This window comes from Nocardia jiangsuensis (genome assembly GCF_042650385.1).
GTDB classification, from domain to species: Bacteria; Actinomycetota; Actinomycetes; order Mycobacteriales; family Mycobacteriaceae; genus Nocardia; species Nocardia jiangsuensis.
Map to the genome: position 1 here is coordinate 705,536 of NZ_JBHSAX010000017.1, position 55,320 is coordinate 760,855.

Consider the following 55,320-nt stretch of genomic DNA (forward strand, 5'->3'; position numbering starts at 1 on the left):
TCGGCAAGGACGAAGCGCTGCGCGCGACGCTGCTCGGCTGAGCTTCTCGATACGCTCGAGTCCGTGACCATCGACGAATCCGCGCGAATCCGCGCAGGCGCCGACACGGCTCGGTTCCGGCTCGCCGTGGTGGAGCAGGCGCTGCTCCTTTTCGCCGAGAAGGGGTACGAGGCCACGACCGTGGACGAGATCGCCGAGGCGGCGGGGATCTCGCGGCGTACCTTCTTCCGGCAGTTCCGGTCCAAGGAGGACGTGATCTTCGCCGATCACGAGTCGCAGCTGGCGCAGGCGGCGGCCTTCCTCGACGGCTCGGACGGCGATCCGTGGGAGGCGGTCTGCACCGCGGTGGTGCAGGTGTTCGAGCGGTTCACGCAGTGGCGGGAGATCGCGGCGCGCCGGTACCGGGTGGTGCGGCAGGTGCCCGCGCTGCGCGAGCGCGAGATCGTCACGGTGTTCCGCTACGAGCGGCTCTTCACCGACTTCCTGCGCGAGCGGCTGCCCGAGGTGCCGGACCTGAGCCGGGTGCAGTTCACCGCCGCCGTCACCGCGACGCACAACTACCTGCTGCGCCGGATGGTGCGCGGCGAGTCCGACGCGGGCGCCGCCGACCTGCGCCAGGAGCTGGCCGCGATCCCGCGCGGGGCGCCGGGCGAGGAGCTGGTGGTGGCGGTGTTCCCGCGGGGCATGGCGCCCCGGCGGGTGGCCGACCTGGTGACCAGGCAACTCGGTAGTCTGTGACCCTGGTCACCATCACCGGCCACCTGGCACTGAGTGCCACTCGGCAGCGTCGAATAGCCGAAAAGCGCTCTATACTGAAGCGAAGTGTGGCACGCAGTGCCGGTGAGCACCGACAACCAGAAGTGGAGCCGTCATGGCGGGTAACCCCGATTTCGACCTGTTCAAGCTGGAGGACTTCCACGACGAGCTGCGCGCCGCCATCCGCGCGCTGTCGGAGAAGGAGATCACCCCGCACGCCAAGGACGTCGACGAGAAGGCCCGCTTCCCCGAAGAAGCGCTGGCCGCGCTCAATTCGTCCGGCTTCAACGCGGTGCACGTGCCGGAGCAGTTCGGCGGCCAGGGCGCCGACTCGGTCGCCACCTGCATCGTGATCGAGGAGGTCGCCCGGGTCTGCGGCTCCTCCTCGCTCATCCCCGCGGTGAACAAGCTCGGCACCATGGGCCTCATCCTGAACGGCTCGGACGAGCTCAAGCAGCAGGTCCTGCCGGACATCGTGAACGGCGAGATGGCCTCCTACGCGCTCTCCGAGCGGGAGGCGGGCTCGGACGCCGCCTCCATGCGCACCCGGGCCAAGCAGGACGGCGACAGCTGGGTGCTGAACGGCTCCAAGTGCTGGATCACCAACGGCGGCAAGTCCTCCTGGTACACCGTGATGGCGGTGACCGACGCCGAGAAGGGGTCGAACGGCATCTCGGCGTTCCTGGTGCACAAGGACGACGAGGGCTTCGTGGTCGGGCCGCTGGAGCACAAGCTCGGCATCAAGGGCTCGCCCACCGCCGAGCTGTACTTCGAGAACTGCCGCATCCCCGGCGATCGGATCGTCGGCGAGCCGGGCACCGGTTTCAAGACCGCGCTGCAGACCCTCGACCACACCCGCCCCACCATCGGCGCGCAGGCCGTCGGGCTGGCCCAGGGCGCGCTGGACGCCGCGATCGCCTACACCAAGGACCGCAAGCAGTTCGGCACCAGGATCGCCGACTTCCAGAACACCCAGTTCATGCTGGCCGACATGGCGATGAAGATCGAGGCCGCCCGGCTCATGGTCTACACCTCCGCGGCCCGCGCCGAGCGCGGCGAGCAGAACCTCGGCTTCATCTCCGCCGCCGCCAAGTGCTTCGCCTCGGACGTCGCCATGGAGGTCACCACCAACGCCGTCCAGCTCTTCGGCGGCGCCGGCTACACCACCGACTTCCCGGTGGAGCGCATGATGCGCGATGCCAAGATCACCCAGATCTACGAGGGCACCAACCAGATCCAGCGGGTCGTCATGTCGCGCGCACTGCTGGGCTGATTCAACCGACTCCGGCGCTGAACCCCGGTACCGTTCGGGTATCGGGGTTCACGCGTGCGCGCGTCCGTATCCGAATCCAGGGGTGTCGGGCCACCGCGTACAGGAGGACGATTTCAGGCATGAGTGGGGTGGAAATAACCGACAGATATGTCCGGCGCACTCTTCCCGGCGGGCGGGTCGAGGAAGTGAGCTGGGCAGATCTCGCGGAGGTCCGCATCATCACCAGTACCGACGGGCCCTTCGCCGACGATGTGTTCTTCGTCCTGATCGGGGCGAAGGGCAATGGCTGCGCGGTGCCGCAGTCGGATGGCGGGAAGTCGCTGCTGCACCGGCTGCGGGCGCTGCCCGGCTTCGACAACGAGGCTGTGGTCGCGGCGATGGGGTGCACCACCGATCACCAGTTCCTGTGCTGGCGGCGGTCGAACTGAGTCAGGATGCGACGAGGTCGCGGTACTCGCTGTGCGCGGCGATGAACTGGTCGACGTACCAGCAGGTGGGCAGCACGGTGAAGCCGTGCTCGCGCGAGTCGCGCAGCGCGTACTCGACCACCTCGGCGGCGACCCCGCGGCGGCGGAACTCGGGGAACGTCACGGTGTGGTTGAAGTCGCGGACGGTGCCGCGCTCGGCGTAGTCGGCGTACCCGGCCAGCACCTCGTCCACGTAGATCTCGAACCTGGTGTCCGCGGCATTGTGTTTCAGCTCGGTGGTCATGGTCGGTAGAACCTCGCTGGGAACGCCGATGTTCCGGTCCTCACAGGATGGCGCCGGGGTTGAGGATGCCGGTCGGGTCGAGCGCGTCCTTGATCCGCCTGGTCAGCGCCATCACGTCGGGGCCGACCTGATCCGGCAGCCAGGCCTTCTTCAACCGGCCGACGCCGTGCTCGCCGGTGATGGTGCCGCCGAGCGCGATGGCCAGGTCCATGATCTCGCCGAAGGCGCGGTGCGCCCGCGCGGTCTGCTCGGCATCGGCCGGGTCGTGCACGATGAGCGGGTGCGTATTGCCGTCCCCGGCGTGCGCGATCACCGAGACGGTCACCGCGTTGCGCTCGGCGATCCCGGCGATTCCGGAGACCAGGTCGGCGAGCCGGGGCAGCGGTACCCCGACGTCCTCGAGCAGCAGCGGCCCGAGCCGCTCCACCGCCGGGATGGCGAACCGGCGGGCCGCGGTGAAGGCCTCGCCCTCCTCGGGATCGGCGGTGCTGAAAACCTCGATGGCCCCTGCCTTCTCGCAGGCGGCGACCATGAGCTCGGCCTCGTGCGCGGCGAAGGCGCCCGGCGCGTCGGAGCGGGCGACGAGCAGCGCGGCGGCCGAGCGGTCCAGCCCCATGCGCAGCTCGTCCTCGACGGCGTTGACCGCGACCGAGTCCATGAACTCCAGCATGGCCGGGCGCAGCGCGGCGGTGATGGCGAGGATCGCCTCGGTGGCGGAGTCCAGGTCGGCGAAGCTCGCGACGACGGTGCTCAGCGGTGGCTGCGCGGGCAGCAGCCGCAGGGTGAGCTCGGTGATCACGCCGAGCGTCCCCTCGCTGCCGACGAAGAGCTTGGTGAGCGAGAGCCCGGCGGAGTCCTTGAGCCGCGGCCCGCCGAGCCGCACCGGGGTGCCGTCGGCGAGCACCACCTCCATGCCGAGCACGTAGTCGCTGGTCACGCCGTACTTCACGCAGCACAGCCCGCCCGCGTTGGTGGCCGCGTTGCCGCCGATCGAGCAGATCTCGAACGACGACGGGTCCGGCGGGTACCACAGCCCGTGCTCCGCGACGGCCCGCTTGACCTCGGCGTTCAGCAGCCCGGGCTGCACCACCGCGGTGCGCGTCACCGGGTCGACGCTGATCGCGCGCATCCGCTCGGTGCAGAGCACGATGCCGCCTGTCACCGCGGTCGCGCCGCCGGAGAGCCCGGAGCCCGCGCCGCGCGGCACCACCGGAACGCCGTGCGCGTGCGCCCAGCGCAGCGTGGCCGCGACGTCCGCGGTGGCGGTGGCCCGGACGACGGCGAGCGGGGTGCCCGCGCCGGGATCCTTCGCCCAGTCGTGGCGGTACCCGGCCAGCACGTCCGGATCGGTGACGACGGCGCCCGCCGGGAGCGTGGCGATCAAGTCCTGTAGCTGCACACTTGCCACGCTAGCTGTCCGAAACACGGATTTCACCGGCGTTCGCTTGGTGGCCGGCCGGGTGCGGGGCCACAATCATCCGACAGGGGTAGCGGAGTTCGGGGCGTGAACCTGCGAGGGGTCGGGTGTCATTCAGCGCGCAGGAGGGATTATCAGCATGATCGCAACACCGGACTACCGCGAACTCGTCACCGCGGTGATCGGCCCCGAGGTGGCCGAGGCAGGATTGGACGACGAGACCGTGCGCCGGATCGAGGCCGGCGAGATCGACGACTGGCTGGCCGCGCTGGCGAGCTCCGGGTTCTTCGACAAGCCGGCGCTGGCCACCATCGGCGCGCAGTGGCGGCGGGACCCGCGGCTGCTGGCCGAGCTGCTGCTCGAGCACGCCGACGACCTCACCAGGCGCAGGCTGGCCGCGCTGCGCCCGGCGGGCGGCAGCCGCAGCAGCCGGATCGGCTGACGCCGGGTTCGCCCGCCGCTCACCTGGCCGACACCTGCCGGTGGCATCCTGCGGGCGTGGGCGAACCGGCGGACCTCCGCGACGAAGCAACGGCACCCGAAGCGTCCATCGACGGCATCGCGGACCGTTTCGGCCGCTGGTGCGAGCGGGTGGTCGCGCTGCTCCCGCTCGGCCTCGACCGGTTGATCCCGCCGACCTTCCTCGGCTTCGCACTGATCAACACCTTCACCTTCGGCGTCGACCTGCTGCTGCTGACGATCATGTACGGCGGGCTCGGGCTGCCGATCTGGTTCGCGGTGAGCGCCGCCTACGCCTGCGCCTTCGGGCTGGCCTTCGTGCTGAACCGGAGCTTCAACTTCCACTCGCACGCGCCGGTGGCCGGGCAGGCGGCGGTGTACACGGTGGTCGTGGTGATCAACTACGCGGCCTTCATCCTCGGGGTCGGCGGCGGGCTGGTCGCGCTCGGCGTCGACTACCACCTCTCCCGGGTCCTGGCGGGTGGCTGCGAGGCCGTCTACATGTACAGCGCGATGCGCTGGGTGGTGTTCCGCAGGCGCTGAGGCTCAGTTCAGCAGCTCGGGTGCGCCGCCGTCGACGATCACCGCGTCGTCGTCGGTGAGCGCCCAGTGCGGCTTGCCCTCGGCGCGGAAGCGCGCGGCGAGCCGGGTGCAGATGCCGTCCGGGTCGGTCGGGGAGTCGACGTGCGGCACGATCGGGCGGTCGATCAGGCCGAGCCCGTCCCAGCGGGGTTCGACGCCGGTCGCCGGGCGCACCTCGGCCGGGTCGTCGGCCTCCTCGATGCCGTGCAGGTCCGGGCTCAGCAGGCAGGCGCCCGCGCTGTACCCCGCGTAGACCAGCGCGTCCTCGGCGAGCAGCGCGGGCAGCACGGCGTCCGCGCCGCTGCGGGCGAACTGGGCGCGCAGCACGAAGGTGTTGCCGCCGCGCACCCAGAGCAGCGGGAACCCGGCCAGGGTGGCGCGCAGCCGGTCCGGCGCGCCCGCGTACTCGCGCAGGTCGACCACCTCGGGGCGGAAGCCGAGGCGCCGCAGCGGCACCTCGTCGCTGGTCACCGCGGACTGCCAGGCGGCGGGCCAGGCGTCGCAGGCATTCGGGATCAGCCCGACCCGGCCCGGGGTGCCGACCAGCTGGAGCAGCCGGTCGGCGTGCGCGCCGAAGCGGTAGCTCGCCAGGAACAGCCGCATCAGATGGTGAAGGCGAGCGAGCGCACGAGCCGCTCGCCGAGTTCGGTGTCGCCGCGCAGCGCGATCTCGCCCGCGTGCGCGGTAGCCGGGGTGCGGCCGCCGCCGAGCCGGGTGAAGAGCCCGGAGTCGAGGGCGATCGCGGTGTCCGGCGGGCCGTCGAGCGCGTCCACGAAGCCGGCCCTTCCCCGCACCGCGACGCGCAGCGTGCGGGCCAGCGCGCCGGTCAGCTCGATCTCGATCCGCGCGCCGTCCGGCGCCTGCCCGCGCTTGACCAGCACCCGGGGGATCGAGCCGAGGAACTCCTCGAACGCCACCTCGCCGCGGCGGCCGCCCTCGGCCACGGTGACGCCGAGCGCGTCCGCGATGTCGATCTCGTGCATCCAGCAGTCGAAGAGCCGCACCCGCATGAAGCGGCCGTAGCTCACCTCGCCGATCGGCGACGGAGTCTTCGCGGCCCACGCCTCGGCGTCCAGCGCGCGCAGCGCGGCGGTGCGGCGCTCGGTCACCGAGGTGTAGAGCTCGAGCAGCCGGGCGGACGGCAGCGGGCGCAGCCGGTCCACCCAGATCTCGTTCAGCACGCCGGTCTCGTTGCGCACGTGCGGCAGCTCGCGCACGTCGACCTTGGGGCGCAGCGGGTCGGCGGCGGGCGGGCGCTCGCCGAGCAGCCAGGACTCGGTGCCGATGACGTGCGCGAGCACGTCGAAGACGGTCCAGCCGGGCAGCGCGGTCCGGGTGCGCCAGCCCGGCTCGTCCAGGTCGGCGACGAGGCGGCCGAGCGCCTGCCACTGCTCCGCCAACAGGTCGATCAGTTCGGCCTGCTCGGGTTCGCTCACCGGTGTGCTCCCTCGTGGTCGGTGTGGGTCATCGTGCGTCGAGCGCGGCCAGGCCCGCGCGGATCGCGGCGGCGGTGGACTCGGCGTCGTGCGGGCGGCGCAGCAGCAGCCCGGCGACGAAGCGGGCCCGGTCGCCGGAGCGGCGCGGGATCACGTGCAGGTGCACGTGCCCGACGGTCTGGAAGGCGGCCTTCCCGTCGTTCAGCACCAGGTTCGCGCCGTCCGCGGCGAGCCCGCCGCGGCGGGCCGCGCGGGCCAGCCGGTGCCCGGCCCGGAAGACGGCGGCGCCGAGCTCCGGATCCAGCTCGTCGAGCTCGGTGGCGTGGCGCTTGGGGATCACCAGGGTGTGCCCGCGGGCGATCGGTCGGATGTCGAGGAAGGCCAGCACGTCCGCGTCCTCGTGGACGACGGTCGCGGGGGCGGTTCCGGCCACGATGGCGCAGAAGACGCAGTCGGTCACACCCAGCGACCTTACGGCGTACGAGCCGCGGGGGACACCCGCGATATGACACGCGTCACTCGTGTCGAAACCCCGTGTCGTGGCCGGATTCGCCGAGCGCGGGGGTACTGCGCCCCCGGCTGCCCTTTCCCGTCCGGTTTCACCTGCGGCGACGGCGGGCGGCGGCGGTCGGCGAATCCGGCGAATCCGGCGGGCACCGGGAAGACGCTGCGGAAATGCAAATTTGCGAAACCGGCGAAACAACAGTTGCGAACTTCGCCACGTGATCGGCATCTCAGCTACGCTCACCGCGGTCCGGATACAGTTGCGAGGATTCGACCTAGCTTACTCGCCAGTAACTTAGGGATCGCTGCCAGCACGAGAAGGAAACTGACAAGTGGAGACAACGCAGAGCGCAGGCGACCCGTCGCCGCGCGGCGCGCGTGTCGGGGTCGTACGCGAGTCCGGCACGGGCGAGCGGCGGGTGGCCCTGGTGCCCAAGATCGTCCCGAGTCTGCTCGCGAAGGGCGTCGATGTCGTGGTGGAGGCGGGCGCCGGAGCGGGCGCGCTAATTCCCGACGCCGCCTACGTGGAGGCGGGCGCGACCGTCGGCGACCCCTGGTCCGCCGATGTGGTGGTGAAGGTGGCCCCGCCCACCGACGCCGAGGTCGGCAAACTGACCGGCGGGCAGACGCTGGTCGGGTTCCTGGCCCCGCGCAACGCCGAGAACCAGATCGCCGCGCTGAAGACCGCGGGGGTGCAGGCCTTCGCGGTGGAGGCGATCCCGCGCATCTCGCGCGCGCAGGTCATGGACGCCCTGTCCTCGCAGGCCAACGTCGCCGGCTACAAGGCCGTGCTGCTGGCCGCCTCGGAGTCGACCCGGTTCTTCCCCATGCTGACCACCGCCGCCGGCACCGTGAAGCCGGCCACCGTACTGGTGCTCGGTGTGGGTGTGGCCGGGTTGCAGGCGCTGGCGACGGCCAAGCGGCTGGGCGGGCGGACCACGGGTTACGACGTGCGGCCCGAGGTGGCCGACCAGGTCCGCTCGGTGGGCGCGCAGTGGCTCGACCTCGGCATCGACGCGGCCGGTGAGGGCGGGTACGCCCGCGAGCTCACCGACGAGGAGAAGGCGAAGCAGCAGCAGGCGCTCGAGGATGCCATCAAGGGCTTCGACGTGGTGATCACCACCGCGCTGGTGCCGGGCCGCCCGGCGCCGCGGCTGGTGACCGCCGCCGCGGTGCAGGGCATGAAGCCGGGCAGCGTGATCGTCGACCTGGCCGGCGAGACCGGCGGCAACTGCGAGCTGACCGAGCCGGGGCAGACCGTGGTGCGCCACGACGTCACCATCGCCTCGCCGCTGAACCTGCCCGCCACCATGCCCGAGCACGCCAGCGAGCTGTACTCCAAGAACATCTTCGCGCTACTCGACCTGATGCTGGTCGACGGGAAGCTCGCGCCCGACTTCGACGATCAGGTCCTCGCCGATTCCTGCGTCACCCGTGAGGCGGTCTGATGTACACCGAACTGCTCGCGAACATCGCGATCCTCGTGCTCTCCGGGTTCGTCGGGTTCGCCGTGATCTCCAAGGTCCCGAACACCCTGCACACCCCGCTGATGTCGGGCACCAACGCCATCCACGGCATCGTCGTGCTCGGCGCGCTGGTGACGCTCGGCAAGGTGCAGGACCCCTCGATCGGCATCCAGATCATCCTGTTCGTCGCCGTGGTCTTCGGCACGCTGAACGTCATCGGCGGCTTCGTGGTGACCGACCGGATGCTCGGCATGTTCAAGGGCAAGAAGGCCGCCCCGAAGGCTGGTGAATGAGTCCGATGGACAACTTGGTCAATATTCTCTACATCATCTCGTTCGCGCTCTTCATCTACGGCCTGATGGGGCTGACCGGCCCGAAGACGGCGGTGCGCGGCAACTGGATCGCCGCGTTCGGCATGGGGCTCGCGGTGATCGCGACGCTCATCGCGGTGCGCGACACGAACAACTGGATCCTGATCGTCGGCGGCCTGGTCGTCGGCGTCGTGCTCGGCGTCCCGCCGGCGAAGTACACCAAGATGACGGCGATGCCGCAGCTGGTGGCGGCGTTCAACGGCGTCGGCGGCGGCACGGTCGCGCTGATCGCGTGGGCCGAGTTCCTCGACACCACCGGGTTCTCGAACTTCAAGCACGGTGAGTCCCCGACCGTCCACATCATCGTCGGCTCGCTCTTCGCGGCGATCATCGGCTCGATCTCGTTCTGGGGCTCGCTCATCGCCTTCGGCAAGCTGCAGGAGATCCTGCCGGGCAAGCCGATCGGCCTCGGGCGGCTGCAGCAGCCGCTGAACCTGCTGCTGCTCATCGCCGCGGTCGCGGCGGCGGTGGTCATCGGGCTCGGCGCGAGCGACGGCGGCGCCGAGTGGTGGTGGATGGTGCTGCTGCTGGTCGCGGCGGGCATCCTCGGCCTCATGGTGGTGCTCCCGATCGGCGGCGCGGACATGCCGGTCGTGATCTCGCTGCTCAACGCGCTCACCGGGCTCTCCGCCGCGGCGGCCGGGCTGGCGCTGAACAACACCGCCATGATCGTGGCGGGCATGATCGTCGGCGCCTCGGGCACGATCCTGACCAACCTGATGGCCAAGGCGATGAACCGCTCGATCCCGGCGATCGTCGCGGGCGGCTTCGGCGGTGGCGGGGCGGCGCCGGGCGCGAGCGGGGACGGCGAGGCGAAGTCGGCCAAGGCGACCAGCGCGGCGGATGCCGCGATCCAGATGGCCTACGCCAACCAGGTCATCGTGGTCCCCGGCTACGGCATGGCGGTCGCCCAGGCGCAGCACGCGGTCAAGGAGATGGCGGCGCTGCTCGAGGCCAAGGGCGTCGAGGTCAAGTACGCCATCCACCCGGTGGCGGGCCGCATGCCTGGACACATGAACGTGCTGCTGGCCGAGGCCGAGGTCTCCTACGACGCCATGAAGGAGATGGACGACGTCAACGGCGAGTTCAACCGGACCGACGTCGCCCTGGTGATCGGCGCGAACGACGTCACCAACCCGGCCGCCCGCGAGGACACCAGCAGCCCGATCTACGGCATGCCGGTGCTCAACGTCGACCAGGCCAGAAGCGTCATCGTGCTCAAGCGCTCGATGAACTCCGGCTTCGCCGGCATCGACAACCCGCTGTTCTACGCCGACCACACCTCCATGCTGTTCGGCGACGCCAAGAAGTCCGTCGGTGCGGTCACCGAGGAGCTCAAGGCGCTGTAAGCGCAGCCCCGCCGAACGCCCCCGCTCAGGACCGAGCGGGGGCGTTCCGCGTGCCGGGGGCGACCACCCCGGCGAACCACGAGCACACCAGGGTCAGCACCAGCGGCACCGCGAGCGCGGTGGTGAGCGGGACCAGCTCGGTGAGCCAGCCGATGATGGCGGGCCCGGCCAGCAGCCCGACGTAGCCGATGGCGAAGACCCGGGACATGTCGGTGCCAGCCGACCCGCCGGAGCCGAGGTTGCCCGCGGCGGTGAAGATCTGCGGCACCCCGCCGGAGAGCCCGATCCCGCAGAGCGCCCAGCCGAGCAGGGTGGCGGGCAGCCAGCCGGAACACACCACGAGCGCCAGCCCGAGTCCGGCCGTGACGCAGCCCCAGCGCACCACGAAGACCGGGCCGAAGCGCCCGCTCACCCGGTCGGCCACCAGCCTGCCCGCGGTCATGGTGCAGGAGAAGGCGGCGAAGGCGAAGGCCGCGGTGGACTCGGTGGTGCCGAGGTGGTCGCGGACCTGCAGCGCGCTCCAGTCGGCGGCCGCGCCCTCGGTGAGCAGCAGCACGAAGGCGATGGCGGCCAGCGCGAAGAGCCGCAGCCCGCGGGCGCTGCGCGGCTCCGGCGCGGCGGCGGCCGCCACGGGCTCCGGCTCGGGCAGCTCGCGCAGCAGCCGCGGCACCAGCGCGGCGGTGAGCAGCAGGCCGGTGGCGGCGGCGAGTACCAGGGTGACCCGCAGGTCCAGCCCCGCGCGCTGGGTCGCGGCGCCGATCAGCGCGCCGAGGAAGCCGCCGCCGGAGAAGAGCGCGTGGAAGGCGGACATGATGGGCCTGCCGTAGGCCCGCTCGACATGCACCGCCTGGGTGTTCATCGACACGTCGAGCGCGCCGTTGCCGAAGCCGAAGAAGGCGAGCGCGAGCGCCAGGGTGAGCGGGCCGGTGGCGAAGCCGGGGCCGAGCACGCCGAGCGAGATCAGTACCGCGGCGGCCGCGACCAGCGCCCGGCTGCCGAACCGGTCGGCCAGCGGCCCGGTGATCCGCATGCCGACGATGCCCGCCCCGGCCAGCAGCAGGATGAAGGTGCCGAGCTGGGCGGGGGCCACCCCGGTGCGATCGGTGATCGCCGGGATGTGCACCACCCAGAGCGAGAGCAGCAGGCCGTTGAGCGCGAAGACCGTGAACACCGCGGCCCGCGCGGCGCGCACCGGGGGCGCCGGTGTCGTCGAGAGCATCGTCTCGACGGTACCGAAGCCGGGCGGAGCCGGAAAACCCTTTCCCGCAGCGCCGTTCCGTGCTCGACCGCGCCGTCCGGCGCCGTCTACCCTCGAACGGTGGACGCACTCGCCAGCCTGCTCGAAGGTCCCCGCGCTCGCGGCGCCTTCCTGATGTGCTCGCGGCTCGACCCGCCGTGGTCGCTGCGGATCCAGGACGAGGCGCCGCTCACCGTGGTCGCGATGGTGCGCGGGCACGCCTGGTTCCTCACCGACGACGGCGAGCGGCGGCGCCTCGGCGCCGGTGACGTCGCGATCGTGCGCGGCCCCGATTCCTACACCGTCGCCGACGACCCGGCCACCCCGCCGCAGATCGTCATCCACCCGGGGCAGGTCACGAAGACGCCGGACGGCGAGATCCTCTGCGAGACCCTGAGCCTCGGGGTCAGGCAGTGGGGCACCGACCCGCACGGCGCCACCGTCATGGTCACCGGCACCTACGAGTCGGTCGGCGCGGCCAGCCGCAGGCTGCTGCGCGCGCTGCCACCCGCCATCGTGCTAGGCTCCGGCGAAGTCGACGCCCGGCTGCTCGCGCTGCTGGTGGACGAGGTCACCGAGGACCGCCCGGCCCAGGGCGCGGTGCTCGACCGCGTGCTCGACCTGGTCCTCATCGCCGCGCTGCGCGCCTGGTTCGCCAGGGCCGATGCCCCCGCCTGGTACCACGCCTACAGCGACCCGATGGTCGGCAGGGCACTGCGGCTGCTGCAACACAACCCCGCGCACGGCTGGACGGTCGCCGGCCTGGCCGAGGCGGTCGGCGCTTCGCGAGCGGCGCTCGCTCGCCGCTTCACCGAGCTGGTCGGCGAGCCGCCGATGGCCTTCCTCACCGAGTGGCGGCTGGCGCTCGCCGCCGACCTGCTGCAGGAGAGCGACGCCACCATCGAGGCGATCGCCAGGCAGGTCGGATACGGCAGCGCCTTCGCGCTGAGCACCGCGTTCAAGCGGCACCACGGCGTCAGCCCGCGCGACCACCGGCAGGGCGCGGCGCCCGCTGAGCTATCGTCGGCCGGGTGACGCAGCAGTATCCCGTGCTCTGGCCGATGCCGACCCGGTGGGCGGACAACGACCACTACGGCCACGTGAACAACGTGACGTACTACTCGTACTTCGACACCGCGGTGAACGCCTGGCTCATGGCGGCCACCGGCACCGACATCCGGGAGCTGCCCGAGCTCGGCGTGGTCGCGCAGACCTCCTGCCGCTTCCACGGCTCGGTGAGCTTCCCGGACATGCTGCAGGTCGGCATCCGGGTCGCCCGGCTCGGCAACTCCAGCATCACCTACGACCTCGCCATCTTCCGGGAGACCGAGACCGAGCCGGAGCTCGCCGCGACCGGCAGCTTCACGCACGTCTACGTGAACGAGGAGACGCGAAGGCCGGTGCCGATCCCGGAGGTCATCCGGGCCGCGGCGGCGACGATCGTGGCAGCGGAGTTACCCGCGTAGCGCCGCCTGGTAGCGGCGCATGCCGCCGATCCAGCGGTCGTAGTCGGCGCCCTTGTGCCGGTACATCTCCAGCACCTCGGGGTGCGGCAGGATCAGGAACCGCTCGGCCGCGACACCGGCCAGGACGTCGTCGGCCACCTGCTCGGGGGAGAGCACCGCGCCCGCCGATGTCACCGCCTTGATCGCGAGCTGCCCGTCCGCCTCGGCGCCCTCGGGGACCATGCCGGTGTGCAGCAGCTGGGTGTCGACGCCCATCGGGCAGACGCAGCTCACCCTGATCCCCTGGTCGCCGTAGGTCACCGAGAGCCACTCGGCGAAGCCGACCGCCGCGTGCTTGGTGACGGCGTAGGGCGCCGAGCCCAGCTGGGTGAGCAGCCCGGCCGCCGACGCGGTGGTCACGAAGTACCCGGTGCCGCGCTCCACCCAGCCGGGGACGAGCAGCTTCGCCGCGCGGACGTGCGCGAGCACATTGACGTCGAGCGCGGCCGCCCACTGCGCCTCGGTGGCGTCCAGCCCGCCGCCGCCCCCGATCCCGGCATTGGCGAAGTACAGCTCGACCGGGCCGAACTCGCGCTCTGCGGCGTCGATCGCGGCGCGGATGACTGCCTCGTCCGCGACATCGCCCGCCACCGCGGCGGCACCGGCCCGCTCGGCCACCGCGCGCACCGCGGCCTCGTCAAGATCGACGGCGACCACCCGCGCGCCGCCCGCGACCAGCCGCTCCGTGAGCGCCGCGCCGATGCCGGCGCCCGCTCCGGTGACGACCGCGACCCTGCCCGAAATCTCCATGCTCCGCACCCTAGCCGGGCGGGCGCCCGGTCCGAGCCGGATGGCGGGCTCGCGTCGGTGGCATCGAGCGAACTGGACATGCGATGCAGTACGACACCGCGCGGCCCCGCTCGAGTACGCATCTTGCGCAGTCGGGTCGCGGTCGGTTGCGCGGAGCGCGGGACCGGGGATGCTGAGTGATATGGCTCACAAGGCCGGCTCCACAGGAGGCGATACATGCCCGAGAAACCGCGCGACCGCGCGTACCCCGTGCAATTGGTCCAGCCCGACGGCAGGCGGGTGCTCGACCCCGAGTACGCCGCGCTGGTCGCCGATATCGGCACCGCCGAGCTCCGCGAGCTCTACGCCGACCTGGTGATCGCGCGCCGGATCGACAGCGAGGGCACCGCGCTGCAGCGGCAGGGTGAGCTCGGGCTGTGGGCGCCGCTGTCCGGTCAGGAGGCCGCGCAGATCGGCTCGGCCCGCGCGCTGCGCCGGGACGACTACGTGTTCTGCAGCTACCGCGAGGCCGGGGTGGCCTGGTGCCGCGGCGTCGACCCGGCGGACCTGACCCGGCTCTGGCGCGGGGTCGCGCACCACTGCTGGGACCCGGACGCCGTCGGCATGACCAACCCGGCCATCGTGGTCGGGGCGCAGGGGCTGCACGCCACCGGCTACGCCTACGCCGCGCACCTGGACGGCGCCGAACTCGCCACCGTCGCCTACTTCGGCGACGGCGCGACCAGCCAGGGCGATATCGCCGAGGCGCTCGGCTTCGCCGCGAGCTGGGCCGCGCCGGTCGTGTTCTTCTGCCAGAACAACCACTGGGCGATCAGCGCGCCGGTCCGGGTGCAGAGCGCGGTGCCGCTGGCCCGCCGAGCCTACGGCTACGGCATGCCCGGCATCCGGGTGGACGGCAACGACGTGCTCGCCGTGCTCGCGGTGACCAGGCAGGCGCTGGCGCGGGCGCGCTCCGGCGGCGGCCCCTCCTTCATCGAGGCGCTCACCTACCGGATGGGGCCGCACACCACCGCCGACGACCCCACCCGCTACCGCGTGCCGGCCGAGGCCGACGAGTGGCGCGGCCGCGACCCGATCGACCGGGTGCGCAGGCTGCTGGCGCGGGAGTCCGGCTGGGACGCGACGTTCGAGCGCGAGGTCGGCGAGCGGGCCGATGCCGTGGCACACCGCCTGCGCCGCGCGACGGTGGAGATGGCGGACCCGGCGCCGGAGACGCTCTTCGACCACGTCTACGCGACTCCGCACGCCGAGCTGGAGCGTCAGCGGGCGGCGTTCGCGGCGTATCTCGCCGACGAGCAGGGCGCGGCGACGGGGGTGCGCGCATGATCACCACCTTCGCCGCCGCGCTGAACGCCGGACTGCGCGCCGCGCTCGACGACGACCGGAAGGTCGTGCTCATGGGCGAGGACATCGGCAGGCTCGGCGGCGTCTTCCGGGTCACCGACGCGCTGCAGAAGGACTTCGGCGAGCACCGGGTGATCGACACCCCGCTGGCCGAATCCGGCATCATCGGAACAGCTTTCGGGATGGCGCTGCGCGGCTACCGGCCGGTCTGCGAAATCCAGTTCGACGGCTTCGTCTACCCGGCCTTCGACCAGATCGTCTCCCAGGTCGCCAAGATCCACTACCGCACGCAGGGCAGGGTGCGGGCCCCGCTCACCATCCGGATCCCGTTCGGCGGCGGCATCGGCTCGGTGGAGCACCACTCCGAATCGCCGGAGGCGTACTTCGCGCACACCGCCGGGCTGCGGGTGGTCGCGCCGAGCACGCCCGATGACGCCTTCCACATGATCAGGCAGGCCGTCGCGCTGGACGACCCGGTGCTCTTCTTCGAGCCCAAGCGCAGGTACTGGGACCGCGCCGAGGTCGATTTCGACGCCCCGCCCGCGCTCCCGCTGGACCGCGCGCGGGTCTGCGCCGAGGGCGACGACATCACCGTCGCCGGGTACGGCGGTACCGTCGCCACGGCGCTCGGAGCAGCGAGAATCGCCGCCTCCGAGGGGCATTCGGTCGAGGTGATCGACCTGCGCAGCCTGAGCCCGCTCGACCTGGACACCGTCGAGGAGTCGGTGCTGAAGACCGGGCGGCTGGTGGTCGTGCACGAGGCGCAGGTGTCGGGTGGGCTCGGCGCGGAACTGGCGGCGCGGATCTCCGAACGCTGCTTCTATCACCTGGAGTCCCCGGTGCTGAGAGTCGGCGGCTTCGACATCCCCTACCCCCCGGCTAAGCTCGAGAAACACCACCTGCCCGACGTCGACCGCATTCTCGCCGCGGTCGACCGCTCCCTCGCCGCTTGAAACGCTCAGTGAGAGGTGTCCCCCGTGCACGATGCCGCCGTTCGAGACCCCGCCACCGCCGGTCCGGTGCTGGAATTCCGGCTACCCGACCTGGGCGAGGGGCTCGCCGACGCCGAGCTCGTCTCCTGGGCCGTCGCGGTGGGCGACGAGGTGGAGCTGAACCAGGTGATCGCCGAGGTGGAGACGGCGAAGGCGGTGGTGGCGCTGCCGTCCCCGTTCGCCGGGGTGGTCGCCGAGCTGCTCGCGCAGCCTGGGGAGACGGTGCCGGTCGGGACGCCGCTCATCCGGGTGCGGGGGCGGGGTGATGCCGCCGCACCGGTGAGATACTCGGCGCCGGAACCGAGTTCGGGCGCGCCGCAGGGCGGGGTGTTGGTCGGCTACGGGCCGTCCGGGGACGCGGAGTCGCGGCGCGGGCCGCGCGGTGCCGCCGCGGCGGCCGGTGCCGCCGCCCGCGCGGTGGAGCGCGAGTACGCCGAGGGTGTGCAGCCGCGGGGCACTGCGGAGCCGGCCGGCGTCCGTCCGTCGGCGGTTGCCGGTGACATCGCGAATTCTGCTGCAGCGCAGCGGAATCAGGCTGCAAACGGGCGCTCGCGCTCGCCGCTCGGCGGTGACCCGAAGATGCGGAGGGCGGCGGCGACGCCCGCGGCCCGCAAGCTCGCCAAGGAGCTCGGGATCGACCTGTGGTTCCTGGCCGGCTCCGGCCCGGAGGGCGCGGTCACCGTCGACGACGTGCGCGCCGCCGTCCCCATCTCGCAGCCCCGCCGCGCGCCCGGCGCCGAACCGGCCGCGGCCGAACCGCACGTCGCCTCGGACGCGCGCACCGGCGTCATCCGCCCGGTCTCCAGGGAGACCCGCACCCCGATCGCCGGGGTGCGCAAGCGCACCGCCGCCGCCATGGTGGTGAGCGCGCGCACGATCCCGCAGGCGGGCGCCTCGACCACGGTCGACTTCACCGCCGCCATGGAGCTCATCGACCACCTGCGCAACACCGCCTCGTTCGAGGGGCTCCCGCTCACGCCGCTCACCCTGGTGGCGAAGGCGACGCTGGTCGCGCTCGGCGACTTCCCGGACCTGAACGCCTTCTGGGACGACGCGAACCAGCACATCGTCACCAAGCACTACGTGCACCTCGGCATCGCGGTGGCCACCGAGCGCGGCCTGCTCGTCCCGAACCTCAAGGAGGCGCACACCCTGTCGCTGCGCGAGCTCTGCCGCGAACTGGGCTGGCTGATCGAGACCGCGCGGGCGGGCAACGCCGCCCCCGCCGACCTGCGCGGCGGTACCTTCACCATCACCAATATCGGGGTGTTCGGGGTGGACAGCGGGGTCCCGCTGGTGAACCCGGGCGAGGGCGGCATCCTCTGCCTCGGCGCGGTCCGCAAGCGGCCATGGGTGGTGCGCGACGAACTGGCCGTGCGCTGGGTGACCACGCTCGGCGTCTCCTTCGACCACCGGATGATCGACGGCGACACCGGCGCCCGCTTCCTCGCCGACGTCGCGCACCTGCTGGAGGATCCGCTCACCCTGCTCAGCCGGGGCTGACCGGGCGCGGCCGGGACAGCGCGGCGCGCACGAGCAGCCCGGCCAGCAGCGCCCAGAACGCGGCGCCCACCCCGAGGAAACCGACCCCGGAGGCCGCGATCAGGAAGGTCACCACCCCCGCTGTTCGGTGCTCCTCGTCCGCGAGCGCACCGGTCAGCGAGGTGGCGAGGGTGGCGAGCAGCGCCAGCCCGGCGACCGTCTCCAGCACCCCGGCCGGTGCGGCCGCGACCAGCGTCACCAGCGCCGCCGAGGCAGGCGCGAGCACCAGGTAGCAGCCGCCCGCGGTGAACGCCGCGACCCAGCGGCGCGCGGGGTCCGGGTGCGCGGACGGCCCCGCGGCCAGCGCCGCGCTGATCGCGGCCAGGTTGATGGCGTGCCCGCCGGCCGGGGCGCCGAGCACGGTGCCGATGCCGGTGACGGTCATGGCCGCACGCCACGGCGTCCGGTACCCGAACGAGCCGAGCACCGCCGTCCCCGGAATGTTCTGCGACGCCATGGTGACGATGTAGAGCGGCACCGCGAGCCCGATCACGGCCTGCCAGCTCCAGTGCGGCCAGGTCAGCTGCAGCGCCGGAATCATCGAGCCCGCGTCCAGCGGGGTGTCGCGCACCGCGATGGCGATCCCGGCGCCGACCGCCGCCGTGCCGAAGGCCGCGAGCACCGCCCAGCGCGGCGCGAACCGGGTGAGCACCAGCCACACCGCGATCACCGGGAGCACCACCGCGGGCGAGCTGCGCACCGCCTCGACCGGCGCCAGGCACAGCGGGACGAGCACCCCGGCCAGCATGGCCTGCGCGATCGGCACCGGGATCGCGGCCACCAGCGCGCCGAGCCGCCCCCACAGCCCGGTCAGCACGATCAGCGCCCCCGTGAGCGCGAACGCCCCGACCGCGGCGGGCCAGCCGCCTGCCACCACGCCGGTGCCCGCCAGCAGCGCCGCGCCCGGCGTCGACCAGGCCAGCGTGATCGGCATCCGGAACCAGCGGCTCAGCAGCAGCATGCCGACCGCCTGGGTCACGCAGAGCGCGGCCAGCCCGGAGGCGGCCTGCGCCTGCGTCGCGCCGACCGCCGTGATTCCGGCGAGGACCACCGCGAACGAGCTGGTGAAGCCGACCAGCGCGGTCACCATGCCCGCGCCGAGGGGTTGCGCCGGGTTCGCCTGCTGTTCGGGACCGTTCACCTCCGGCATCCTGCACCCCGGCGCCCCCGATGTCCGTGGCCGGTCCCGCTGAACTGGCCCGATTCTCGTAACCCTCGCGCGCTAGGGTGGTCGGATCCGCACGCGACGACGCGTGACCGCCGACTACGAGGAGCTGTGGTGAGCGGGGTACTGATCTCGCCGTCCGACCTGCGCGCGAAGGTGGCGGAAGGCCGGCTCCGGCTACTGGACGTGCGCTGGGCGCTCGGCGATCCCGAAGGCGCGCAACACTATTCGGCGGGGCACATTCCGGGTGCGGTCTTCGTCGACCTGGATATCGAGCTCGCCGCGCCGCCATCGCCCGCCCGCGGCAGACACCCGCTGCCCGACCTCGGCTCGCTGCAGCAGTGCGCCCGGAGCTGGGGGATCGATCAGGGCGATGCCGTCGTCGTCTACGACGCCACCGGTGGCCTCGCCGCGGCCCGCGCCTGGTGGTTGCTGCGCTGGGGCGGGATCGCCGACGTCCGGATCCTGGACGGCGGGCTGCCCGCCTGGGTCGCCGCCGGTGCGCCGGTCGCGACCGGCGCCGAGGCCGAGACGCCGCTCGGCGATGTCGTGCTGACCGCGGGCAACCTCCCGGTCATCGATGCCGACGCCGCCGCCCGCTGGCCCGGCGCGCTGCTCGACGCCCGCGCCGCCGAGCGGTTCCGCGGCGAGACCGAGCCGGTCGACCCGCGCGCCGGGCACATCCCCGGCGCGGTGAGCGCCCCCACCGCCGAGAACCTGGACGGCGACGGCCGCTTCCGGCCCGTCGACGACCTGCGCGAACGCTTCGCCGGGCTGGACGGCCCGGTCGCGGTGTACTGCGGCTCGGGGGTCACGGCGGCGCACCAGATCGCGGCGCTCGCCGTGGTCGGGATCGAGGCGGCGCTCTACCCCGGCTCCTGGTCGCAGTGGGCGCACGACCCCAAGCGGCCGGTGGCGACCGGGGCCTGAGCTACGGGCAGCGCGCGGCGATACCGCGCAGCGCGGCGCTGTCGGCGGCGGTGAGCGGGAGGTCGTAGTCGGCCGCGACGGTCAGGTACTTGCCCGCGTAGAAGCAGTGGCCGGAGGCGGCGGGCGGGAGCCACTCGCCCGGCGTGCCGTCGCTCTTGGCCTGGTTGGTCGCGCCCGCGGTGGCGACCAGGTTGACGGTGACGTCGTTGGCGAAGCGGACCCTCCGGGCCTGCGGCCAGGCGGCGGCGCCCAGATCCCAGGCGGCGGCCAGCGGGAAGACGTGGTCGATCTGCACCGCTCTGGCATCGGACTTGTCGAAGGTGATGTGGGTGCCGGTGTAGGGGTCGTCCAGGCCGCCTGCCAGCACCACGCAGTTCCGCGTGCCCGGGCGGAACTGCACCGCGGTGAGCTGGGCGGCCAGCACGTTGTTGCGGGTGTCGCAGCCGTCGTACCCGCCCGGGGCGTCGCTGGCGTCGGTCCAGGACTCGCCGAAGACACAGCCCTGGCCGTCCTTGCACCCGCGTTCGTAACCGCCGGGGTGCGGGCGCTCCGGTACCACCCGCACCTGCCCGAGCAGGTGCTCGAGCTCGGCCCGGGTCGGGCTGCCGGGGGCAGGCGCCGTAGCCGGGCCGAGCACCGAACAACCGGCGGCGAGGACGACGGTGAGAGCGACGAGCAGGCGGAGCAGCGGCGCGGTCATGGCTCACCTGTACCGCGCGGCACCGACAGGCCGCTGTGCCCGCGACCCGCGGCTGGGGATGAAGCCGATCGCCGCACAGCGACACCCGCCGGAGCAACCGGCCGCGGACCGTGGGGCGGATCGCGCTGCCGGTCGAGCTCCGGTCCGCGCGGCCAGCGGATGTGGTGTCGGGGGCTGGTGCTTGGATGGGCGGATGCTGCACGCTCTGTGGTCGCCCGGCGCGGGCCTGCTGCTGTGGCGTGACGAGCGGCCGGGCGCCGAGCCGCCGGAGCCGCTCGGCGGGCTCCTCGCCCGCGCCCGCTTCCGGCACCGCGCCGAGGCGCTGCAACCGACCGGCGCCGTCGCCGAGGTCCCCGCGCACGCGCTGGCACCGGCGGCCGCCGCCGAGGTGCTGCGGCAGCGGCTGCCACCCGAGACCGCCGCCGGTGACCTGCGCTTCCTGGCGCACGTGGCGAACGGCATCGAGCGCTGGGTGCGCGCGGGCCGGGTGGTGCCGCAGCTGCGCCGCGCCGACGGGCAGTGGTGGTCCCGCTGGGAACTCGTCGGCGGCGCCAGGCAGCGGGCCTGGAGCGCCGAACTCGCCGCGCTCATGCCGCCCGCCCTGCGCGTGCCGGGCAGGCCGGCCGCGGTGCTGGAGGACCTGCTCGCCGAGCTCACCGACCCGATCGCCCGCTCCCTGCTCGGCGGCGCCCCGCGCTCGGCGCATCCGCTGATCGCCGGGCTGCGCGACGACGAGCCGGTCGAGCCAGGCGGCTACCGCCCCGCCGAGGTGCTCGAGCGCTGGCGCGCCGGCCTGGAGACCGAGGAGTACGAGCTGGTCCTCCGTCTCGGCGAACCCGACGGCGACGGCGGCGAATTCACCCTCTGGCGCCTCGAGGTCTGCATCCGTGCCGCCGACGAGGCACCGGAGCCCGTCGCCCTGCACGGCGACCCGGTGCGGCTGCGCACCGGCATGGCGAAGCTGGAGCAGGCCAGAGCCGCCTACCCCCGGCTGCGCGACCTGCCCGGCGACGACGCCACCCTCGACCTGCTGCTGCCCACCGAGGTCGTCGCCGACCTGGTCGAACACGGCGCCGCCGCGCTGCACGCCGCGGGCATCCGGCTCCTGCTGCCCCGCCCGTGGACCGTCACCGCCCCCACGCTGAAACTGCGGGTGAGCAGCCCGCCCGCCGCGGAGAGCGCCGTCGGGCTGCCCGGCATCCTCTCCTACCGCTGGGAACTCGCGCTCGGCGACACCGAGCTCACCGAGGCCGAGATGCGCGGGCTGATCACCGCCGAATCGGATCTGGTTCGGCTGCGCGGGGAGTGGGTGCAGGCCGATCGCACGGCGCTCAGCGCGGCCGCGCGGTACGTGGCCGCTCAGCGCGGCGACGAGGCGACGCTGGCCGCGCTCTTCGCCGAACTCGCCCGCGAGCGGGTCGACGGGGTGCCGATCACCGAGGTCACCGCCACCGGCTGGGCCGCCGAGCTCTTCGACCGGCACACCGAGACCGTCGAGGTGCCCGACCCGCCCGGCCTCGGCGCCACCCTGCGCCCGTACCAGCGCCGCGGCCTGGCCTGGCTGGCCACCATGAGCAGGCTCGGGCTCGGTGCGATCCTCGCCGACGACATGGGGCTCGGCAAGACCGTGCAGGTGCTGGCGCTGCTGCTGCACGAGCGCGCCGCCACGCCGACGCTGCTGGTCTGCCCGATGTCGGTGGTCGGCAACTGGCAGCGCGAGACCACGCGGTTCGCACCCGAGCTGCGGGTGCTGGTGCACCACGGCCCCGCGCGGCTCTCCGGCGCCGCGCTCGCGACCGCGGCGGCCGGGGCCGACCTGGTGATCACCACCTACGCCCTGCTCGCCCGCGACGTCGCCGACCTCGCCGAATGCCGCTGGGAGCGACTGGTTCTGGATGAGGCGCAGCACGTGAAGAACGCCGCGACCAGGCAGGCGCGCGCCGCCCGCGCGGTGCCCGCCCGGCACCGGCTCGCGCTCACCGGCACCCCCATGGAGAACCGGCTGGAGGAGCTGCGCGCGCTGCTCGACGTCGTCGTGCCCGGGCTGCTCGGCAGCGCCCAGGCGTTCCGGTCCCGGTTCGCGGTGCCGATCGAGCGCGAGGCCGATCAGAACGCGGTCACCCGGCTGCGCGCCATCACCGGACCCTTCGTGCTGCGCCGGGTGAAGACCGACCCCACCGTCATCGACGACCTCCCGGAGAAGCTGGAGATGACGGTCCGCGCCAACCTCACCGCCGAGCAGGCCGCGCTCTACCAGGCGGTCCTGGACGACATGGTGGAGAAGCTGCGCTCCGCGGAAGGCATGGCACGGCGCGGCGCCGTGCTGGCCGCGCTGACCCGGCTGGCCCAGGTCTGCAACCATCCCGCGCACTTCCTCGGCGACGGCTCGCCGGTGCTGCGCCGGGGGCGGCACCGCTCCGGGAAGCTGGCGCTGCTGGAGGACATCGTGGACGGCGTGCTCGGGGACGGCGAGAAGGCGCTGCTCTTCACCCGGTTCCGCGAGTTCGGCGAGCTGGTGGTGCCGTTCCTGGCCGAGCGGTTCGGCACTCAGGTGCCGTTCCTGCACGGCGGGGTCGCGCGCGGGGCGCGGGACGCCATGGTCGAGCGGTTCCAGAGCGCGGACGGGCCGCCGCTCATGGTGCTCTCGCTGGCCGCGGGCGGCACCGGGCTCACCCTCACCGCCGCCAACCACGTGGTGCACATGGACCGCTGGTGGAATCCGGCGGTGGAGAACCAGGCCACCGACCGGGCCTACCGGATCGGCCAGCGCCGTGCGGTCCAGGTGCGCAAGCTGGTCTGCGTCGACACGCTGGAGGAGCGGATCGACGAGATGATCGCGCACAAGCGCAAACTCGCGGATCTCACCGTCGGGGTCGGCGAGAACTGGGTCACCGAACTCGGCACCGACGAACTCCGCGACCTCTTCGCCCTCGGCGCCGAGGCGGTGGGGGAGTGAGCCCCGCTCCCCGCCGCAGCGGTGGTGCGGTGCGAGCCGCTCCACGCTGGGGGCGGGCGCTGCTGGCAGGCATCGACCGCGTGGGGGAGACCGGCAGGCTGGCGCGCGGGCGCGCGGTGGTGCGGGCGGGTCAGGTGCTGAGCTGGCGGACGGAGCCGGGGGTGGTGGTCGGGGAGGTGCAGGGCAGCCAGCCGCGGCCGTTCACCGCCGCGCTGGTGGTGCGCCGCATGCGCCCGGAGGAGCTGGAGCTGCTGGTCGAGGAGATCCGCGCGACCCCTGGCACGCTCGCCGAGGTGGTCGCCGGCCTTCCGCCCGCGAGCCTGGAGCCCCTGCTGCTCCCGGACACCGCCGCCGACCTCGACTTCGACTGCACCTGCCCGGATTCCGCGCGCCCGTGCAAACACGTCGCCGCCGTCTGCCACGTCTTCGCGGACCGCCTGGACGAGCACCCGCGCGACCTGCTCACCGTGCGCGGCGTCGACCCGGAGAACCTGATCGGCGCGGTCGAACGAGAGAGCGACGCCACCGACCCGGCCGACCCCTACGGCGAGGCACTGGAACTCCCCGCGCTCCCGCGCCCGGCTCCGCGCCCCGCGCTGGACGACCTTGACCCGGTCCTGCTCCGCCAGGCCCTGCGCAGCACCGCACCGGACGAGGCGATCGCCGCCACGGGCTGGAAGGATCTGGCCGCGCTGTACCGCGCGCTGGAACAGTGATGAACACCCGGCGCCGGGGCCGAAGACACACCGGGGCTCGTGGGCGGGGCCATCGGGTGTCGAGTGGGGGCCGGAACTTCCCGGCGTCGGGTGCCGTTCTCCAGTGTGATCCGGCTGACCCCCAGCGGGAAGGCGGCGCCGCTGCCCGCCCACTGCCCTACACCCGCCTCAGGCGGCGGCGTCGAACCGGTAGTCGCCCAGATCGAAGTGCCCGGCCCGCCACGCCGCCTCCAGCGTGGTCGACGGCCGCAGCGGCACATCGCCGTGCTTGTCGAAGTAGTAGCTGTTCGCCGTCGCGCAGCTCTCCTGCCAGAACACCTGACCGCCGCGGCGCGACAGCATCTCCCGGAAGTACCTGTCGTTGGCCGCCTCGGTGATCTCCACCCGGCTGGCGCCGCGCTCCCGCGCGTGCTCGAGGCAGCGCAGGATGTGCTTCGTCTGGTTCTCGATCAGGGTGAAGTACGAGGCGCCGTTGTACCCGTACGGCCCGATCACGCAGAAGAAGTTGGGGAAGCCGGGGATGCTCACGCCCTCGTACGCCTGCAGCCGGTTCTCGTCCCACCACTGCTCCAGGTCGCGCCCGCCGACCCCGCGCAGGTCGAAGGTCGGCATGCTGCCCGCCTCCATCACCCGGAACCCGGTGGCCAGGATCAGCACGTCCACCTCGTGCTCGACCCCGGAGGCCGTCCGCACCCCGGTCGGCGTGACGGCGGCGATCGGGTCGGTCTCCAGCGCGACATTCGCCCGGTTGAAGGTGCTCAGGTAGTCGTTGGAGAAGCTGGGCCGCTTGCAGCCGAGCGCGTAACGCGGGGTGAGCTTCTCGCGCAGCTCCGGGTCGCGCACCGAGCGGCGCAGGTGCGCGTGGCCGATCCGCTCCGCGGCCGCCGCGGTGGGCAGCGTGGCGTAGTAGTGCGCGGCCACCGGGAAGGTGAGCTCGACGTAGGTCTGGCTGACCAGCCGGGTGAGCAGCTTGCCGCCGGGCAGTTTCAGGGCCAGCCGCAGCGGGCCGGGCAGCGGCGCGTCCGGCCGGGGCAGGCACCAGATCGGCGTCCGCTGGAAGACGGTGAGCCGCTCCACCTCCGGCGCGACGGCCGGGATGATCTGCACCGCCGAGGCCCCGGTGCCGATGATCGCCACCCGCTTGCCGCGCAAGCCCTGCTCGTGATCCCAGCGCGCGGTGTGCATGGTGATCCCGGCGAACTCGTCGATGCCGGGGATCTCCGGCGGCTTCGGCCTGGTCAGCGCGCCGGTGGCGCCGACGAGGAAGCGGGCGGTGAGCTCCGCGCCGTCGCCGGTGCGCAGCCGCCAGCGGTGCGCCGCCTCGTCGAACTCGGCCCGCTCGACGGTGGTGCCGAAGCGGATGTGCCCGCGGAGTTCGTACTTGTCGACGCAGGATTCGGCGTACGCCTTCAGCTCCCGGCCCGGCGCGTACACCCGGGACCACTCGTCCCGCTGCTCGAAGGAGAACTGGTAGCTGAAGGACGGGATGTCCACCGCGACACCGGGGTAGGTGTTCCAGTGCCAGGTGCCGCCGACGCCGTCCGCCTCGTCGACGATCAGGAAGTCGTCGAACCCGGCCCGGCGCAGCTGGATTCCGGCGCCGATTCCGGAGAAGCCGGCGCCGACCACGATGATCTCGTGGTCGGCCGCGCTCATCGGACCAGCCGGTTCATCAGCCCGGCCGCGCGGGTGTACGCGGTCGGGACGAGCCGCTTGGTCGACCAGGCCAGCTTCGCCTCGACTTGCGGCACCACGTACAGCTCGCCGCCGTCGACCGCGTCCAGTGTGGTCGTGGCGATCGACTCCGGGGGCCGCCCGGTCCAGCGCAGCAGCGGCCCGCCGACCTTCTCGGCGAAGCCGTCCAGCGGCGCCTCCGGGGTGAGGATATTGGTCTTGACCGCGGTCGGGCAGAGCACCGTGACGCTCACGCCGCTGCCGGATAGCTCGGCCGCCAGCGTCTCCGACAGCGCGAGCACCCCCGCCTTGCTGACGTTGTACGCCGACATCCGGGGCGCCGTGCCGAAGGCCGCCGCCGAGGCGACGTTGACGATCGCGCCGCGCCCGGCCGCGCGCAGGCGGGGGGCGAAGACGTGGCAGCCGTAGATGACGCCCCAGAGGTTCACGTCCAGGGTGCGCTTCCAGTCCTCCAGGCTCACCTCGCCGATCAGCGGGCCGCCCTGGCCGATGCCCGCGTTGTTGATCACCAGCGTGGGGGTGCCTCCGAAGAACTCCTCGGCGACCGTGGCCAGCCGCGCCACCTGGTCGGCGTCGCGCACGTCGCACTGGGTTTCCAGCGCCTTGCCGCCTGCCTGCTCGACCAGGCCGACCGTCTCGGCCGCCCGATCCCGGTCGATGTCGGCGACGAGCACCCGCCCGCCGCGCCTGCCGAGCTCGACGGCGAAGGCCCGGCCGATGCCGCTGCCCGCACCGGTGACCACCGCGTCGGCGTTCGCGGTCCGCCGGGGGCCGCCGAAGGGATTGAGCCGCATGCACACTCCTCGGGAGTCGTGGGAGGGGCCCAACTGGTGTCAGATGACCCCATTGTCCGCACCTGCCACCAATAACACGCGGCCGGTGATACTTTGTCAACCGTGGCCGTACCTGTTCCCGCGCGCACCTGGGGTGGCCGCACGGCGGCCGAGCGCAGCGCCGAGCGGCGTGGCCGGTTGATCGATGCGGCGCTCGCGCTGTGGGCGGAGAGCGGCTGGGCCGCGGTGACCATGCGTCAGGTCTGTACCCGCACCGGGCTGAACGATCGCTACTTCTACGAGCACTTCGCCGACCGCGACGAACTGCTCGGCGCGGCCTGGGACGACGTCTGCGCCGAGGTCTTCGCCCACCTGGCGAGCGCGGTGACGGCGGAGCGGCCGCCGCTGGAGATCCTGCGCGAGGCGGTGCGCCGGGCGGTCCGCTTCCAGGTCGACGACCACAGCCGGGCCCGCATCCTGCTCGCCGATCACGCGGGCAGCGCCGTGCTCGAGCAGCGCCGCAAGCGGATGATCGGCGACGCCACCGACCTCATGATCGAGCTCTCCCGCCCCTACCTGCGCCCCGGCGTCGACGAGACCGACTTCCGGATCAGCACGCTGATCGGCATCGGCGGCTTCGTCGAGCTGCTCACCGCCTGGCGCACCGGCACCATCGAGATCGACGCCGACCGGATCGCCGAGCACATCCACCAGGTGGGCGCGGTGCTCGGCGCCCGCTTCCTGCCGCTGCCCTGAGGCTCAGCCCTCGATCCGGTAGAACCGCCGCGCGTTCTCCCCGAACACCGCGCGCAGCTGCTCGTCGCCGTACCCGGATTCGGCGAGGACCAGCGCGACCGCCTCGGCGCTTCCCGGGATCGTCGTGATCGGCTTGTCCACCGGGAAGTTGGAGCCCCAGATCAGCCGCTCCGCGCCGAAGACGCTGTGCGCGTGCGTGAGCAGCGGGCCGTACCGGTCCACCAGGGCATCCACCGGCGTCAGGGTGCCGCGCTTCGGCACCGGATGGCCGAGTACCGGCATGCCGAGCCCGCTCACCTTGGCCACGACGCTCGGGTGCGCGGCGAGCGCGGCGGTGTCGTCGCGCCAGCGCAGCAGCAGGTCGCGGCGGGCGTTGGCATCCGCGCCGGTGCGGCTGCCGAGTCGCCCGAAGAGTCCCGCCGGGGTGCCCAGATGGTTCAGCACGATCGGCACCTCCGGGTACCGCTGCGCGAGCGCGGTGACCTGCGGGATCTGGTGCGAGTAGACCCACGCCTCGAAGCTCAGCCCGCGCTCGGCGAGCTGCGCGAAGCCGTCGAGGAAGGCCGGGTTCTCCAGCGCGTCCGAGGCCGGGGTGAAGGAGCGGACGTCGGGGTCCGGGTGGTTGGCGACCATGGTGCGGATGCCGCGCAGCACCGGTGAGGCGGAGCCGTGCGCGTCGAGCAGGTCGGCGAAGCCGGGGGCGGCGGGGTCGGCCGAGCCGATCAGCGCGGCCAGCGCGGGGGTGTCGACGCCGAACGGCAGGCTCTGCACCCAGCGGGTCTCGTCCGCCTTGCCGAGCGGCGCGCTCGCGTGCCAGTCCACCTCGATGTGCACGATGCCCGCCACCGGGAGCGGGCCCGCGTCGGCGCGGTAGTCGGCGGGCAGGTACGGCCTGGTGTAGGCGGTCGGATCGCCGACGAACTCCCGATCCCGCTTCTTCGCCACCCGCACCGCGAGGTCGATCGGCACCGGGAGGTACTTGAAGAGCTTGGCCAGCGAGCTGAAGTCGCGCGGGGTGCCGAGCGGGTCCCACTGGTGGATGTGCGCGTCCAGGACGCGGAAATCGCCGAGCTCGGTACCGGCCAGCCGCATCCTGATCTCCTGTCGTCGCGGTGCGGAGCGATTGTCACACGGGCCCGGTCACCGACCGGGCTGTTTCGCCGGGTGTGCCGAACGCGGACAGGAACGTGCGCACGGCGGCCGCCGCGATGGTGTCGAGCTCGGCCGCGGGCACCTCCCGCCTTCCCATTCGGGAGCGGGATTCCAGTGGCCCGGTGAGCAGCGCGATGAGCTGTTCGGCGGCGATGTCGGGGTCCGGGGTGCGCAGCCGTCCGGCGAGCGTGAGCCGGGCCAGCCGATCGGCCAGTGCGGCGCGCAGCCGCAGCGCGGTGGCCTCCTGGATCTCGTCGAGCAGGTCGGGGAAGGTGGTGCTCTCGGCGAGGGCCAGTTTGCGCAGCGCGCGGGAGCGCTCGTCCGAGCAGGCGGCGAGCAGCAGCGCCGCCGTCTCGGCCAGCGCGGCGGGTGCGTCGGCGGCGTCGCGCAGCGGCTCCACTGCGGCGGTGCAGACCGCGGCGACCTCTTCGGCGGCGGCCCGGAGCGCGCTGTGGAAGAGCGTCGCCTTGTCCGAGAGGTGGTTGTAGACGGTCGGTTTCGCCACCCCGGCCGCGCTCGCGATCTCCTGCACACAGGCCTGGTCGTAGCCGCGCAGGGCGAAGACCGAGAAGGCCGCGTCGAGAATCGCTCGCCGCTTGTCGATTCGCCCCCTGGTCTCCGTCATCCGGCCATCGTACTTTCGGGGCCAACCTTGTGTATTGACAAGTTAGTTCTCTAAATTGAACTCATTGGTTCAAAAGAGAGGACTCTCGTGATCGTGCACACCCTGCGGTTCAGCTTCCGGCCGGAAACCACCGACGACCAGCGGGAGCGGGTGCTCGCGCTCATGCGCCGCACCGCCTCGGTGGAGTCGGTCTCGTTCGGCACGGTCGGGCAAGGCCTCGGCGATGCCGACGGATATACGCACGGCTACGTCGTCGGGATCGCGGATCTGGCCGCGCTGGAGCGGTACCTGCACGATCCCGTGCACCTGGCAGGCGATCCGGAGATCGTGCCGCACTTCGCCCGGCTCGCGGTCGGCCCCGACGTCAGCGACGATCCCGATCCCGCGCTGCAGGCGAAGATCGAGGCGCTGAGCGCGGCCAAGATCGCGAAGTACCCGGAGTGGGCCGCGCTGATGGGAACCATCCCGGAGGTGCGTATCTACTGACCCGCGGCGAGCCCGGTTTCGGCTCGGCTCGAGCACAACCCGCGACTTCCGCGCCCGAAATCGCTGCAATGGCAACGACGACCGCGATCCCCGGACCCCCGCGAGGTGTGCACCGTGCCGACCCGAACCCGCACCGGCGAACTTCCCGTCCTCGGCGTGGCCGACCCGGCCGGCCTGATCGACCCGCGCGGCACCCGCTTCGCCTTCCGCCCCGAGCCGGAGCCGCCGCGGCCGCAGTTCGCCGGGGCGCCGCTGTTCGGGCCGGAGTGGCTGGCACTCGGCGGACTCGGCTGACCAACTGCCGCGCATGCCGGAGAATCCGGGCATGTCCTGGCAGATGCACGTCCTCGCCGGCCTCATCCGGCTCACCCGGCACCGCCGCTACGCCACGGCCGGCAACGCCCGCGCCTACCTCGCCGAACCCAAGCGCCCGGCGCGACCGCCCGCCCGGCTCCGGGAGCGGCTGAGCACCCGCGAGATCGATGGCTTCCCGGTACACACCGTCGAGCCGGAAACGGTGAAAGGCTCGGGCGGCACCGTCTACCTGCACGGCGGCGGCTACGTCGGCGCCATCGCCACCCAGCACTGGGACCTGGTGGCCGATATCGCCACCGCCACCGGCCGCCCGGTGCACGTCCCCCGCTACGGCCTCGCCCCGCAGCACACCGCCCGCGACGCGCACGCCCTGCTCGCGACGCTGCTCGCCGAGCTCGACGGCCCGACATACCTGGCGGGCGACTCCGCGGGCGCGGGCCTCGCCCTCGCGGCCGCGCTGCACGCCGAACCCATCGGCCTCACCCTGATCGCCCCCTGGCTCGACATCGCGCTCACCAACCCGGAGATCCCGGCCCTCGAACGCCGCGACCCGTGGCTCTCCGCGGCCGGCCTGAAACTCTGCGGAGAGGTATGGCGCGGCGACCTCGCTCCGGACGATCCGCTGGTCAGCCCGCTCTTCGGCGACCTCACCCAGCTCCCGCCGATCGACCTGTACATCGGCGGCCGCGACATCGCGCTCGCCGACTGCCGCCTGCTGCGCGACCGCGCCCCCGCCGTCACCATGCACGAGGAGCCGGGCGCCATCCACGACTACCCGCTGCTCCCGTTCGCGCCGGAGTCCCGGGCCGCCCGCCGCACCCTGCTCGGCAATATCGGCGCCACCTTCGGCTGAACCGGAGGATAATCGTGCCGTGGGTCACATCGGATGACCTACCGGCAATTACTTGGACGTCCAACTATAGGATGCCCGTAGAACTTCCCGAGAGAACAGGACGAACATGGTTCGCGAACTCACCCACTTCGTCGGAGGCCAGCACGTCGCCGGTACCTCCGGCAACTTCGCCGACGTCTTCGATCCGAACCTGGGGCAGGTGCAGGCCAGGGTTCCGCTGGCGAGCAAGTCCGAGGTCGAGGCGGTCATCGCCAACGCGGAGGCGGCGCAGGCGGCCTGGGCGGCCACCAACCCGCAGCGCCGCGCGCGCGTACTGATGAAGTTCCTCACCCTGGTGCAGGACGAGATGGACAGCCTGGCCGCGCTGCTCAGCTCCGAGCACGGCAAGACCATCCCGGACGCCAAGGGCGACATCCAGCGCGGCCTCGAGGTGATCGAGTTCGCCGTCGGCATCCCGCACCTGCTCAAGGGCGAGTACACCGACAGCGCAGGCACCGGCATCGACGTCTACTCCATGCGCCAGCCGCTCGGCGTCGTCGCGGGCATCACGCCGTTCAACTTCCCGGCCATGATCCCGCTGTGGAAGGCGGGCCCGGCGATCGCCTGCGGCAACGCCTTCGTGCTCAAGCCTTCCGAGCGCGATCCCTCGGTGCCGCTGCGGCTGGCCGAGCTGTTCCTGGAGGCCGGGCTGCCGCCGGGCATCTTCAACGTGGTCAACGGCGACAAGACCGCCGTCGACACGCTGCTGCACGACCCGCGGATCAAGGCGGTCGGCTTCGTCGGCTCCACCCCGATCGCGCAGTACATCTACGAGACCGCGACCGCCAACGGCAAGCGCGCGCAGTGCTTCGGCGGCGCCAAGAACCACGCGATCATCCTGCCCGACGCCGACCTCGACGATGTCGCCGATCAGCTGATCGGCGCGGGCTACGGCTCCGCGGGCGAGCGCTGCATGGCCATCTCGGTGGCGGTGCCGGTCGGCGAGGAGACCGCGGAACGCCTGCTGGAGAAGCTCACCGAGCGGGTGCACAAGCTCAATGTCGGCAGGTCAGACGATCCGGGCGCCGACTACGGGCCGCTGGTCGGCAAGGACGGCGTCGACCGGGTGAAGAAGTACATCGACATCGGCATCGAGGAGGGCGCCGAGCTGGTGGTCGACGGCCGCGGGCTGGTCGTCGACGGCGCCGAGGACGGCTACTTCGTCGGCGCGACGCTCTTCGACAAGGTCACCTCGGAGATGCGCATCTACAAGGAGGAGATCTTCGGCCCGGTGCTCACCATCGTCCGCGCCAAGGACTACGAGGAGGGGCTGCGCCTCGCCAACGAGCACGAGTACGGCAACGGCGTCGCCATCTTCACCCGCGATGGCGACACCGCCCGCGACTTCGCCTCCCGGGTGCAGGTCGGCATGGTCGGCATCAACGTGCCGATCCCGGTGCCGATCGCCTACTACACCTTCGGCGGCTGGAAGCGCTCCGGCTTCGGCGACCTGAACCAGCACGGCCCGGACTCGATCCGCTTCTACACCAAGACCAAGACCGTCACCCAGCGCTGGCCCTCCGGCCTCAAGGAGAGCAACGCGTTCGTGATTCCGACAATGGAATGACGATGTTCGACCTGGACGAGGACGAGCGCGCGATCCGGGACACGGCTCGCGAGTTCGCCGACGAATTCCTCGCGCCGAACGCGCTGGACTGGGACGAGCGCAAGCACTTCCCGGTCGACATCCTGCGCAAGGCCGGGCCGCTGGGGCTCGGCGGCATCTACGTGCGGGAGGAGGTGGGCGGCTCGGGGCTGCGCAGGCTGGACGCGGTGCGGATCTTCGAGCAGCTCGCCACCGGCTGCCCGGCCATCGCCGCGTACATCTCCATCCACAACATGGCGACCTGGATGGTGGACCGCTACGGCAACCCCGAGCAGCACGAACGCTGGCTGCCGGGGCTGACCTCGATGCAGCTGCTCGCCAGCTACGCCCTGACCGAGCCCGGCGTCGGCTCGGACGCGGCGGCGCTGAGCACCAAGGCCGTCCGCGACGGCGACGACTACGTCTTCAACGGCGCCAAGCAGTTCATCTCCGGCGCGGGCGCCACCGACGTCTACGTGGTGATGGCCCGCACCGGCGCCCCCGGCGCCGGCGGCATCTCGGCCTTCATCGTGCCGGGCGACACGCCCGGCATCTCCTTCGGCGCCAACGAGAAGAAGATGGGCTGGAACGCCCAGCCCACCAGGCAGGTCATCTTCGACAACGCCAGGGTGCCCGCCGCCAACCTGCTCGGCAACGAGGGCGACGGATTCCGGATCGCGATGAACGGGCTGAACGGCGGGCGGATCAACATCGCCGCCTGCTCGGTCGGCGGGGCCCAGGCCGCGCTCGACAAGACCGTGCCCTACCTGGCCGAGCGCCAGGCCTTCGGCAAGGCGCTGCTGAAGAACCAGGCGCTGCAGTTCGACCTCGCCGACATGCGCACCGACCTGGAGGCCGCCCGCACCCTGCTCTGGCGGGCCGCGGCCGCACTGGACGCGGACGCCCCCGACAAGGTGGAGTTGTGCGCGATGGCGAAGCGATTCGCCACCGATGCCGGGTTCGAGGTTGCGAACAAGGCGCTGCAGCTGCACGGTGGCTACGGCTACCTGGCCGAGTACGGAGTCGAGAAGATCGTGCGCGACCTGCGCGTGCACCAGATTCTCGAGGGCACCAACGAGATCATGCGGGTGGTCGTCGCCCGCGCGGTGGTAGGAGCGGCATGAGCGATGTTCTGATCGAGAAGCGGGACGGGCTCGGGCTCGTCACGCTGAATCGGCCGAAGGCCATCAACGCGCTGAATCACGAGATGGCGCTGGCCATCACCGAGGCGCTGCGGGAGTGGGCCGACGACGATTCGGTGCGTACCGTCGTGGTCACCGGGGCGGGGGAGCGCGGGCTCTGCGCAGGCGGCGATATCGTCGCCATCCACTCCGATGCCAAGGAGCTGGGCGGGGCCACCGGCGCGGCGGCCGCCGACTCCGCGACCGGCCGGTTCTGGCGCGACGAGTACATCCTCAACGCGCTGATCGGCCGCTACCCCAAGCCGTACGTGGTGGTCATGGACGGCATCGTGATGGGCGGCGGCGTGGGGCTCTCCGGCCACGGCAGCCACCGCATCGTCACGGAGCGTTCCAAGATCGGCATGCCCGAGGTCGGGATCGGCTTCATCCCCGACGTCGGCGGCACCTATCTGCTCAGCCGCGCACCCGGTGAGATCGGCGCCCACGTCGCGCTCACCACGGCGCGGATGACCGCGGGCGACGCCATCGTGACCGGCTTCGCCGACTACTACGTGCCATCGGAGCAGATCCCGGCGCTTCTGGACACGTTGCGCACCGAGAGCGCAGACGACGCCATCGCCAAGTACGCGACGGCGGCGCCGGAATCGGCGCTGGCCGGGCAGCGCTCCTGGATCGACGCCGCCTACAGCGCGGACACGGTCGAGGAGATCGTCGCCCGGCTGGAGGCGAACGACGCGCCGGAGGCGAAGGCCGCTGCCGCGGACATCCTCGGCAAGTCGCCGGTGGCGCTCAAGGTCACGCTGCGCTCGCTGCGGCACGCGCGCGAGCTCTCCACCCTGGAGGCGGTGCTGAACGAGGAGTACCGCGTCTCCATCGCCTCGCTCGCCTCGCACGACCTGGTCGAGGGCATCCGCGCGCAGGTCGTCGACAAGGACCGCAACCCGCAATGGCAGCCCGCCACCCTGGCCGAGGTCACCGACGGGCTGGTGGGGGAGTACTTCGCCGAGCTCGGCGATCGGGAGCTCGGGCTCACCACATCGGAGGACGAACAGTGAAGATCGGATTCCTCGGTCTCGGCCACATGGGTGCGCCGATGGCCGCCAACCTGGTGAAGGCGGGCCACGACGTGCTCGCCTTCGATCCGGTGCCCGCCGCCCAGGAGCAGGCCCGCACCGACGGCGCCACCGTGGTGCCGACCGCCGTCGAGGCGGTGGCCGGGCGCGAGGTGGTCATCACCATGCTGCCCAACGGCAAGCTGGTGCTCGACGTCTACGCCGACATCCTGCCCGCGGCCGAGCCGGACACCCTGTTCATCGACTGCTCCACCATCGACGTCGCGGACGCCAGGACCGCGGCCGAGCGTGCGGTGGCGGCCGGGCACCGCGCCCTGGACGCCCCGGTCTCCGGCGGCGTCGCAGGCGCCGCCGCGGGCACGCTGACCTTCATGGTCGGCGGCGCGGAGGCCGACTTCGCGGCCGGGCTCCCGGTCCTCGAGGTCATGGGCGGCAAAGTGGTGCACTGCGGCGGCGCGGGCGTCGGCCAGGCCGCCAAGATCTGCAACAACATGCTGCTCGGGGTCTCGATGGTCGCGCTCTCCGAGGCGCTCGTCCTCGGCGAGAAGCTGGGGCTGAGCCACCAGTCCTTCTACGACGTGGTCTCCACCGCGTCCGGCCAGAGCTGGTCGCTCACCACCTACTGTCCGGTTCCCGGGCCGGTGCCGACCAGCCCCGCGAACAACGACTACAAGCCCGGCTTCGCCACCGCGCTCATGACCAAGGACCTCGGCCTGGCCGCGAACGCGCTGCAGGCCAACGGGGTCGACGGGCAACTCGGGGCCCTGGCCGCGGAGATCTACACCCGCTTCAACCAGACCGATGCGGCGCGGGACTTCTCGGCTATCGTCACCGATATCCGTGACCGCTCGAACCAGGAGGCCTCCGAGTGACCGATTTCGAGACGATCCTGCTGGAGCGCAAGGGCACCGCGGAGACCGGTGTCGTCGGCTGGATCACGCTGAATCGGCCCAAAGCGCTGAACGCGCTGAACGCGCAGGTGCTGGACGACATCCTCGCCGCGCTGGACGAGTTGGAGCGCGACGACGAGGTCGGCGCCATCGTGATCACCGGGTCGGAGAAGGCCTTCGCGGCGGGCGCTGACATCAAGGAGATGCAGCCCAAGTCGTACATGGACATGTTCCTGGACGACTACTTCGCCAAGTGGGAGCGGCTCGCGCAGTTCCGCAAGCCGACCATCGCCGCGGTCGCCGGGTACGCGCTCGGCGGCGGCTGCGAGCTCGCCATGATCTGCGACATCCTGCTCGCCGCCGACACCGCCAAGTTCGGGCAGCCGGAGATCAAGCTCGGCGTCATCCCCGGCATCGGTGGTTCGCAGCGGCTGACCAGGGCCATCGGCAAGGCCAAGGCGATGGATCTGGTCCTGACCGGGCGCAACATGGGTGCCGAGGAGGCCGAGCGGGCCGGGCTGGTCGCGCGGGTTGTTCCGGCTGCCGAGCTGCTCGATACCGCGCTGGAGGCTGCGCAGGCGATCGCGTCCATGTCGCTGCCGGTCGCCATGATCGCCAAGGAGTCGGTGAACCGCTCGTTCGAGACCACGCTCGCCGAGGGGCTGCGGTTCGAGCGCCGGGTCTTCCACTCGCTCTTCGCGCTGGAGGATCAGAAGGAGGGCATGAGTGCCTTCACCGAGAAGCGGAAGCCGAAGTTCGTGAACCGCTGAGTTTTCGCTGTCACGTGCCCCCGGTCCGGGTTCGGGCCGGGGCACGCGCCGTTCTAGGCCGGTGCCGTGTGCGGGGCGCGGCTTTCGGGCCCGGTCCCGCGCCGATGGCCGACCGGGCGTGCGGCGTTTCGGCCCGGTGCCGTGTGCGGGGACGCGGTCAGCCGGGGGGCGTGGCCGGGGTGTCGGCGACCTCGATCGTCGCGACGGGCGGCGCGGCCGGGGCGGGGTCGTCCCGGCCGAAGATGAGCAGCCCCGCGACGGTGGCGCCGAGTACCGCGGTGACCCCGGCGGCGGCGAGCACCGCGCGCCGATCGCCGCGGTGCTCGTGGCCCGCCTGCCTGGCCACCTCCCTCGCGGCCGCCGCCCTGGCGGGCAGCGCGGCCAGCGCCGCCCCGACCCGGCGGCGCCGCATCCGCACCTCACCGCCCCGGTGCCCGGCGGCGACCAGCACCGCCCCGCGCGCCGAGACGTACTCCGGCTCCGGGTCGTAGATCAGCGGAAGATCGACCAGCCCGGCCAGCTCCGCCCGCAACTGCGGGTTGCGGGCACAGCCGCCGAGCAGCACCAGCGCGTGCGGCGGCTCCTCCGCATCGTCCACCAGCCGGTGCACCAGCGTCGCCGAGCGCCGCACGCTCTGCGAGCACAACTCGGCCAGGTCGCTGCGGGTGATGACGGCGCGCCCGCCGGTGTCCGGGTCGCTGGCGGTGATCACCCTGGCTCGGCTCAGCGCCTCCCGGTGCCGCCGGACGGCGTCCTCCTCGGGCTGCACGCCGTCCTGCGCGAGCCGCTGCCGGAGCAGCGTGTCGTAGCGGTCACCGCTCACCGCGGCGCTGTGCAGGCTCTCCAGCACCGTCTCGGTGCCGGTGTCGGCGTGCGTCAGGGTGAGCCCCGAGCTGCCCAGGTCGTAGAGCAGCACCGGCGCGTCGTCGCTCACCTGCCCGGAGAAGCGCAGGTAGCGCAGCTGCGCCAGCGGCTCGTCCACGATGGTGACCCGCTCGATCCCCGCCGCCGCGCGCACGGTGTCGGCGTGCGGCGCGCAGCGGCAGGTGACAGCGGTCCCGGTGATCAGCTCGTCGCGCGCGCTCGCCGCCGCGCGCATCAACCGCACCGCCTCGAAAACGGCGGCCTCGACGTTGTCCGGCGTGCCGGGAACGTGGCAGCGATCGATCGGCGGCAGGTGCGGCTGATCCGAATGCGTCAGTACCGCGCGGGCGCCGCCGGCACCCGCCGATACCCCCAGCACCAGCACCATGCCGTTCATGGTGGACCCTTTCCGGCACGGTGCCAAGCTCGGGCCGGTAAAGGTTCGCTCAGCGCGGGCGTCAGTCCGGGCTGCGCACCCGATCGCGGGCCGGAGCCCAGTGCGCCGGGTCTTCGCCCGCGTCGAAGTCACCGGCCGCCCGGCGGAACTCCGCGAGCAGTTCGAGCAGCGCCTGCAGCCGGTCCGGCGCCAGCCCGGGCAGCGCGAAGACATTGCTGTTCAGCGCCTCGGTGGCCGCCGCGACCAGCGCCCGCCCCGCCTCGGTGATCTCGATCAGGATGGCCCTGCGATCGCTCGGATGCGGCACTCGCAGCACCAGCCCCGCCGCCTCCAGCCGGTCCACGGTATTGGTGACGCTGGTCGGATGCACCTGCAACCGCTCACTCGCCTTGGCCATCGGCACGGCCCCCGTGCGGCTGAAGCTCAGCAGCTGCAGCAGCTCGTACCTGGAGAACGTGAGGCCACTCGGCTTGAGTGCCTCGTCCACCCGCGCCATCACGATCTGCTGCGCCCTGACCAGCGACGTCACCGCCGCCATCCCGTCCGCGACCTCGCCCCAGCCGTGCGCCGTCCACTGGCGGTGCGCCTCCGCGATCGGATCCTGCGGCAGCGGGCGTGGGCGGGACATGGGGAGATCATATCGGCGCCCCCTTCGAATCACCCTGAGTGCAACCGTGTTCCCGGCTCCGGTGATCGCGCAGGATCTACTCCTGTCACGCGGGCGTGGCTGAGTGGTTGAGGCGACGGTCTGCAAAGCCGTCTACGCGGGTTCGATTCCCGCCGCTCGCTCTTCTCCGGCAGGGTGCTCTCCGGCACCCTGCCTCCTCAGCCCTGATCCTCCGCCGAGCAGACCTTCCACGTGCCGTCTTCCTTCTTCACGTGCTCCTCGGTGTCGGTATCGGTGTCCGGATCCTCGCCGGGCAGGGTCAGCGTCATCCGCCCGGTGATGGTCGCGGTCGCCCGATCCCCGGTGATGACGATGTTCTTGATCTCGTTGATGACGACCGACACCTGCGTCTGATCGAACTCCTTCTTCTGCTCCTCGCTGAGCGCCTCGAATTCGTCCCGATCGCCCGCGCACGCCGTAGCCGCGGCGGCCGCGAACCCGTCCTCACCGAGGGTCTCGTAGAAGTCGCGGATCGCCACCTCGATCTTCTTCTCGTCCGAGGCGAGGGGCGTCTTCCCCTGCGCGGTGAGCACGATGCCCGCGGTGATACCGCCTGCTATCACGAGGAGGAGGACTATCAGCCCGACGATCAGCCCGGTCCGGCTCTTCCGCGGCCGTGGCGTCCCCTGCCCCGGAGGCGGATACCCCGGCTGCGGCTGCCCATAGTTCGGCTGTCCCCACTGCTGGCCGTAACCAGGCTGTTGTCCGTACCCCGGCTGCGCGTTCCCGGGCTGTCGGTAACCGGGCTGGGCGTTCCCGGGATCCTGCCCGTAACCGGGCTGCTGATACCCAGGGTCTTGCCCGTAACCGGGCTGTTGGTATCCGGGGTTCTGGCCGTAACCAGGCTGCCCCTGCCCGACGCTCGGGTCGTACCCCGGCTGCTGCCCGTACCCGCCCCCCGGCGGATAACCGGGCTGCTGAGCCCCCCACCCCTGATTCGGCTCCGGCTGCGACCCATACGGCGGATAGCTCATAGCGTCCTCCAACCCGGCTGTCCTCGCAGCCTACGGCAGCCCCATTCGATCCGCCCGCCGCCGCGGGCCGCCCTTCAGACGCGGGGAGGCGCCGGTTCGGCGACCCGCGTCACCGCCAGAAATGCCTCCCGTGCGCGCTCGAACACCTCCGGATTCCGCTCCGATATCGCCCAAGCCGACCGGGTCGCCCCGGCCGCCTCCTCGGTCGCGAGCTGCCCCACCCGCTGGAACGTGGTACCTACCAGGTAGGCGATCTCGCGCAGCGGCACTCCCTCGGCGGTGAGTTCATTCGTGAGCGCCCGCGTCTCACGCTGCACATCGGTCTCCAATTGCTCGATGAGTCTGCGCGCCGCGCGAATCCAGGCAGAACGCTCCTGGACGTCGTACACCTGCGCGAAGTCATCGACGATCACCTGGACGTGGACCGAGGAGGGCGCCACATCGAGCGTCACCGAGATGTAGTCCCGCGCCTCGCCCTCCACCTCGGCCAGCCGCCGCGCCTGCGTCTGCGCGTTCTTGCCCAGTTCCGGAATCTCCACCGCCCACCAGCGGCCTTCCCGCCCGGTGACGTGCGCTTTGTACTTCACGGCTCCTCCTCGCGTTCACAGCGACAACCGTCGACAGCCTTCCGTATCGCTCGCACCACCCCTGGCCGCACCACCCCGTGTCCCGTCGGGATGGTGACGCCGTGCGCCCCACTCCGACACTTCCAGACCGAGTGACTCCCTTTCCCTTCTCGTTCGAAGCGCCATCCCGAGGCGGTGAGCTCCTTCAGGACGAGCCGAACCGGCTGCTCGCTGATCACAGTCTATGTCTACCAGTTAGACGTTTTCAAGTAAAACGCCTAGACAAATCCTCGTTGCGGAGCTGCGCGTCTCAATTTATGCGCCGCCCTCATCAGTGCATGCTGGTCGACATGGATGAACTCATACGGCGGCAAGCGATCGCCGAATGGGACGAGGAGCTGCTGAAGATCCAGCAAAGGTTGGGGATCGCCAGTGCGGAAGCGCCGTCAGGAGCCGACGTGGTGCGTGAGATTCGAGATGACTACGACCAGCGGCAGGGACAATTCTCGCGGAAGCCGTAGGCAACTGGTTCGAGAGCACGTCTCCAGCAGAGCGATGGCCCCGACCGCAATGTGGCGATCCAGGAGCACAACCGCTGCCGTGTTGCCGGACTGAGCGGCGAGTTCGCGCAGGCGTTGTTGTAGGCGCAGGTGGGTTTCGAGGAATCACCCGCCGGGGCGCTCGACTACAGCGTTGGCTATATACGCGCTTCGACGGGGAACAGCCCTTGATCGGCATTGCTGCTGGCTAGAGCTTGTTTCGCGGTGCCCTGGCCGAGACACGCGAACTTCCCTGCCGCCGAGGCGCGGTCGTGCCACAGATGCCGCCGGTCCGGAGTTTGTGTCGCCGCGGGCGTTCGATCAGTGCGGGATGGCGCTGATGATGGCGCGTGCGCCTTGACGCAGGAGGTCGGAGCCGACGAAGAACCCAAGGGCTTGGGGGTCTTCGGGGACGCCCCAGTGGTGCGAGTCGAGCCATCGGGTGCCGTCGAGGCTGAACACGGTGCCGTGCAGCGAGAGCCGCCCGGTCGCGTCGTTGGTCGCCACTCCGGCGATCGGTGAGTTGCAATGACCTTGGAGTGCGTGGAGCATTGCGCGCTCGGCGTCGGCTTGGCGGTGGGTATCCGGGTCGTCCAGGGCCACGCCGAGGTCGAGAAGTTCGGTGTCGTCGGAACGCGCGACGAGCGCGATGATCCCGGCACCGATCGGCGGGCACATGGTGTCGATGGGCAAGGTCTCGGTGATGCGGTCCTGATGGCCGACCCGAATCAGCCCGGACACGGCCGCGATGAGAATGTCGATGTGGCCTTCATCGAGCCTGGCCATGCGCGTGTTGACGTTGCCGCGCAACGGTTTCACGTCCAGGTGTGGATAGTGCAACCGTAGTTGCGCGGCGCGGCGGACCGAGCTGGTGCCGATCACCGAACCGTGGGGCTGTTCCGCGAGAGGCCTGCCGTCGCGGGTGATGATGGCGTCGTGGACGTCTTCGCGCGCGGGATATCCGGCGAACGCGAGTCCGGCGGTGATGGGGATGTCGCCGGGGATGTCCTTGAGGCAGTGGACGGCCAGGTCGGCGTCGCCGCGCAGCAGGGCATCGTCGATCTCCTTGACGAACGCGCCCTTGCCGCCGAGTGCGGACAGGTCACCCATCCAGCGGTCGCCGGCGGAGGTGACCTTCACCAGCTCGGTGGCCACGCCCAGCCCGGCGAGGCCGGCGGCGATGTTCTCGGCTTGGGCCAAGGCCATCGGTGAGGATCGGGTGGCGATCCGGATGGTGCGCGAACTCGGCGGCATGGCGCGACTCTACCCCCGCACTTTCGTGCCGATAGCGAGGCCACTGGCCCAGTTCAGGACGGTGACGACCAGCCCGGAAGCGCCATCATCGCAGCCAGGGCGACGTCCAACGGCAGATTTTCGTGAATATTTGCGACGCGCCTGATCGGACAAGACTGTCGAGTATGGCTCCGAAGTCCTGGTCACGCGACGCCGCGCCGGCGCTTCTCGAGCTCGGTCCGCACCTGGTCGACATCGAAGGTCTCGCCTGAGGCGAAGTCCTCCCGAGACTGCCGCAGATCCGCCAATGTGTCTCTTTCGCTGAGGGTCTCCGCAGTCACCGGCATTGATTCATGCTCGACGACGGAAATCGGTATCACATCGGCCCGGCCGTTGCGGGTGATCCTTGCCTGTGAGGCTGAGTTGAGACCGCCACAGCACGGCAACTCGACCTGACGCGGGGCGCGCACTCGGCACGGTGGTGGCTCGTGCTGTTCGTCTTCGTGCTGCTGTGTGGGGTAGGGAACGAGGCACAGGGCAAGGATCACGCCGGCGGGCAGGGCTATTGCAATGGTCATGAGCAGCAACGTCATCGGCTCGCTGAGCACGGGGTGCGCCTCTCCACACTTGGGGGCTAGGTGGTAGGCACCCGCCGCCGGGGATACAGCCAAGCAGGGGAAGTGGGCGGGTTCGCTTGTCTGTGGGGCTCACCCGGCGGCGGGGCCGAGGCAGACGCTCTCAGCGTGGCGTTGATCTTCGATATGGCGGTACGAGGCGCATGACCAGCAAACCGTTAAGAAGCTTCGAGACTACTTGTGCTGCTTAGTATTCCAGGTTTACGAAGTCGGCCAACTCTCGCATGTCCGGCGTGAGGGTCCGGCGCTCCGAAACCACGGTCTGCACGATGTCACGGGCGTAGCGCTGCTGAGTCAGCCACTCGGGTGCGGCGGTGCGGAGTTCGGCAAGGGTGCCCATCGCTTCGGGCCACTGGCGCAACTGAGCATGTGCGTTGGCTACGTCGAGCCGGTGCCGGAGACGGGCGGCGACGTTCGCTGCCGGGATTGCTTTCGGAAGCCCTTCGGCAATCGCCAGTGCGCGCGTCGGCTCCTCGGCAATGACGGCGCTCTCCACCGCAGCGTGAGCCACCGAGACCGGTCCGAAAGCACGTAGTGGCAGACGCTCGAACACGGCCTCCCGCCCGATCCGCACAGCAGCGGCGCGCGCAATAGAAAGGGCATCGGCCGTCGTACCGGGCGAATTGTCCCGGACCGCGACATTGGCGATGTAGAGGTAGAGCTTGCCCCAGCGGGCTAACTCCTTCGGAGTCGCACGTGAGAACCGCTGCGGCTCGACCTCGTCAGCCCAATGCTCGGCGAGTTCGCGTGCAGCGCTGAGATCTCCCTGCCGCAAATATGACCAGATCAACGCATTGACCGCACCCATGACCGTCTCGGGATCAGCCGCAGCGTCCACCGCCCGGTCCACAGTGAGCGCCGCCGTGTCGAACTGCCGATTCTGCACCAGGGAGTGCGCCGTGAACCGCAACACCCGCGCCCGCGCCTCCCGGCCTTCATCTCCCAGCGCGTTGGCGTCGGCGATCAGACCAGGCAGCATGGCGGCAACGTCGGCGTATCGATGAGCTTCATCGAGCCCTGCCAGGGCAGCCAAGGACTCCTCTAGGTCGGCACTGGACGGCTGTTCGTCATCGGTGTGCGAAGGATTCTGGTCGGGAGCGACCAAGGCGCGTCTCACGGGTTCCCAGACATCGGCAGTGGCAGGACTGGCGTGCTCGGCATCGGTGGACCCGCCCGGTTGCAGCACCGACGTCCGCACACGCAGGGCAATAGCGAGCTTCCGTAGTGTGGCGAGGCGCACCCCCTGATGCCCGCCTGTCTCGAGTTGGCGTATGCGCGCCAGGCTCACTCCGGAGAGGTCGGCCAATTCCTGTTGTGTCAGCGCCCGCCGTTTCCGCACGGACTTCACGAGTTGTCCCAGCTCGGCAGTCATACATCCAGGCTAGGCGCGTGTTTTCGCCCCGTCGAGACGACCGGCAATTAGCCGATCCGGCGGAGTTGGTGCCAGAGTGTTGCCGGAGGCGGCCACGGGCTTGCCAAGTGCGGACCGGCCTTGTTGCTGGTTGGAGCTTGGTTTGATGTGCCTGGGCGGGATTCAAACTTGCGGTCTTCTGCTCCGGAGGCAGGTCGAGGCCGGTTTGCAGGAATCGGGGGAGTGTCGCTGTAGTCCGGTCACCTCGCCGTTTGGTCCGCAAAGGTTCGCGGGGAGCAGGAGTGTTGCGTCTCTCGTGTGGCATCTCGCCACAATGCCGCCAGGTCCCAATGATTGGCGTTGCCGATGCTGGGCTCAGTGCGCCCTCCCGCCTACCCTGGTCTAGGCGGAGGCATCTCAAGTGGACGGGCTAGTCAGACGTGGGTCCGCTCGCGGTCACGGTTCGGCACGGCTGCGGGGCTGGGAGTGCCCCCGAAACTTCGTCCCCGTGTCGCGGGCGATGCTGGCATGGTGATGCGCTGACCTATGACAGGCTAGCAAGGTGGCCGACCTCGACTCTCAGCCTAAGCCGATTCAATCTTTGTACTCCTGGTACAGCGAAGGGAAGCTATTCGTCAATCGCCGCTATCAGCGCAAGCTCGTTTGGACGCTCACCGAGAAGCAAAGGCTGATTGAGTCGGTCCTCAGACGCTACCCGGTTCCAGCACTCCTGCTCGCGGAACGCGAAGAAAAGCTTGAGAATGGTGATAAGACTTATGAAGTAATCGATGGACTACAGCGCCTGCATGCGTTGGTTTCGTTCATCGAATGCTCCTTCGGCACGCCAGATGGCCGATATTTCGACGTTAGTCTCCATCCAACTGCCGCTGCGCGTGAAAGCGAAGGGAAGTTTACTCGCCCTGCTGAAGGGGTTGATTTGATCTCTTCAACAGAAGTGACTACCTTCCTGGACTATGTCATGGCCGTTTCTGTAATGAGCGGGGCTTCCGAAGCCGAGATTGACGACGTATTCGGTAGGATCAACACTTATGGACACCGCTTGAGCGATCAGGAGAGACGTCAGGCCGGAGTGCGCAACAACTTCTCTCGCCTAGTGAGGGAGTTGGCCTGCGAAGTTCGTGGCGACTCCTCTACTGACATTCTCGGTCTTGAGAACATGCCTTCAATTAGCATCGACCTTCCGATGACGAAGCATGGGTACCAGGTTGCCGCTGAAGAGATATTCTGGGTCGAACATGGCATTCTTAGGTCAACAGATTTGCGCGATAGCATGGATGAGCAATGCATTGCAGATATCGCGGGGAGTATCATTGGTGGATCCTATTTGGAGCGGTCAAAGAATGCGCTCGATCAGGTATACGAAGAAGGTACCTCGGCGAATATTCGCCTTGAGCGAGCGCTGAAAGTCTACGGCGAGGATAGGTTCACGGAAGAATTCAAGCAGTGCATCGACGAAATTAGAAAGGTCTGCACCGTAGGGCAACCCTCCAAACTGCGGAACATACTGTTCAAGAAGAGTTCTACCAACGCGTTCGGTGCCATCTTCGCGGTGCTGTTTATAGCATTGCATGAATCCCTTTTTAAGGGGAGCAAAAAGATCGCTGACTATGCCGGTGTTCGGGCTAGTTTGAGCAACATCGACGACCGTATTGATACGAGTCGCGGCTCCACTAGTCCGGAGCAAAGAAGTAAGAATGTCAAGGTAATCAAGGGGCTTATTGCGGACCATCTTGTCGATGTGGAGCCGCGGCAGTTTGATGGATCTCATTCCACGGTAGATCTGGATAATCTAATACGACACTCGGCAGTCGAGCGTCCAGATTTCGAATTAAAGCAGGGTATACTGAAACTCACTGCCGAAAAGCGGATCGATTTGGAAGTTATCCCTAAGGTGATTCGAACGATTTGCGCGATTGCCAATAATGGTAGGCCGGGGCAGGTGCTGATTGGAGTCACCGACAAGCCGGCAGATGCATCGCGCATCGAAGCCCTGTACGGCATCACTCCGCGACCTGTGGGAGATCGACAGATTGTGGGGTATCTCCGCGAAGCCGAAGCGCTTGGCGAGGATCAAGAACGATACTTCCAGCGATGGGCGGAAGAAATCAAGAATTCTGATCTTAGCGAGCCGCTGAAGTCGGATGTTCTGTCTGCTATCGACAGCAATGATTACTATGGTCTGGGCATTCTTGTAATATCGGTTCCGCAGCAGTCTGATATGTCTTACGTAGGCGATCGTGTGTATTGCCGGGAAGGCAGCTCGACCGTTGAGGTATCGGGTGCGCGACATATTGCATCAATCGCCCGACGTTTCGGATGATCTGGCACGACGGAATGATTTGGACGTACTCCTGGTCTTGATAGGAAACGGCAGTAGGTCGACCGGATCCATACTTGCGCTTGCATGTAACTGCGGGAGGTGAGCCGGAGACGGCAGACGACGTGCCCAGCACCGTTCGGATGTTGCTGAGGACGGCCAGCAAGGGACTGAGGCCGAAACGCGTGGCCGAGGCGCCGACGCGCCGCGAATGCAGCCTGCAAAGAGAGCGCTGCGCGTCGCCGCACGGCGGCGAGTGGGTGGCGCGCGGTGCCGCCCCTTGACGGGCATGGTCGCCGGGCTCAAGAAGGGCGGCACGGTGACGGCGAAGGGCGAGTCCGACGGTAGTGGGCGGTGCGGTCGCTCTAGGCGGAGCATCGAGACGACCTCGATGGTGCTGGAGTACGCGATCGAGCGGAAGTTGCTCGCCCACAACGTCGCGCGGTCAAGCTGAAAGCCAAAGCCGGTGACCTACACCTCGAACGAGGTGTCGCGGCTGCTGGCGAGCCTTAAGAACGACCGGGCGGGCACCTGTGGTTTCTAGCGCTGTGCGGGCGTCGCCGGGGTGAGCTGGGCGGGCTGAGGTGGAGCGGGGTCGATCTGGAACGCCGGACGCTGTTGGTCCACATCGGCCGCGCCTCGGAGGGCGGGACGGGGGTGGAGAACGATCCGAAGATGGAGACTGTGGTTCGCGCCCCGCCTGTGGACTCGGAGATGGTAGAGGTGCTGCGGCGAGCTCGTCGGCGTCAGGCGGCCGATCGGCTGCAATTGGGAAGGCGTATCGGGACGGCGATTTCGTCGCCTGCAACGAGGACGGCACGCCTACCACCTGGACACGCTGACGCGTCAGTGGACGCAGCGGTGAAGCGGGCCGGGGGGCGCCACATCCAGCTGCATGACCTTCGTCGCTCCTGATGCACCTTCGCAATGTCCCGCTGGCAGTGTTCAGGGCATGGCTCGGACACGCGGACGCCAGTATCACCGCCTGCGTCTACACCCATTCCCAGGACGCCGCACCGCGCGAGGCGGCACCGACTTCGGGGGAGGTTGTGTCATCGACGCCGGCTGACCGCTCGGACGACGAAGGCCCCGCACCAGCGAACGCGCTGGTGCGGGGCCTTCGGCTTGTGCCCTCGGCAGGAATCGAACCTGCGGCCTTCTGCTCCGGAGGCAGACGCTCTATCCCCTGAGCTACGAGGGCGGGATAGCGGGATGAAGCGTAACGCATGGCTCGCCACCCCGCCAAAACGTCAGTTGAGGGGCAGGGGTTTCGCGCCGCGGGCGGCGAGCATGCCGCTCATGAGCTGGGATTCGCCCTCCTGGGTCTGCACCATGGTCCCGGCCAGGCTGCGGACCGGTGTGGTCTCGGCGTGGTCGGCGGCGTAGCGGATCATCTCGAGGCCGCCCTGGTGGTGCCGGAGCATGAGCTGCAGGAAGAGGGTGTCGAGGCCGGGGCCGACGGCTTGGCGCAGGCTGGCGAGTTCTTCCTGCGAAGCCATGCCGGGCATCACCGCCACGGGAGCGGCCGCGGACGAAGAGCCGCCGTGCGAGTGCCCCCCTTCGGGCGAGGTCATCCAGCCCATGTGCCCGTCGGTGCTCTGGGCGGGTTCACCCCACAGCTGCAGCCAGCCCTGCATGCGGCCGACCTGGTTCTGCTGGGTGGTGAGGATGTCGTAGGCGAGCCGGCGCACGTCGGTGTCGGTGCTGCGGACGAGCAGGACGCCCGCCATCTCGACGGCCTGCGCGTGGTGCGCCGACATGTCCTGCAGGAATCCGACGTCTACCGGGCCGGGGTCGGGCTGGCGGGGGCCGTCGAGGGGGAGCCGGGCCAGCGCGCCCAGCGCGAAGCCGATGAGCATCGCGCCGAGCACGCCGAACACCAGCAGCGCGGTGCGCTGGCGGCGGAACTGGCCCGCCAGCGAATCCGGGCGCTCGGTCGCCGAGCGCTCCGCTGTGTCGGACTCCCCGCTCACTGCGGCACGCCGGGCGTGCCCGGCACCGGGAACTCGTTGCCCGGCATCCCGGGCAGCCCGGGAATGCCGCCGGGCAGCCCGCCGCCGAGCTCACCCTGGTCGGGCACCAGCCCGGCGCCGTCCATGGGCACCGCGTCGGGACCGGGCGGGGTGGGGTCGAAGGGCGGCGGGTTGTCGGTGTCGAAGGCGATGGTGGAGCAGTCGGCGCCGACCTCGGGGTAGGTGTAGTTGTTCAGCCGCAGCGCGGTGATGAACTGGTTGATCCGCTTGTCGTCGGCGCTGTCCACCTTGAGCTGGTGCCCCCAGGACTGCAGCGAGACGGCGGCGTCGAGGCCGGGGAACGGCGACATCAGGGTGTACGGCTTGCCCTCGACCTTGGCGGCGAGCGTCTCGACGCCCGCGCTGTCCACCTTGTCGGGGTTGTAGGCGATCCAGACCGCGCCGTGCTCCAGCGAGTGCACCGCGTTCTCGGTGCGCAGCGCCTTGTCGTAGACGACGCCGGTGCAGGTGGCCCAGGAGGAGTCGTGCGGGCCGCCGAAGGCGGGCGTCTTGTCGTAGGCGACGCGCTGGGTCGGGCCGATGTGCAGCCCGGCCGGGTACTCCTGCTTGACGACGCCGTCGATCTGGTCCGACGGGTCCTGGCGCTCGGCGCTGGGGGTGAATCGGTCGAGTTCGGCCTGCTCCTGGTACTTGGGGACCAGGTTGTAGGCGAGGGCGCCGACGAGTGCGACAATGACCGCGGCCGCGCCGATCGTCATCCAGGGGATCTGCCGCTTCTGCAGGCCGCCGGATCCACCGCCGCCTCTGCGGTCACCACCCTTGCCTGACGGTGCGACCTTCCCGGCGGCGCGGACGGCTTTCGCCGACTTGGAGGCACCGGACGACCTCGGGGCGTTACTACTCGGCATCGCTCGCTGTGCTTCTTTCGACGTGACGGAAATGGGCGTGGCCGCGCGGTGCCCACCTGCGGTGCACACCCGCCGAGACCATAGGATAGAGACTCGTGACTCCAGCTGACCTTGCAGATCTCCTTCGCGGTACCGCGGCGAAGGTGCTCGTCGAACGCGGGCTCGATCCCGCTCTGCTGCCCGACGAGGTCACCGTGGAGCGTCCCCGTAATCCCGAACACGGCGACTATGCCACGAATCTGGCGATGCGCGTCGGGAAGCCTGCCGGGGTGGCCCCGCGCGACCTGGCATCGTGGCTGGCCGAGGCGCTTTCCGCGGCCGATGGGGTGGCCTCGGCCGAGGTCGCCGGACCGGGCTTCCTGAACATCCGGCTGGCCGCTTCGGCGCAGGGTGCGATCCTCGAGCAGGTGCTCGCCGCGGGCTCCGGTTACGGCACCGCGCAGGCGCTCGCCGGCACCAGGATCAACCTGGAGTTCGTCTCCGCGAACCCGACCGGGCCGGTCCATCTCGGCGGCACCCGCTGGGCCGCGGTCGGCGACGCGCTGGGCCGGATCCTGGCCGCGCAGGGCGCCGACGTCACCCGCGAGTACTACTTCAACGACAACGGCGCGCAGATCGACCGCTTCGCGCAGTCCCTGGTCGCCGCCGCCACCGGCGCCCCTACCCCGGAGAACGGGTACGCGGGCGCCTACATCGGCGAGATCGCCGCGCAGATCACCGCCGCGCACCCCGGCGCAGCCGAGCTGCCCGAGCGGGAGCGGCTGGAGCTGTTCAGGCGCGAGGGCGTCGAGCTGATGTTCGCGCAGATCAGGCAGGCCCTGCACGACTTCGGCACCGACTTCGACGTCTACTTCAACGAGTCCTCGCTGTTCGCCTCCGGCGCGGTGGAGCGCGCGGTGAACACCCTCAAGAACTCCGGCGACCTGTACGAGAAGGACGGCGCCTGGTGGATCGCCAGCTCCGCCTACGGCGACGACCAGGACCGCGTCGTCATCAAGAGCGACGGCAACTCCGCCTACATCGCCGGTGACATCGCCTACTTCCAGGACAAGCGGGCCCGCGGCTTCGACCTGTGCATCTACATGCTCGGCGCGGACCACCACGGCTACATCGGCAGGCTGAAGGCGGCAGCGGCGGCATTCGGTGACGACCCGGCCACCGTCGAGGTGCTGATCGGCCAGATGGTGAACCTGGTCCGCGACGGCCAGGCCGTGAAGATGAGCAAGCGCGCGGGCACCGTCGTCACCCTGGACGACCTGGTCGAGGCGATCGGCGTCGATGCCGCCAGGTACTCGCTGGTGCGCAGCTCGGTGAACTCGAGCATCGACATCGACCTGAACCTGTGGACCAGCCAGAGCGCCGAGAACCCGGTGTACTACGTGCAGTACGCGCACGCCCGCACCGCCTCGATCGGGCGCAACGCGGCGGAGTTCGGCTTCGCCGAGGTGACCCCCGATCTCGCGCTGCTCACCGCCGACGAGGAGGGCGAGCTGATCCGCACCATCGGCGAGTACCCGCGGGTGCTCGGCAGCGCGGCCGGGCTGCGCGAGCCGCACCGCGTCGCCCGCTACCTCGAGGAGCTGGCCGGCGCCTACCACCGGTTCCAGACCAACAAGAACCTGCGGGTGCTCCCGCTCGGCGACGAGCCGGTCTCGCCGACCAACGCCGCCCGCCTGGTGCTGGTGAACGCGACCAGGCAGGTGCTCGCCAACGGCCTCGGGCTGCTCGGCGTCACCGCCCCGGAGCGGATGTGACCACCCCCGTCGACGGCGCGCACCGCGCGGCCTGGAAGGAAGCACGATGAGCGCCCATCCCGCCGGACCCCGGCACGCCTCCGAGATCCCGAACTCGCCGAACCTGCCGCAGCGCCCGGCCGACCCGAGCGTCATGATCGACCTGCCCGCGCACGTCTGGCCGCGCAACGCCGAGCGCGGCGCGGACGGCGTCGTCAGCCTGGCCGGGGTCCGGGTGGACGAGCTGGCGAGCGAGTTCGGCACCCCGCTCTTCGTGGTGGACGAGGACGACTTCCGCTCCCGCTGCCGCGACATGGTGCGCGCCTTCGGCCCGGACGCCCGCGTGCACTACGCCTCGAAGGCGTTCCTCTGCGGCGAGATCGCGCGCTGGATCCGGGACGAGGGGCTCTCGCTCGACGTCTGCTCCGGCGGCGAGCTCGCCGTCGCGCTGAACGCGGGCTTCCCGGCGCACCGGATCGCGCTGCACGGCAACAACAAGTCGGTCGCCGAGCTGGAGTCGGCGGTGGCCGCCGGGGTCGGGCACGTCGTGGTCGACTCGCTGATCGAGATCGAGCGGCTGGAGACGGTCGCCGGCCGCGCGGGCACCGTGCAGGACGTGCTGGTCCGGGTCACCGTCGGGGTCGAGGCGCACACGCACGAGTACATCTCGACCGCGCACGAGGACCAGAAGTTCGGCTTCTCGATCGCGGGCGGCGACGCCATGGAGGCGCTGGCCCGGGTCTTCGAGGCGGACAACCTGCGGCTGGTCGGGCTGCACAGCCACATCGGCTCGCAGATCTTCGAGATCGACGGCTTCGAGATCGCCGCGCGGCGCATGCTCGGGCTGCTCAGGGACGCCGTCGACAAGTTCGGCGCCGAGCGCACCGCGCGGATCGCCACGCTCGACCTCGGCGGCGGCCTCGGCATCTCGTACCTGCCGACGGACAACCCGCCGCCGCTGGACGAGTTCGCCGCCAAGCTGCGCGAGCTGGTGGTGGCCGAGGCGGCCCGCGCCGGGCTCGCGGTGCCGACCATCGCGGTCGAGCCGGGCCGCGCCATCGCCGGGCCGGGCACCGTCACGCTCTACGAGGTCGGCACGATCAAGGACGTCTCGCTGGAGGGCGGGCAGCGCAGGCGCTACGTGAGCGTCGACGGCGGCATGAGCGACAACATCCGCCCCGCGCTCTACCAGGCCGACTACGACTGCAGGCTGGTCTCGCGCTCGTCCGACGCGCCCGCGGTGGTCGCCCGGGTGGTCGGAAAGCACTGCGAGAGCGGCGATATCGTGATCCGCGATACCTGGATGCCCGCCGACGCGGGCCCGGGCGACCTGGTGGCCGTCGCCGCCACCGGCGCCTACTGCTACTCGATGTCCAGCCGCTACAACCAGCTGACCAGGCCCGCCGTCGTCGCCGTTCGCGACGGCGAAGCGCGGCTGGTGCTGCGCCGCGAGACGATCGCGGACCTGCTCTCGCTGGAGGTCTGATGACGCGCGTCCGCGCGCCCCGCGCCACAGTCCAGGCGCGGGGTGCCCGGCGCATCGATACGGAGGTGGAACCATGACCGGAGTACCGCAGGCCGGGTGGGGGCCCGATCGGCCGATCGGGGTGGCCGTGCTCGGCATGGGCAATGTCGGCACCGAGGTGGTGCGCATCCTGCGCGATCACGCCGACGACCTGCGCGCCAGGGTCGGCGCCCCGGTGGTGCTGCGCGGCGTCGCGGTGCGGAGCATCTCCGACCGCGGGATCCCCGCCGAGCTGCTCACCACCGACCCCGACGCGCTGGTCGCGCGGGACGACGTCGACGTGGTGGTCGAGGTGATCGGCGGCATCGACCCGCCGCGCCGGCTCATCCTGGCCGCGCTGAACGCGGGCAAGTCGGTGGTCACCGCGAACAAGGCGCTGCTCGCCGACTACACCGGCGAGCTCGCCGCGGCGGCCGAGCGCAGCCGCGCCGACCTGTACTTCGAGGCGGCGGTGGCGGGCGCCATCCCGGTGGTGCGCCCGCTCATCCAATCGCTCGCGGGCGACCGGGTGAACCGCGTGGTCGGCATCGTGAACGGCACCACCAACTTCATCCTCTCCGCCATGGACGAGACCGGCGCCGACTACTCGGCGACGCTCGCCGAGGCGACCAGGCTCGGCTACGCCGAGGCCGACCCCACCGCGGACGTCGAGGGGTACGACGCCGCCGCCAAGGCCGCCATCCTGGCCACGCTCGCCTTCCACACCCGGGTCACTGCCGCGGACGTGTACCGCGAGGGGATCGCCAAGATCACGGCCGAGGACCTGGAGACGGCGTCGGCGGTCAACTGCACCGTCAAACTGCTCGCCATCTGCGAGCGGGTGCCGGAGGCTCCCGGCGAGCCCGCGCCCGCGGACGGCGGCAAAGAGCGGGTCTCGGTGCGGGTCTACCCGGCGCTCATCCCGCGCAAGCACCCGCTGGCCACCGTGAGCGGCGCCTTCAACGCGGTGGTCGTCGAGGCCGAGGCCGCGGGGCGGCTGATGTTCTACGGCCAGGGCGCGGGCGGCGCGCCGACCGCGTCCGCCGTGCTCGGCGATCTCGTCATGGCGGCCAGGAACAAGTTCTACGGCGGTCGCGCGCCGGGCGAATCGGTTTATGCTGAGCTACCGATCGCGCCGATCGGCGACACGCCCACCCGATACCACGTGAACCTGCAGGTCGAAGACCGGCCGGGGGTTCTGCAGAAGGTCGCGGGCGAATTCGCCGCACACGGGGTGAGCATCTCGACGGTCCGTCAGGGCGGGCACGGCGAGCTTGCGCGCCTGGTGGTCGTCACCCACCACGCGCTGGAGTCGGCGCTGGCGGACACCGTCGCCGCACTGGCGGAGATGGATTCCGTCACATCGGTCACCAGCGTCCTGAGATTGGAAGGCACCGAGGAATGAGTACGACTGGCGTCGCACCGCAGGCAGGGGTGCACTCCCGCTGGCCCGGCCTGATCGCGGCCTACCGCGACCGGCTCGCCGGCGCGGCCGACTGGGAGCCGGTCACGCTGCTGGAGGGCGGCACCCCGCTGGTGCCCGCTCCGCACCTCTCCGAGCTAACCGGGTGCGAGGTGTACCTGAAGGTCGAGGGCGCCAACCCGACCGGCTCGTTCAAGGACCGCGGCATGACCATGGCCATGACCGATGCCAAGTACCGCGGGCAGCGGGCGGTGCTCTGCGCCTCCACCGGCAACACCTCCGCCTCGGCCGCGGCCTACGCGAGCAGGGCCGGGCTGCACTGCGCGGTGCTGATCCCGCAGGGGAAGATCGCCATGGGCAAGCTGGCCCAGGCCGTCATGCTCGGCGCGAAGATCATCCAGGTGCAGGGCAACTTCGACGACTGCCTGGAGCTGGCCCGCAAGGTGACCTCGGAGTTTCCCCAGGTCGGGCTGGTGAATTCGGTGAACCCGGCGCGGATCGAGGGGCAGAAGACCGCCGCCTTCGAGATCTGCGACGTGCTCGGCCGCGCCCCGGACGTGCACGCGCTCCCGGTCGGCAACGCGGGCAATATCACCGCCTACTGGCGCGGGTACCGGGAGTACTACGCCGACGGCGTCACCGCCGGGCTGCCGCGCATGCTCGGCGTGCAGGCCGCGGGCGCCGCGCCACTGGTCAACGGCGCGCCGGTGAAGGATCCGGAGACCATCGCCACCGCCATCCGGATCGGCGCCCCCGCCTCCTGGAACGGCGCGGTGGAGGCCAAGGAGCAGTCCGGCGGGGCCTTCCGGGCCGCCACCGACGACGAGATCCTGGCGGCGTACCGGCTGGTGGCGGCGCGCGAGGGCGTCTTCGTCGAGCCCGCGTCGGCGGCCAGCGTCGCCGGGCTGCTCGCGGCCCGCGCCGACGGCTGGCTGGAGCCGGGGCTCACCGTGGTCTGCACGGTCACCGGCAACGGCCTGAAGGACCCGGACACCGCGCTGGCGGGCATGCCGGAGGTGCAGGCGATCGCGGTCGACCCGATCCGGGTCGCGGCCGAACTCGAGCTGGCCTGACGGTGACCCCGCGCGACAGCCAGGTGCTGACGAGGACCCTGCCGGCCGAGCTGACGGCGACCGCCCGCGTCCCGGCCTCCACCGCCAACCTCGGCCCGGGCTTCGACTCGCTCGGCATGGCGCTCGGCATCTACGACGAGATCGAGGTGCGCACAACGGCTACCGGGCTGAGCGTCCGGGTCGAGGGCGAGGGCGCCGACGACGTGCCGTGGGGCCCTTCGCATCTCGTGGTCCGCGCGATCGAGCGCGGCCTGGAGGCGGCGGGGGTCTGGGCGGACGGCCTCGACGTGGTGTGCCGCAACGCCATTCCGCACTCCCGCGGGCTCGGCTCGTCGGCGTCCGCCGTGGTCGGCGGGCTGGCGGCTGGTTGCGCGCTGGCAGCTCGGTTCGACCCGGCGCTGGCCGTCGGCCCGGACCGGCTGGTGCAGCTGGCCTCGGAGTTCGAGGGCCACCCGGACAACGCAGCGGCCAGCGTGCTCGGCGGCATCGTGGTCTCCTGGACGGAATCGGCCCCTGCGGGCGAGGTGCGCTCGTACCGGGCCGTCCGTCTGGAGCCGCACGCGACGCTGCGCCCGGTGGTGCTGATCCCGCAGGAGCGCTCCTCCACCGCGCACACCCGCGGGCTGCTGCCGGAGACGGTGCCGCACGGCGACGCCGCCTTCAACGTGAGCCGGGCCGCGCTCGCCGTCGTCGCGCTCACCCAGCGCCCCGACCTGCTGCTGCCCGCCACCGCGGACCGGCTGCACCAGGGGCAGCGGGCGCCCGCGCTCCCGCTCACCACGGCCTGGATCGCGCGGTTGCGGGAGGCCGGGATCGCGGCCACCGTC

Annotated in this window: 56 protein-coding genes and 2 tRNA genes (2 of these 58 only partly in view); 34 read left to right on the forward strand and 24 right to left on the reverse strand. The window is 71.0% G+C overall.

Annotated elements, in window-relative coordinates:
• From purE to ACFO0B_RS22360, 4 genes are all read left to right on the forward strand, one after another.
• Positions 1–41, forward strand: partial view of a 5-(carboxyamino)imidazole ribonucleotide mutase gene (gene purE / locus ACFO0B_RS22345; RefSeq protein ID WP_378614489.1) — the final stretch only. The gene continues 460 nt to the left of window position 1, outside the view; only the last 41 of its 501 coding nucleotides appear in the window; its start codon lies off the left edge, out of view; the stop codon is at positions 39–41.
• A gap of 22 nt (positions 42–63) precedes the next feature.
• Entirely contained in the window at positions 64–738 is a 675-nt protein-coding gene (locus tag ACFO0B_RS22350; protein ID WP_378614490.1) for a TetR family transcriptional regulator, read from the forward strand.
• 133 nt (positions 739–871) lie between these two features.
• Positions 872–2,029, forward strand: coding sequence for an acyl-CoA dehydrogenase (locus ACFO0B_RS22355; RefSeq protein WP_378614491.1), 1,158 nt, complete (start codon positions 872–874; stop codon positions 2,027–2,029).
• Between the two features lie 185 nt (positions 2,030–2,214).
• Positions 2,215–2,457 (forward strand): hypothetical protein, encoded by a 243-nt coding sequence (locus ACFO0B_RS22360; protein WP_233016230.1) that lies wholly within the window; start codon positions 2,215–2,217, stop codon positions 2,455–2,457.
• 1 nt (position 2,458) lies between these two features.
• Here the strand turns inward: ACFO0B_RS22360 and ACFO0B_RS22365 are convergent, their stop codons facing one another.
• Complete coding sequence (locus ACFO0B_RS22365; protein ID WP_378614492.1) at positions 2,459–2,740, reverse strand: GNAT family N-acetyltransferase; 282 nt, start codon at positions 2,738–2,740, stop codon at positions 2,459–2,461.
• Between the two features lie 40 nt (positions 2,741–2,780).
• The gene (locus ACFO0B_RS22370; RefSeq protein ID WP_378614493.1) at positions 2,781–4,148 is read right to left on the reverse strand and encodes an FAD-binding oxidoreductase; all 1,368 of its coding nucleotides are present in this window, start codon (positions 4,146–4,148) and stop codon (positions 2,781–2,783) included.
• Between the two features lie 148 nt (positions 4,149–4,296).
• Between ACFO0B_RS22370 and ACFO0B_RS22375 the strand changes: the two genes are divergently transcribed.
• Both ACFO0B_RS22375 and ACFO0B_RS22380 read left to right on the forward strand, forming a co-directional pair.
• A complete protein-coding gene (locus ACFO0B_RS22375) occupies positions 4,297–4,599 on the forward strand; it encodes a hypothetical protein (protein WP_378614494.1) in 303 nt (100 codons plus the stop codon).
• A gap of 56 nt (positions 4,600–4,655) precedes the next feature.
• Entirely contained in the window at positions 4,656–5,159 is a 504-nt protein-coding gene (locus ACFO0B_RS22380; RefSeq protein WP_378614495.1) for a GtrA family protein, read from the forward strand.
• A gap of 3 nt (positions 5,160–5,162) precedes the next feature.
• On the opposite strand, the gene ACFO0B_RS22385 is transcribed toward ACFO0B_RS22380, so the two are convergent.
• The 3 genes from ACFO0B_RS22385 to ACFO0B_RS22395 are packed head-to-tail and all read right to left on the reverse strand — an operon-like array spanning position 5,163 to position 7,094.
• Positions 5,163–5,801 carry a Type 1 glutamine amidotransferase-like domain-containing protein gene (locus ACFO0B_RS22385; protein WP_378614496.1) on the reverse strand — a complete coding sequence of 213 codons (639 nt, stop codon included), beginning with the start codon at positions 5,799–5,801 and terminating at the stop codon, positions 5,163–5,165.
• Entirely contained in the window at positions 5,801–6,634 is an 834-nt protein-coding gene (locus tag ACFO0B_RS22390; protein ID WP_378614497.1) for a maleylpyruvate isomerase family mycothiol-dependent enzyme, read from the reverse strand. Before ACFO0B_RS22390 ends, ACFO0B_RS22385 begins: the two co-directional genes overlap by 1 nt.
• A 28-nt stretch (positions 6,635–6,662) precedes the next feature.
• Positions 6,663–7,094 (reverse strand): HIT family protein, encoded by a 432-nt coding sequence (locus tag ACFO0B_RS22395; protein WP_378614498.1) that lies wholly within the window; start codon positions 7,092–7,094, stop codon positions 6,663–6,665.
• Between the two features lie 376 nt (positions 7,095–7,470).
• On the opposite strand from ACFO0B_RS22395, the gene ACFO0B_RS22400 reads away from it, so the two are divergent.
• From ACFO0B_RS22400 to ACFO0B_RS22410, 3 genes are read left to right on the forward strand one after another with little or no spacing between them, the layout of a single operon-like run.
• Positions 7,471–8,586 (forward strand): Re/Si-specific NAD(P)(+) transhydrogenase subunit alpha, encoded by a 1,116-nt coding sequence (locus tag ACFO0B_RS22400; protein WP_378614499.1) that lies wholly within the window; start codon positions 7,471–7,473, stop codon positions 8,584–8,586.
• Positions 8,586–8,897 (forward strand): NAD(P) transhydrogenase subunit alpha, encoded by a 312-nt coding sequence (locus tag ACFO0B_RS22405; RefSeq protein ID WP_378614500.1) that lies wholly within the window; start codon positions 8,586–8,588, stop codon positions 8,895–8,897. The genes ACFO0B_RS22400 and ACFO0B_RS22405 overlap by 1 nt, the downstream gene beginning before the upstream one ends.
• Before the next feature lie 5 nt (positions 8,898–8,902).
• Complete coding sequence (locus ACFO0B_RS22410; protein WP_378614501.1) at positions 8,903–10,324, forward strand: NAD(P)(+) transhydrogenase (Re/Si-specific) subunit beta; 1,422 nt, start codon at positions 8,903–8,905, stop codon at positions 10,322–10,324.
• 25 nt (positions 10,325–10,349) lie between these two features.
• On the opposite strand, the gene ACFO0B_RS22415 is transcribed toward ACFO0B_RS22410, so the two are convergent.
• A complete protein-coding gene (locus ACFO0B_RS22415; protein WP_378614502.1) occupies positions 10,350–11,543 on the reverse strand; it encodes an MFS transporter in 1,194 nt (397 codons plus the stop codon).
• Positions 11,544–11,642: 99 nt separating this feature from the next.
• Between ACFO0B_RS22415 and ACFO0B_RS22420 the strand changes: the two genes are divergently transcribed.
• Positions 11,643–12,596 (forward strand): AraC family transcriptional regulator, encoded by a 954-nt coding sequence (locus tag ACFO0B_RS22420; RefSeq protein ID WP_378614503.1) that lies wholly within the window; start codon positions 11,643–11,645, stop codon positions 12,594–12,596.
• Between the two features lie 26 nt (positions 12,597–12,622).
• Positions 12,623–13,027, forward strand: a complete 405-nt coding sequence (locus ACFO0B_RS22425) for an acyl-CoA thioesterase (RefSeq protein ID WP_378614581.1) — start codon at positions 12,623–12,625, stop codon at positions 13,025–13,027.
• Here ACFO0B_RS22425 and ACFO0B_RS22430 read toward each other — a convergent pair.
• Complete coding sequence (locus ACFO0B_RS22430; RefSeq protein WP_378614504.1) at positions 13,016–13,816, reverse strand: SDR family oxidoreductase; 801 nt, start codon at positions 13,814–13,816, stop codon at positions 13,016–13,018. The genes ACFO0B_RS22425 and ACFO0B_RS22430 overlap by 12 nt on opposite strands.
• 216 nt (positions 13,817–14,032) lie before the next feature.
• On the opposite strand from ACFO0B_RS22430, the gene pdhA reads away from it, so the two are divergent.
• Genes pdhA through ACFO0B_RS22445 form a run of 3 tightly spaced genes read left to right on the forward strand, consistent with a single transcriptional unit; the run spans position 14,033 to position 17,655 of the window.
• Positions 14,033–15,142, forward strand: a complete 1,110-nt coding sequence (gene pdhA, locus ACFO0B_RS22435; RefSeq protein ID WP_378614505.1) for a pyruvate dehydrogenase (acetyl-transferring) E1 component subunit alpha — start codon at positions 14,033–14,035, stop codon at positions 15,140–15,142.
• Positions 15,139–16,113: an alpha-ketoacid dehydrogenase subunit beta gene (locus tag ACFO0B_RS22440; protein WP_378614506.1), complete on the forward strand. Its 975-nt coding sequence runs from the start codon at positions 15,139–15,141 to the stop codon at positions 16,111–16,113. The genes pdhA and ACFO0B_RS22440 overlap by 4 nt, the downstream gene beginning before the upstream one ends.
• A 24-nt stretch (positions 16,114–16,137) precedes the next feature.
• Positions 16,138–17,655: a dihydrolipoamide acetyltransferase family protein gene (locus ACFO0B_RS22445; RefSeq protein ID WP_378614507.1), complete on the forward strand. Its 1,518-nt coding sequence runs from the start codon at positions 16,138–16,140 to the stop codon at positions 17,653–17,655.
• On the opposite strand, the gene ACFO0B_RS22450 is transcribed toward ACFO0B_RS22445, so the two are convergent.
• Entirely contained in the window at positions 17,642–18,844 is a 1,203-nt protein-coding gene (locus ACFO0B_RS22450) for a benzoate/H(+) symporter BenE family transporter (RefSeq protein WP_378614508.1), read from the reverse strand. The two genes, ACFO0B_RS22445 and ACFO0B_RS22450, sit on opposite strands and share 14 nt — an antisense overlap.
• A 141-nt stretch (positions 18,845–18,985) precedes the next feature.
• Between ACFO0B_RS22450 and ACFO0B_RS22455 the strand changes: the two genes are divergently transcribed.
• Positions 18,986–19,789 carry a sulfurtransferase gene (locus tag ACFO0B_RS22455; protein WP_378614582.1) on the forward strand — a complete coding sequence of 268 codons (804 nt, stop codon included), beginning with the start codon at positions 18,986–18,988 and terminating at the stop codon, positions 19,787–19,789.
• Position 19,790: 1 nt separating this feature from the next.
• Here the strand turns inward: ACFO0B_RS22455 and ACFO0B_RS22460 are convergent, their stop codons facing one another.
• Positions 19,791–20,489 carry an HNH endonuclease family protein gene (locus ACFO0B_RS22460; RefSeq protein WP_378614509.1) on the reverse strand — a complete coding sequence of 233 codons (699 nt, stop codon included), beginning with the start codon at positions 20,487–20,489 and terminating at the stop codon, positions 19,791–19,793.
• 193 nt (positions 20,490–20,682) lie between these two features.
• On the opposite strand from ACFO0B_RS22460, the gene ACFO0B_RS22465 reads away from it, so the two are divergent.
• Both ACFO0B_RS22465 and ACFO0B_RS22470 read left to right on the forward strand, forming a co-directional pair.
• A complete protein-coding gene (locus ACFO0B_RS22465; RefSeq protein ID WP_378614510.1) occupies positions 20,683–23,445 on the forward strand; it encodes a DEAD/DEAH box helicase in 2,763 nt (920 codons plus the stop codon).
• 29 nt (positions 23,446–23,474) lie between these two features.
• A complete protein-coding gene (locus tag ACFO0B_RS22470; protein ID WP_378614511.1) occupies positions 23,475–24,161 on the forward strand; it encodes an SWIM zinc finger family protein in 687 nt (228 codons plus the stop codon).
• A gap of 168 nt (positions 24,162–24,329) precedes the next feature.
• Here ACFO0B_RS22470 and ACFO0B_RS22475 read toward each other — a convergent pair whose 3' ends face one another.
• Together ACFO0B_RS22475 and ACFO0B_RS22480 are read right to left on the reverse strand one after the other, a co-directional pair.
• Complete coding sequence (locus ACFO0B_RS22475) at positions 24,330–25,817, reverse strand: flavin-containing monooxygenase (protein WP_378614512.1); 1,488 nt, start codon at positions 25,815–25,817, stop codon at positions 24,330–24,332.
• A complete protein-coding gene (locus ACFO0B_RS22480; RefSeq protein WP_378614513.1) occupies positions 25,814–26,650 on the reverse strand; it encodes an SDR family NAD(P)-dependent oxidoreductase in 837 nt (278 codons plus the stop codon). Before ACFO0B_RS22480 ends, ACFO0B_RS22475 begins: the two co-directional genes overlap by 4 nt.
• A gap of 102 nt (positions 26,651–26,752) precedes the next feature.
• Here ACFO0B_RS22480 and ACFO0B_RS22485 point away from each other — a divergent pair, with 102 nt between their 5' ends.
• Entirely contained in the window at positions 26,753–27,385 is a 633-nt protein-coding gene (locus tag ACFO0B_RS22485; protein WP_378614514.1) for a TetR/AcrR family transcriptional regulator, read from the forward strand.
• A gap of 3 nt (positions 27,386–27,388) precedes the next feature.
• Here ACFO0B_RS22485 and ACFO0B_RS22490 read toward each other — a convergent pair whose 3' ends face one another.
• Together ACFO0B_RS22490 and ACFO0B_RS22495 are read right to left on the reverse strand one after the other, a co-directional pair.
• Positions 27,389–28,477, reverse strand: a complete 1,089-nt coding sequence (locus ACFO0B_RS22490; RefSeq protein WP_378614515.1) for an amidohydrolase family protein — start codon at positions 28,475–28,477, stop codon at positions 27,389–27,391.
• A 34-nt stretch (positions 28,478–28,511) separates the two neighbouring features.
• A complete protein-coding gene (locus ACFO0B_RS22495) occupies positions 28,512–29,162 on the reverse strand; it encodes a TetR/AcrR family transcriptional regulator (protein WP_378614516.1) in 651 nt (216 codons plus the stop codon).
• An 87-nt stretch (positions 29,163–29,249) separates the two neighbouring features.
• On the opposite strand from ACFO0B_RS22495, the gene ACFO0B_RS22500 reads away from it, so the two are divergent.
• From ACFO0B_RS22500 to ACFO0B_RS22535, 8 genes are all read left to right on the forward strand, one after another.
• Complete coding sequence (locus tag ACFO0B_RS22500; protein ID WP_378614517.1) at positions 29,250–29,648, forward strand: Dabb family protein; 399 nt, start codon at positions 29,250–29,252, stop codon at positions 29,646–29,648.
• Positions 29,649–29,762: 114 nt separating this feature from the next.
• The gene (locus ACFO0B_RS22505; protein ID WP_378614518.1) at positions 29,763–29,942 is read left to right on the forward strand and encodes a hypothetical protein; all 180 of its coding nucleotides are present in this window, start codon (positions 29,763–29,765) and stop codon (positions 29,940–29,942) included.
• A gap of 31 nt (positions 29,943–29,973) precedes the next feature.
• Positions 29,974–30,816 (forward strand): alpha/beta hydrolase fold domain-containing protein, encoded by an 843-nt coding sequence (locus ACFO0B_RS22510; RefSeq protein ID WP_378614519.1) that lies wholly within the window; start codon positions 29,974–29,976, stop codon positions 30,814–30,816.
• 106 nt (positions 30,817–30,922) lie between these two features.
• Complete coding sequence (locus ACFO0B_RS22515) at positions 30,923–32,422, forward strand: CoA-acylating methylmalonate-semialdehyde dehydrogenase (protein ID WP_378614520.1); 1,500 nt, start codon at positions 30,923–30,925, stop codon at positions 32,420–32,422.
• Positions 32,423–32,424: 2 nt separating this feature from the next.
• Positions 32,425–33,564, forward strand: coding sequence for an acyl-CoA dehydrogenase family protein (locus ACFO0B_RS22520; protein ID WP_378614583.1), 1,140 nt, complete (start codon positions 32,425–32,427; stop codon positions 33,562–33,564).
• Entirely contained in the window at positions 33,561–34,637 is a 1,077-nt protein-coding gene (locus tag ACFO0B_RS22525; protein ID WP_378614521.1) for an enoyl-CoA hydratase/isomerase family protein, read from the forward strand. The genes ACFO0B_RS22520 and ACFO0B_RS22525 overlap by 4 nt, the downstream gene beginning before the upstream one ends.
• The gene (mmsB, locus tag ACFO0B_RS22530) at positions 34,634–35,527 is read left to right on the forward strand and encodes a 3-hydroxyisobutyrate dehydrogenase (RefSeq protein WP_378614522.1); all 894 of its coding nucleotides are present in this window, start codon (positions 34,634–34,636) and stop codon (positions 35,525–35,527) included. The genes ACFO0B_RS22525 and mmsB overlap by 4 nt, the downstream gene beginning before the upstream one ends.
• Positions 35,524–36,315: an enoyl-CoA hydratase gene (locus ACFO0B_RS22535; RefSeq protein ID WP_378614523.1), complete on the forward strand. Its 792-nt coding sequence runs from the start codon at positions 35,524–35,526 to the stop codon at positions 36,313–36,315. Before mmsB ends, ACFO0B_RS22535 begins: the two co-directional genes overlap by 4 nt.
• Positions 36,316–36,472: 157 nt before the next feature.
• Here the strand turns inward: ACFO0B_RS22535 and ACFO0B_RS22540 are convergent, their stop codons facing one another.
• Both ACFO0B_RS22540 and ACFO0B_RS22545 read right to left on the reverse strand, forming a co-directional pair.
• Positions 36,473–37,567 carry an Hsp70 family protein gene (locus ACFO0B_RS22540; protein WP_378614524.1) on the reverse strand — a complete coding sequence of 365 codons (1,095 nt, stop codon included), beginning with the start codon at positions 37,565–37,567 and terminating at the stop codon, positions 36,473–36,475.
• A 70-nt stretch (positions 37,568–37,637) separates the two neighbouring features.
• A complete protein-coding gene (locus tag ACFO0B_RS22545; RefSeq protein ID WP_378614525.1) occupies positions 37,638–38,204 on the reverse strand; it encodes a MarR family winged helix-turn-helix transcriptional regulator in 567 nt (188 codons plus the stop codon).
• Positions 38,205–38,293: 89 nt separating this feature from the next.
• Here ACFO0B_RS22545 and ACFO0B_RS22550 point away from each other — a divergent pair.
• Positions 38,294–38,365, forward strand: a tRNA-Cys gene (locus tag ACFO0B_RS22550).
• Positions 38,366–38,401: 36 nt separating this feature from the next.
• Here the strand turns inward: ACFO0B_RS22550 and ACFO0B_RS31545 are convergent.
• From ACFO0B_RS31545 to ACFO0B_RS22565, 3 genes are all read right to left on the reverse strand, one after another.
• Entirely contained in the window at positions 38,402–39,217 is an 816-nt protein-coding gene (locus ACFO0B_RS31545; RefSeq protein ID WP_449289801.1) for an Rv0361 family membrane protein, read from the reverse strand.
• Positions 39,218–39,291: 74 nt separating this feature from the next.
• Positions 39,292–39,804, reverse strand: coding sequence for a hypothetical protein (locus tag ACFO0B_RS22560; protein ID WP_378614527.1), 513 nt, complete (start codon positions 39,802–39,804; stop codon positions 39,292–39,294).
• Positions 39,801–40,022, reverse strand: a complete 222-nt coding sequence (locus ACFO0B_RS22565) for a type II toxin-antitoxin system HicA family toxin (RefSeq protein ID WP_378614528.1) — start codon at positions 40,020–40,022, stop codon at positions 39,801–39,803. Before ACFO0B_RS22565 ends, ACFO0B_RS22560 begins: the two co-directional genes overlap by 4 nt.
• A gap of 99 nt (positions 40,023–40,121) precedes the next feature.
• Between ACFO0B_RS22565 and ACFO0B_RS22570 the strand changes: the two genes are divergently transcribed.
• Complete coding sequence (locus ACFO0B_RS22570) at positions 40,122–40,304, forward strand: hypothetical protein (protein ID WP_378614529.1); 183 nt, start codon at positions 40,122–40,124, stop codon at positions 40,302–40,304.
• Between the two features lie 339 nt (positions 40,305–40,643).
• On the opposite strand, the gene hemC is transcribed toward ACFO0B_RS22570, so the two are convergent.
• The 3 genes from hemC to ACFO0B_RS22585 form a co-directional block, all read right to left on the reverse strand.
• Positions 40,644–41,576 carry a hydroxymethylbilane synthase gene (hemC, locus tag ACFO0B_RS22575; protein WP_378614531.1) on the reverse strand — a complete coding sequence of 311 codons (933 nt, stop codon included), beginning with the start codon at positions 41,574–41,576 and terminating at the stop codon, positions 40,644–40,646.
• 182 nt (positions 41,577–41,758) lie between these two features.
• The gene (locus ACFO0B_RS22580) at positions 41,759–42,163 is read right to left on the reverse strand and encodes a hypothetical protein (RefSeq protein WP_378614532.1); all 405 of its coding nucleotides are present in this window, start codon (positions 42,161–42,163) and stop codon (positions 41,759–41,761) included.
• Positions 42,164–42,377: 214 nt separating this feature from the next.
• Entirely contained in the window at positions 42,378–43,562 is a 1,185-nt protein-coding gene (locus tag ACFO0B_RS22585) for a helix-turn-helix transcriptional regulator (RefSeq protein ID WP_378614533.1), read from the reverse strand.
• A gap of 541 nt (positions 43,563–44,103) precedes the next feature.
• Here ACFO0B_RS22585 and ACFO0B_RS22590 point away from each other — a divergent pair.
• Positions 44,104–45,882 (forward strand): GmrSD restriction endonuclease domain-containing protein, encoded by a 1,779-nt coding sequence (locus tag ACFO0B_RS22590; RefSeq protein ID WP_378614534.1) that lies wholly within the window; start codon positions 44,104–44,106, stop codon positions 45,880–45,882.
• Positions 45,883–47,007: 1,125 nt separating this feature from the next.
• On the opposite strand, the gene ACFO0B_RS22595 is transcribed toward ACFO0B_RS22590, so the two are convergent.
• The 3 genes from ACFO0B_RS22595 to ACFO0B_RS22605 all read right to left on the reverse strand — a co-directional run bounded on the left by ACFO0B_RS22595 (position 47,008) and on the right by ACFO0B_RS22605 (position 48,760).
• Positions 47,008–47,080, reverse strand: a tRNA-Arg gene (locus ACFO0B_RS22595).
• 49 nt (positions 47,081–47,129) lie between these two features.
• Positions 47,130–47,852 carry a DUF305 domain-containing protein gene (locus ACFO0B_RS22600; RefSeq protein WP_378614535.1) on the reverse strand — a complete coding sequence of 241 codons (723 nt, stop codon included), beginning with the start codon at positions 47,850–47,852 and terminating at the stop codon, positions 47,130–47,132.
• A complete protein-coding gene (locus ACFO0B_RS22605; RefSeq protein ID WP_378614536.1) occupies positions 47,849–48,760 on the reverse strand; it encodes a DUF3105 domain-containing protein in 912 nt (303 codons plus the stop codon). The genes ACFO0B_RS22600 and ACFO0B_RS22605 overlap by 4 nt, the downstream gene beginning before the upstream one ends.
• A 95-nt stretch (positions 48,761–48,855) precedes the next feature.
• Between ACFO0B_RS22605 and argS the strand changes: the two genes are divergently transcribed.
• The 5 genes from argS to thrB all read left to right on the forward strand — a co-directional run.
• Positions 48,856–50,514: an arginine--tRNA ligase gene (gene argS, locus ACFO0B_RS22610; protein WP_378614537.1), complete on the forward strand. Its 1,659-nt coding sequence runs from the start codon at positions 48,856–48,858 to the stop codon at positions 50,512–50,514.
• A 46-nt stretch (positions 50,515–50,560) separates the two neighbouring features.
• A complete protein-coding gene (lysA, locus tag ACFO0B_RS22615) occupies positions 50,561–51,979 on the forward strand; it encodes a diaminopimelate decarboxylase (RefSeq protein ID WP_378614538.1) in 1,419 nt (472 codons plus the stop codon).
• A gap of 73 nt (positions 51,980–52,052) precedes the next feature.
• A complete protein-coding gene (locus ACFO0B_RS22620; RefSeq protein WP_378614539.1) occupies positions 52,053–53,402 on the forward strand; it encodes a homoserine dehydrogenase in 1,350 nt (449 codons plus the stop codon).
• On the forward strand, positions 53,399–54,493 hold the full coding sequence (gene thrC / locus ACFO0B_RS22625) for a threonine synthase (protein WP_378614540.1): 1,095 nt from the start codon (positions 53,399–53,401) through the stop codon (positions 54,491–54,493). Before ACFO0B_RS22620 ends, thrC begins: the two co-directional genes overlap by 4 nt.
• 26 nt (positions 54,494–54,519) lie before the next feature.
• Positions 54,520–55,320: the 5' portion of a homoserine kinase gene (gene thrB / locus ACFO0B_RS22630; protein ID WP_378614584.1), read on the forward strand. Its footprint extends 129 nt past the window's final position; the window shows 801 of its 930 coding nt (coding positions 1–801); it begins with the start codon at positions 54,520–54,522; the stop codon falls past the right edge of the window.

What these genes read in the sequence shown, in the direction of transcription:
- ACFO0B_RS22460 (WP_378614509.1), bottom strand. Translation starts at nt 20,489, where the DNA reads ATGACCGCGCCGCTGCTCCGCCTGCTCGTCGCTCTCACCGTCGTCCTC.
- ACFO0B_RS22385 (WP_378614496.1), bottom strand. Translation starts at nt 5,801, where the DNA reads ATGCGGCTGTTCCTGGCGAGCTACCGCTTCGGCGCGCACGCCGACCGG.
- lysA (WP_378614538.1), top strand. Translation starts at nt 50,561, where the DNA reads ATGAGCGCCCATCCCGCCGGACCCCGGCACGCCTCCGAGATCCCGAAC.
- ACFO0B_RS22415 (WP_378614502.1), bottom strand. Translation starts at nt 11,543, where the DNA reads ATGCTCTCGACGACACCGGCGCCCCCGGTGCGCGCCGCGCGGGCCGCG.
- ACFO0B_RS22525 (WP_378614521.1), top strand. Translation starts at nt 33,561, where the DNA reads ATGAGCGATGTTCTGATCGAGAAGCGGGACGGGCTCGGGCTCGTCACG.
- ACFO0B_RS22430 (WP_378614504.1), bottom strand. Translation starts at nt 13,816, where the DNA reads ATGGAGATTTCGGGCAGGGTCGCGGTCGTCACCGGAGCGGGCGCCGGC.
- ACFO0B_RS22545 (WP_378614525.1), bottom strand. Translation starts at nt 38,204, where the DNA reads ATGTCCCGCCCACGCCCGCTGCCGCAGGATCCGATCGCGGAGGCGCAC.
- ACFO0B_RS22570 (WP_378614529.1), top strand. Translation starts at nt 40,122, where the DNA reads ATGCTGGTCGACATGGATGAACTCATACGGCGGCAAGCGATCGCCGAA.
- ACFO0B_RS22355 (WP_378614491.1), top strand. Translation starts at nt 872, where the DNA reads ATGGCGGGTAACCCCGATTTCGACCTGTTCAAGCTGGAGGACTTCCAC.
- ACFO0B_RS22585 (WP_378614533.1), bottom strand. Translation starts at nt 43,562, where the DNA reads ATGACTGCCGAGCTGGGACAACTCGTGAAGTCCGTGCGGAAACGGCGG.
- ACFO0B_RS22405 (WP_378614500.1), top strand. Translation starts at nt 8,586, where the DNA reads ATGTACACCGAACTGCTCGCGAACATCGCGATCCTCGTGCTCTCCGGG.
- ACFO0B_RS22540 (WP_378614524.1), bottom strand. Translation starts at nt 37,567, where the DNA reads ATGGTGCTGGTGCTGGGGGTATCGGCGGGTGCCGGCGGCGCCCGCGCG.
- ACFO0B_RS22515 (WP_378614520.1), top strand. Translation starts at nt 30,923, where the DNA reads ATGGTTCGCGAACTCACCCACTTCGTCGGAGGCCAGCACGTCGCCGGT.
- ACFO0B_RS22450 (WP_378614508.1), bottom strand. Translation starts at nt 18,844, where the DNA reads ATGCCGGAGGTGAACGGTCCCGAACAGCAGGCGAACCCGGCGCAACCC.
- ACFO0B_RS22605 (WP_378614536.1), bottom strand. Translation starts at nt 48,760, where the DNA reads ATGCCGAGTAGTAACGCCCCGAGGTCGTCCGGTGCCTCCAAGTCGGCG.
- ACFO0B_RS22510 (WP_378614519.1), top strand. Translation starts at nt 29,974, where the DNA reads ATGTCCTGGCAGATGCACGTCCTCGCCGGCCTCATCCGGCTCACCCGG.
- ACFO0B_RS22620 (WP_378614539.1), top strand. Translation starts at nt 52,053, where the DNA reads ATGACCGGAGTACCGCAGGCCGGGTGGGGGCCCGATCGGCCGATCGGG.
- ACFO0B_RS22520 (WP_378614583.1), top strand. Translation starts at nt 32,425, where the DNA reads ATGTTCGACCTGGACGAGGACGAGCGCGCGATCCGGGACACGGCTCGC.
- ACFO0B_RS22465 (WP_378614510.1), top strand. Translation starts at nt 20,683, where the DNA reads ATGCTGCACGCTCTGTGGTCGCCCGGCGCGGGCCTGCTGCTGTGGCGT.
- ACFO0B_RS22475 (WP_378614512.1), bottom strand. Translation starts at nt 25,817, where the DNA reads ATGAGCGCGGCCGACCACGAGATCATCGTGGTCGGCGCCGGCTTCTCC.
- thrC (WP_378614540.1), top strand. Translation starts at nt 53,399, where the DNA reads ATGAGTACGACTGGCGTCGCACCGCAGGCAGGGGTGCACTCCCGCTGG.
- ACFO0B_RS22480 (WP_378614513.1), bottom strand. Translation starts at nt 26,650, where the DNA reads ATGCGGCTCAATCCCTTCGGCGGCCCCCGGCGGACCGCGAACGCCGAC.
- ACFO0B_RS22365 (WP_378614492.1), bottom strand. Translation starts at nt 2,740, where the DNA reads ATGACCACCGAGCTGAAACACAATGCCGCGGACACCAGGTTCGAGATC.
- pdhA (WP_378614505.1), top strand. Translation starts at nt 14,033, where the DNA reads ATGCCCGAGAAACCGCGCGACCGCGCGTACCCCGTGCAATTGGTCCAG.
- ACFO0B_RS22425 (WP_378614581.1), top strand. Translation starts at nt 12,623, where the DNA reads ATGCCGACCCGGTGGGCGGACAACGACCACTACGGCCACGTGAACAAC.
- ACFO0B_RS31545 (WP_449289801.1), bottom strand. Translation starts at nt 39,217, where the DNA reads ATGAGCTATCCGCCGTATGGGTCGCAGCCGGAGCCGAATCAGGGGTGG.
- hemC (WP_378614531.1), bottom strand. Translation starts at nt 41,576, where the DNA reads ATGCCGCCGAGTTCGCGCACCATCCGGATCGCCACCCGATCCTCACCG.
- ACFO0B_RS22375 (WP_378614494.1), top strand. Translation starts at nt 4,297, where the DNA reads ATGATCGCAACACCGGACTACCGCGAACTCGTCACCGCGGTGATCGGC.
- ACFO0B_RS22410 (WP_378614501.1), top strand. Translation starts at nt 8,903, where the DNA reads ATGGACAACTTGGTCAATATTCTCTACATCATCTCGTTCGCGCTCTTC.
- ACFO0B_RS22440 (WP_378614506.1), top strand. Translation starts at nt 15,139, where the DNA reads ATGATCACCACCTTCGCCGCCGCGCTGAACGCCGGACTGCGCGCCGCG.
- ACFO0B_RS22490 (WP_378614515.1), bottom strand. Translation starts at nt 28,477, where the DNA reads ATGCGGCTGGCCGGTACCGAGCTCGGCGATTTCCGCGTCCTGGACGCG.
- ACFO0B_RS22495 (WP_378614516.1), bottom strand. Translation starts at nt 29,162, where the DNA reads ATGACGGAGACCAGGGGGCGAATCGACAAGCGGCGAGCGATTCTCGAC.